Source organism: Pseudomonas sp. Fl4BN1, assembly GCF_009908285.1.
Lineage (GTDB): Bacteria > Pseudomonadota > Gammaproteobacteria > Pseudomonadales > Pseudomonadaceae > Aquipseudomonas.
In genome coordinates this window covers 1-53,196 of record NZ_JAAARM010000038.1, presented here as the reverse complement: position 1 = coordinate 53,196, position 53,196 = coordinate 1, and the positions used below count along the sequence as shown (strand labels likewise).

Annotated in this window: 46 protein-coding genes and 1 pseudogene; 25 read left to right on the top strand and 22 right to left on the bottom strand. The window is 62.2% G+C overall.

Features of this window, described 5'->3' with window-relative positions; genetic code table 11:
- A partial coding sequence (locus tag GV818_RS28605; protein ID WP_161778143.1) for an IS3 family transposase occupies positions 1-109 on the top strand: 109 nt, incomplete at its 5' end.
- 265 nt (positions 110-374) lie between these two features.
- Here the strand turns inward: GV818_RS28605 and GV818_RS28595 are convergent.
- From GV818_RS28595 to GV818_RS28585, 3 genes are all read right to left on the bottom strand, one after another.
- Positions 375-4,568, bottom strand: coding sequence for an NACHT domain-containing protein (locus GV818_RS28595; protein ID WP_161778142.1), 4,194 nt, complete (start codon positions 4,566-4,568; stop codon positions 375-377).
- 536 nt (positions 4,569-5,104) lie between these two features.
- Positions 5,105-5,395, bottom strand: a complete 291-nt coding sequence (locus GV818_RS28590) for a DUF1330 domain-containing protein (RefSeq protein ID WP_161778141.1) — start codon at positions 5,393-5,395, stop codon at positions 5,105-5,107.
- 47 nt (positions 5,396-5,442) lie between these two features.
- Complete coding sequence (locus GV818_RS28585) at positions 5,443-6,249, bottom strand: NAD(P)H-dependent oxidoreductase (RefSeq protein WP_161778140.1); 807 nt, start codon at positions 6,247-6,249, stop codon at positions 5,443-5,445.
- Between the two features lie 49 nt (positions 6,250-6,298).
- Here GV818_RS28585 and GV818_RS28580 point away from each other — a divergent pair, with 49 nt between their 5' ends.
- Positions 6,299-7,252 (top strand): LysR substrate-binding domain-containing protein, encoded by a 954-nt coding sequence (locus GV818_RS28580; RefSeq protein ID WP_161778139.1) that lies wholly within the window; start codon positions 6,299-6,301, stop codon positions 7,250-7,252.
- Positions 7,253-7,316: 64 nt separating this feature from the next.
- Here GV818_RS28580 and GV818_RS28575 read toward each other — a convergent pair whose 3' ends face one another.
- The 3 genes from GV818_RS28575 to GV818_RS28565 form a co-directional block, all read right to left on the bottom strand.
- On the bottom strand, positions 7,317-7,601 hold the full coding sequence (locus GV818_RS28575) for a bacteriocin immunity protein (RefSeq protein WP_178125161.1): 285 nt from the start codon (positions 7,599-7,601) through the stop codon (positions 7,317-7,319).
- 154 nt (positions 7,602-7,755) lie between these two features.
- Entirely contained in the window at positions 7,756-8,226 is a 471-nt protein-coding gene (locus GV818_RS28570; protein WP_256679545.1) for an HD domain-containing protein, read from the bottom strand.
- Positions 8,227-8,432: 206 nt separating this feature from the next.
- Positions 8,433-9,041, bottom strand: coding sequence for a TetR/AcrR family transcriptional regulator (locus tag GV818_RS28565; RefSeq protein WP_161778137.1), 609 nt, complete (start codon positions 9,039-9,041; stop codon positions 8,433-8,435).
- 104 nt (positions 9,042-9,145) lie between these two features.
- On the opposite strand from GV818_RS28565, the gene GV818_RS28560 reads away from it, so the two are divergent.
- On the top strand, positions 9,146-10,666 hold the full coding sequence (locus GV818_RS28560; RefSeq protein ID WP_161778136.1) for a 2OG-Fe(II) oxygenase: 1,521 nt from the start codon (positions 9,146-9,148) through the stop codon (positions 10,664-10,666).
- Positions 10,667-10,800: 134 nt separating this feature from the next.
- Here the strand turns inward: GV818_RS28560 and GV818_RS28555 are convergent, their stop codons facing one another.
- The 3 genes and pseudogenes from GV818_RS28555 to GV818_RS28545 all read right to left on the bottom strand — a co-directional run.
- A complete protein-coding gene (locus GV818_RS28555) occupies positions 10,801-11,160 on the bottom strand; it encodes a hypothetical protein (RefSeq protein ID WP_161778135.1) in 360 nt (119 codons plus the stop codon).
- A gap of 135 nt (positions 11,161-11,295) precedes the next feature.
- Positions 11,296-11,757, bottom strand: coding sequence for a hypothetical protein (locus tag GV818_RS28550; protein WP_256679546.1), 462 nt, complete (start codon positions 11,755-11,757; stop codon positions 11,296-11,298).
- Positions 11,758-11,824: 67 nt separating this feature from the next.
- Positions 11,825-12,243, bottom strand: a pseudogene (locus GV818_RS28545) (PAAR domain-containing protein); the annotation flags it as partial.
- A 358-nt stretch (positions 12,244-12,601) separates the two neighbouring features.
- On the opposite strand from GV818_RS28545, the gene GV818_RS28540 reads away from it, so the two are divergent.
- Complete coding sequence (locus GV818_RS28540) at positions 12,602-13,138, top strand: hypothetical protein (RefSeq protein WP_161778133.1); 537 nt, start codon at positions 12,602-12,604, stop codon at positions 13,136-13,138.
- A gap of 64 nt (positions 13,139-13,202) precedes the next feature.
- On the opposite strand, the gene GV818_RS28535 is transcribed toward GV818_RS28540, so the two are convergent.
- The 5 genes from GV818_RS28535 to GV818_RS28515 all read right to left on the bottom strand — a co-directional run bounded on the left by GV818_RS28535 (position 13,203) and on the right by GV818_RS28515 (position 19,422).
- Entirely contained in the window at positions 13,203-14,138 is a 936-nt protein-coding gene (locus tag GV818_RS28535; RefSeq protein ID WP_161778132.1) for a PoNe immunity protein domain-containing protein, read from the bottom strand.
- A gap of 190 nt (positions 14,139-14,328) precedes the next feature.
- Complete coding sequence (locus tag GV818_RS28530; protein ID WP_161759426.1) at positions 14,329-14,877, bottom strand: cupin domain-containing protein; 549 nt, start codon at positions 14,875-14,877, stop codon at positions 14,329-14,331.
- A 241-nt stretch (positions 14,878-15,118) separates the two neighbouring features.
- The gene (locus GV818_RS28525; protein WP_161759427.1) at positions 15,119-16,399 is read right to left on the bottom strand and encodes an NAD(P)/FAD-dependent oxidoreductase; all 1,281 of its coding nucleotides are present in this window, start codon (positions 16,397-16,399) and stop codon (positions 15,119-15,121) included.
- A 56-nt stretch (positions 16,400-16,455) separates the two neighbouring features.
- A complete protein-coding gene (locus GV818_RS28520; protein WP_161778131.1) occupies positions 16,456-17,946 on the bottom strand; it encodes an aldehyde dehydrogenase in 1,491 nt (496 codons plus the stop codon).
- A gap of 99 nt (positions 17,947-18,045) precedes the next feature.
- Positions 18,046-19,422: a glutamine synthetase family protein gene (locus GV818_RS28515; RefSeq protein ID WP_161759429.1), complete on the bottom strand. Its 1,377-nt coding sequence runs from the start codon at positions 19,420-19,422 to the stop codon at positions 18,046-18,048.
- Positions 19,423-19,688: 266 nt separating this feature from the next.
- Here GV818_RS28515 and GV818_RS28510 point away from each other — a divergent pair, with 266 nt between their 5' ends.
- From GV818_RS28510 to GV818_RS28475, 8 genes are all read left to right on the top strand, one after another.
- Entirely contained in the window at positions 19,689-20,444 is a 756-nt protein-coding gene (locus GV818_RS28510; protein WP_161778130.1) for a gamma-glutamyl-gamma-aminobutyrate hydrolase family protein, read from the top strand.
- A 235-nt stretch (positions 20,445-20,679) separates the two neighbouring features.
- Positions 20,680-21,822 carry a polyamine ABC transporter ATP-binding protein gene (gene potA / locus GV818_RS28505; RefSeq protein WP_161759431.1) on the top strand — a complete coding sequence of 381 codons (1,143 nt, stop codon included), beginning with the start codon at positions 20,680-20,682 and terminating at the stop codon, positions 21,820-21,822.
- A 29-nt stretch (positions 21,823-21,851) separates the two neighbouring features.
- On the top strand, positions 21,852-22,733 hold the full coding sequence (locus GV818_RS28500; protein WP_178125163.1) for an ABC transporter permease subunit: 882 nt from the start codon (positions 21,852-21,854) through the stop codon (positions 22,731-22,733).
- Positions 22,730-23,626 (top strand): ABC transporter permease subunit, encoded by an 897-nt coding sequence (locus GV818_RS28495; protein WP_161759433.1) that lies wholly within the window; start codon positions 22,730-22,732, stop codon positions 23,624-23,626. Before GV818_RS28500 ends, GV818_RS28495 begins: the two co-directional genes overlap by 4 nt.
- A 135-nt stretch (positions 23,627-23,761) precedes the next feature.
- On the top strand, positions 23,762-24,859 hold the full coding sequence (locus tag GV818_RS28490; protein ID WP_161759434.1) for a polyamine ABC transporter substrate-binding protein: 1,098 nt from the start codon (positions 23,762-23,764) through the stop codon (positions 24,857-24,859).
- Between the two features lie 388 nt (positions 24,860-25,247).
- Positions 25,248-25,772, top strand: coding sequence for a DUF2867 domain-containing protein (locus GV818_RS28485; protein ID WP_161759435.1), 525 nt, complete (start codon positions 25,248-25,250; stop codon positions 25,770-25,772).
- Between the two features lie 22 nt (positions 25,773-25,794).
- Positions 25,795-26,964, top strand: a complete 1,170-nt coding sequence (gene solA, locus GV818_RS28480) for an N-methyl-L-tryptophan oxidase (protein ID WP_161778144.1) — start codon at positions 25,795-25,797, stop codon at positions 26,962-26,964.
- 169 nt (positions 26,965-27,133) lie between these two features.
- Positions 27,134-27,574, top strand: a complete 441-nt coding sequence (locus tag GV818_RS28475) for a CBS domain-containing protein (protein WP_161759436.1) — start codon at positions 27,134-27,136, stop codon at positions 27,572-27,574.
- A gap of 271 nt (positions 27,575-27,845) precedes the next feature.
- On the opposite strand, the gene GV818_RS28470 is transcribed toward GV818_RS28475, so the two are convergent.
- Entirely contained in the window at positions 27,846-29,192 is a 1,347-nt protein-coding gene (locus GV818_RS28470; protein WP_161778129.1) for an ATP-binding protein, read from the bottom strand.
- Complete coding sequence (locus GV818_RS28465; protein WP_161759438.1) at positions 29,189-29,848, bottom strand: response regulator transcription factor; 660 nt, start codon at positions 29,846-29,848, stop codon at positions 29,189-29,191. Before GV818_RS28465 ends, GV818_RS28470 begins: the two co-directional genes overlap by 4 nt.
- A 247-nt stretch (positions 29,849-30,095) precedes the next feature.
- Here GV818_RS28465 and GV818_RS28460 point away from each other — a divergent pair, with 247 nt between their 5' ends.
- The 5 genes from GV818_RS28460 to GV818_RS28440 all read left to right on the top strand — a co-directional run bounded on the left by GV818_RS28460 (position 30,096) and on the right by GV818_RS28440 (position 37,090).
- Positions 30,096-30,566 carry a DUF2271 domain-containing protein gene (locus GV818_RS28460; RefSeq protein ID WP_161759439.1) on the top strand — a complete coding sequence of 157 codons (471 nt, stop codon included), beginning with the start codon at positions 30,096-30,098 and terminating at the stop codon, positions 30,564-30,566.
- Between the two features lie 26 nt (positions 30,567-30,592).
- On the top strand, positions 30,593-32,782 hold the full coding sequence (locus GV818_RS28455; RefSeq protein WP_161759440.1) for a PepSY domain-containing protein: 2,190 nt from the start codon (positions 30,593-30,595) through the stop codon (positions 32,780-32,782).
- On the top strand, positions 32,772-33,746 hold the full coding sequence (locus GV818_RS28450; protein WP_178125162.1) for an FAD:protein FMN transferase: 975 nt from the start codon (positions 32,772-32,774) through the stop codon (positions 33,744-33,746). Before GV818_RS28455 ends, GV818_RS28450 begins: the two co-directional genes overlap by 11 nt.
- Before the next feature lie 56 nt (positions 33,747-33,802).
- A complete protein-coding gene (locus GV818_RS28445) occupies positions 33,803-34,504 on the top strand; it encodes a VIT1/CCC1 transporter family protein (protein WP_161759442.1) in 702 nt (233 codons plus the stop codon).
- A 357-nt stretch (positions 34,505-34,861) separates the two neighbouring features.
- Complete coding sequence (locus GV818_RS28440; protein WP_178125159.1) at positions 34,862-37,090, top strand: LTA synthase family protein; 2,229 nt, start codon at positions 34,862-34,864, stop codon at positions 37,088-37,090.
- A gap of 133 nt (positions 37,091-37,223) precedes the next feature.
- On the opposite strand, the gene GV818_RS28435 is transcribed toward GV818_RS28440, so the two are convergent.
- The gene (locus GV818_RS28435; RefSeq protein WP_161778127.1) at positions 37,224-38,285 is read right to left on the bottom strand and encodes a class I SAM-dependent methyltransferase; all 1,062 of its coding nucleotides are present in this window, start codon (positions 38,283-38,285) and stop codon (positions 37,224-37,226) included.
- Positions 38,286-38,575: 290 nt separating this feature from the next.
- On the opposite strand from GV818_RS28435, the gene GV818_RS28430 reads away from it, so the two are divergent.
- On the top strand, positions 38,576-39,541 hold the full coding sequence (locus GV818_RS28430) for a helix-turn-helix transcriptional regulator (protein ID WP_256679544.1): 966 nt from the start codon (positions 38,576-38,578) through the stop codon (positions 39,539-39,541).
- Positions 39,542-39,639: 98 nt separating this feature from the next.
- A complete protein-coding gene (locus GV818_RS28425; RefSeq protein ID WP_161759446.1) occupies positions 39,640-40,476 on the top strand; it encodes an NAD-dependent protein deacetylase in 837 nt (278 codons plus the stop codon).
- A gap of 3 nt (positions 40,477-40,479) precedes the next feature.
- Here GV818_RS28425 and GV818_RS28420 read toward each other — a convergent pair whose 3' ends face one another.
- Positions 40,480-41,385 carry a LysR family transcriptional regulator gene (locus tag GV818_RS28420; protein ID WP_161759447.1) on the bottom strand — a complete coding sequence of 302 codons (906 nt, stop codon included), beginning with the start codon at positions 41,383-41,385 and terminating at the stop codon, positions 40,480-40,482.
- 195 nt (positions 41,386-41,580) lie between these two features.
- On the opposite strand from GV818_RS28420, the gene GV818_RS28415 reads away from it, so the two are divergent.
- Genes GV818_RS28415 through GV818_RS28405 form a run of 3 tightly spaced genes read left to right on the top strand, consistent with a single transcriptional unit; the run spans position 41,581 to position 44,168 of the window.
- Entirely contained in the window at positions 41,581-42,279 is a 699-nt protein-coding gene (locus GV818_RS28415; protein ID WP_161759448.1) for a CoA transferase subunit A, read from the top strand.
- Positions 42,280-42,315: 36 nt separating this feature from the next.
- Complete coding sequence (locus GV818_RS28410; protein ID WP_161759449.1) at positions 42,316-42,975, top strand: CoA transferase subunit B; 660 nt, start codon at positions 42,316-42,318, stop codon at positions 42,973-42,975.
- A 14-nt stretch (positions 42,976-42,989) separates the two neighbouring features.
- Entirely contained in the window at positions 42,990-44,168 is a 1,179-nt protein-coding gene (locus GV818_RS28405; RefSeq protein ID WP_161778125.1) for an acetyl-CoA C-acetyltransferase, read from the top strand.
- Between the two features lie 295 nt (positions 44,169-44,463).
- On the opposite strand, the gene GV818_RS28400 is transcribed toward GV818_RS28405, so the two are convergent.
- Complete coding sequence (locus GV818_RS28400) at positions 44,464-45,381, bottom strand: LysR family transcriptional regulator (protein ID WP_161778124.1); 918 nt, start codon at positions 45,379-45,381, stop codon at positions 44,464-44,466.
- A 130-nt stretch (positions 45,382-45,511) separates the two neighbouring features.
- On the opposite strand from GV818_RS28400, the gene lysA reads away from it, so the two are divergent.
- Positions 45,512-46,744, top strand: coding sequence for a diaminopimelate decarboxylase (gene lysA, locus GV818_RS28395; protein WP_161778123.1), 1,233 nt, complete (start codon positions 45,512-45,514; stop codon positions 46,742-46,744).
- A gap of 138 nt (positions 46,745-46,882) precedes the next feature.
- Positions 46,883-47,572 carry a hypothetical protein gene (locus GV818_RS28390; RefSeq protein ID WP_161778122.1) on the top strand — a complete coding sequence of 230 codons (690 nt, stop codon included), beginning with the start codon at positions 46,883-46,885 and terminating at the stop codon, positions 47,570-47,572.
- On the opposite strand, the gene GV818_RS28385 is transcribed toward GV818_RS28390, so the two are convergent.
- From GV818_RS28385 to GV818_RS28375, 3 genes are all read right to left on the bottom strand, one after another.
- On the bottom strand, positions 47,569-48,747 hold the full coding sequence (locus tag GV818_RS28385; protein WP_161778121.1) for a DUF6166 domain-containing protein: 1,179 nt from the start codon (positions 48,745-48,747) through the stop codon (positions 47,569-47,571). The genes GV818_RS28390 and GV818_RS28385 overlap by 4 nt on opposite strands.
- Positions 48,748-48,889: 142 nt before the next feature.
- On the bottom strand, positions 48,890-50,617 hold the full coding sequence (locus tag GV818_RS28380) for an alkaline phosphatase D family protein (RefSeq protein WP_161778120.1): 1,728 nt from the start codon (positions 50,615-50,617) through the stop codon (positions 48,890-48,892).
- A 34-nt stretch (positions 50,618-50,651) separates the two neighbouring features.
- A complete protein-coding gene (locus GV818_RS28375; protein WP_161778119.1) occupies positions 50,652-52,100 on the bottom strand; it encodes an MFS transporter in 1,449 nt (482 codons plus the stop codon).
- Positions 52,101-52,227: 127 nt separating this feature from the next.
- On the opposite strand from GV818_RS28375, the gene GV818_RS28370 reads away from it, so the two are divergent.
- Positions 52,228-53,136, top strand: a complete 909-nt coding sequence (locus tag GV818_RS28370; RefSeq protein WP_161759455.1) for a LysR family transcriptional regulator — start codon at positions 52,228-52,230, stop codon at positions 53,134-53,136.
- Positions 53,137-53,196: the final 60 nt, after the last annotated feature.

Genomic DNA, 53,196 nt, shown 5'->3' with positions numbered 1-53,196 from the left:
CGATTACATCGAGATGTTCTACAACGTAAAACGCCGCCATGGTTTCAACAAGCACCTGTCACCGGTAGAGTTTGAAAAGCGTTACGCAATGAGCTTGCAAGGTGTCTAGAGAATCCGGGGCGATTCATATCCCGCCAATTGAGTTAGGGATGATGTGTTCACCAGAATCGTTTTGAGGCGTCAGAGTCTCACTGCACAGGTAGCAATCCATACTTCCTACTCCTAACGGCTCACCGGACTTTCCAAGCCTTCGGAGCCTTCTTCAAAAGCACGCACAAACGGTCTAGCTTACGAAACGGCCAGAAGCAAACCTTCGGACGTGTCGACTAAAATAGAGCCTGCAACTCGCTGGGTATTCCGGCTCAATAATCACGTCACGCGAATTGAGTTTCGGCCTCCGGCGGCCATGCTCGCCCCGTCGCTATATCCGGATGCCGCGGCTCGTCATTAATCCGACCATTTTCGTCTCGGTACTCTTCAATTGCCAGCAAGCACTGTTTGGCCAGCCATGAGCGTGCATCGTTGGCAGGTAACATTGCGAATAGTCGCGCACGCATCCCTGTCAGTGGCAATCCAAACTCCTCAAAAGCGCCCCGCCACTGCTCCGAGGGTCGCCGGGAAATAGCTAGGTTTCTTAGCGCCCAACCCAGGTTTTGAAAAGAATGAGTAGCTTCGACATTACCGTCAAAAAGCGCCATGAAGTTGTCCTCACCAGGTAAGTCATCCATTGCCATTTCGAGAACTCGGCGAGTATTTCCAGGGGGTAGTGCAAGGTAGCGCTTGATCAGACTCCTATGAAAATCAGGGAGCAAATTGGCGAGCCTGGTTAACTCAGACGACAAGTGAAAACCATCCCCTGCTGGGATTCTGCCCTCGCCAAGATGCTCAAGCACAGCAACAGCCGCCTCTTGAGTGTTCAAACTCAACATTGCGCTTGTCCATTGGGAATCACGCAAAAACTCGGGGATGTCAGCGGCCAGACGTTCTAGCATGACAAACGCAGTATCAGCGGGGCTTTGGGGAATGGTCTCCAACAGACGCCGCAACGCGTTCGGGCTGCGGTGCTGATCCGACAACATGAAAATGGCATCGTGTACCCGTTCTGGACTGTCGGAAAAAGGGAATAGATCAATCCAGCCCATCAACTCACCGCGATTCTCGTCAAGTCGCCATCTTTGCTCCTGGGCTTCGGAGAGTAGCGCCTGCACACCTTCCATCAGTATCGCAGAGGGAATAACTTCGCCTGCGCGAGCAGCATTTACCAGTAAGCGATGCTTGCACGGTGTCGGTTGAGGAAGCGACAGAAGCAAATCTATTTCTTGGCACTTTACTCCGTGCGGTAAAGCAAGACATGTCCCAGCAAGGGCGAGAGCATGCTTCTGTTCAGCATCGGGCTTTGAAGCGACTCCGAAACCCATCACCACAGCAAAAATCGACTCAGCAAAATGCGACGTTGCAGGGCGTTGCGTAGCACGTTCTGCTCTCCGAATCAGATGATTCGAATAGTCGGTCGACCGATTGAAATTCGGCTTATGTGAAGGGGAATTACCGGCCTGCCAGATCTCCAGCAACGCCCCGGCTGCCTCCTTGCCCCAACGTAAATCACCCAATCCACGAATGAGAACCGCGACGGCAGGTGCGTCATGCATAGCCGCTAAGGCCCGGGTGTACATCAACGTATACCCCATTGGGACCACCCCTCCACGTCCCGCTGCCTGAAGCCAACTAGAGCGTGCAGACTCATACTCAACCAAGTCACGTTCGAGGAGGTTGAACAAAGGCTCAGCCAGCGTTGCATCCGCAACTCTTTCAGCGGCGCGAGCTAATTCAGAAGCAACGTTACGAGCTAACACTGGAGCAGCTTGCAGTGTGTCCATCCAAGTTTCGACGACACGAGACAAATTTGAGCGATGTGCTTCATCAAACGGAGGCTTCGTATCACCTCCATCCCGGCCATGGCGGGCGAGCACATCAGCTAACAAACCGATACGACGATAGCCAGCCTCTTCGGATATGGAAATAAGCACCTGTGCAAAAACGTTTTGCCGTGTACCAGATAGCGCACCTACCAATCGATAATGGGCTTTCGACAATTGCTCATCGTATCGCCCCAGTGCTTCCAGTTGACTATCTATTACAAATAACTGGTCGAAGAGCGCAGCGATGGTGACCGGGCCAATGACAGCCGCAGCAGCATTTAAACGTCGATCCGGGGTGAGGGGGTCAATAGCGGCCTCAGCTACTGGTCCTGAGTCGATCAGTGGAGTCTGATTGAGATAGTCCTCGACGTGATAAGGAAGTGATAGATCAGCGGCGATTCTGGCAACAAGCCCAGCAGCAACGGCGAGAGGATACTTTGAGAATGAAGTCATCACTGCATGCTCGATCCCCCTACCATTAGGTTCGAACTCGGCCGTGCCAATCAGCTGCGTAATATGGCATTCCGCATCTTCAGGACTCTCCTGCAACATCCATTCAAGCAGTCGCCCTGGCCCAGCATCCGCAATGCGTACAGTTTCTCGCTCATTCAAAAGGCGAGCGTTGAGTTGCTCGTCAGCAAGGTGGTCTGGGAAACCCTCCTCCGCTATTGCTCTCCAAACAGCATCCGAAGCCGTCTCCAAAATTAGTTTCACATGTCGGTCAGCGCGGCGGAATGCAAGAGCCGTTACCACAGCAACAACGACCTCGGGATCAGGTTCGGAAGCAGCCAGTTCAGCCGCTAACTCCAAACCATCGAATCCACTATTGCTTGCGATCTCAGGGAAGGCTATTAGTCGCTGGGCCGCAGGTAACGTACGCAAACGGATCGCGCTATCGACGCCGAGGACACCGGGGTGAAAACGATCACATACTCTAAATAGTGCGAACTGAATTTGATCGTTTGTATTTGACACAAACGGCCAAATTGTCTGCGCGAAATCGGGCTTACCCGCGGCGACCATGAATCGCACCGCTCTATCGATTTCACCGGGACTGTGCCAGCGCTCGATAAAAATAAGCACTCGATCGCGCACTTTCTGCCATACCAAATCATCGGCCCGTTCGAGCATGACGGCAGCCAAAATCGGGTCAATACCCAGTGCATCATTAATCGCAACTGCGACTGTCTGCGCTCCCTCCTCGCCTTCACGTGAAACTCTGTCGCATGCGAAGAGGATCGAATCCTCCCAGCTAGACCAATTGAACATCTGTTCGCGCAGCCTGCTAAGCGCATCGGCATCACCTGCTGACGCCTCACGCATCACACGCTCGACTTCCAAAGACGCGTACCAGTCTTGGAACAACTGATGTTGGAAACTTACTGCTCCGTCGGTGCCAGCCGAGCGAACCAATAAGTGCGCGGCAACTAACCCGTCAACAATTGCACGGGGTTGCGGCGCTGAGCCAATTTGCCCTGACGCGATAAGACACTTCGTGACTTCTGAAATGATGCGATTAGCGCTGCTGCTGGAGACTATAGTATTCGCGCCACGGGATGCTTCGACTGCGAGCCCAATCAAAAAAGCGTTATGTTCACCAAGAGTATCTCGCTGCAAACGCTCGACTTTCTCAGGTGCGCTCTCATTCTGCTGCACAAACATGCGCAACACCGCTTCCTTTGTCACCGGGAACGCCGCACCTATCGGCAACGTCAGCAAAGCATTTAGATAAAGAGGATTGCTCACTAGCTCGCGCACACCACGCGTTCGCCATGCCCTATCCACAAAACCAACTCCTTCATCCCCCCTAACCGCTTGGGCGATCTCTAGCTGTTGCTCATCGGAAAGGGGATCGATCACGATAATCGGCCGAACATCCGGTAGAGCCTGACGTCTTGAGCTGATGACAATGCCGAGTTGCGGGTAGTCACGCTGTAACGCCTTCAGGTCACGAGTTGCTCGCAACCGAGCATCAGCTGGCAGTTCATTCCAGCCATCTAAAAGCAGAGCAAGATTCCCATGGTAGGCCAGTTGCATCAGATGTTCTCGCCTAATGCCATAGAAAGCGTTACGACGCAGGACGAAATCGTAAAAGTCTTCCTGTCGGTCAGACCACTCACCGAGGGGGACAAGCAAAGGAATCAAACCTTCCTGATTGCCCATGCATTCTGCTAGCTGTAAAAGCGTGGTCGATTTCCCCGCGCCGCCTACCGAGACAACGCCAACCGGCTCAGCAAGCGATACAAGTCGTGCAAAGCTTTCAAATGTCACTTGAGGTGTGGAACTACCTTCAAGTCTCAGTGTTAGCGCGATGGTTCGCGCAAGTTGACCAGGTGCAGCTCGAAATCCTTGAATGTCTCTCAATGTCGCCGTACGAAGTCTTCCTCCAACCGCACCGATCGCTTCAACAGTTGGAAGATTGAGCCCGCGGAGAAAATCCTGGTCTGCATCATCGAGTAAATCATTAGGTCTAATAGAACCTAACGGTTCGCCACCCGCGATCGCGTCGAGGGCCCGTTGTATCGCCTTATTTTTCCATTCGTGCAGCAGTGCGACCGTAAAGCGCGAATCGTCGGAATCGATGAGTTTTGAACAACTCTGGCACATCCAGATGCCGTTCAAGGGGCTGCTGCGCTCGGCCGAACTCATGTTGGGATCGTAACGTTTCCCTCCTGGCGCCGCCGCTGCTATGTGCGCGCCGACACCGATATTGACCGTCCCCTCCTCAGCTAATGCTGGGCCGGAAGTCGAGCGCATGCAGGATGGATTCGAGCAGTGGTAGCCCACACGAGCGGCAAGACCGCGAATCGTTTTGGCCCGAAAATCGTCACGTATAGACATTCAAAACCCAGAATTAATAATTCACACCTCTATTAAATGAGGTATAGCTAATGATCATGAGATCGTAGAGCCTGAGTGTGTTCCGAGTTGCTTTCAGTTTCAACGAGCAAACTGAAAAGCGAAAACTGGCCAATTGGGAGTCGCTCCCAATGGGCAACAATCGGCCAACAGCGGTCGTTAGCGATTAGCTGCCTGCGACCCACTTCGATCCTTCATTGCAACACCTGAGTCAGTCAGAATGGGTCGGTTGCTGCCTGTTACCACCAGCGGCTTTCAATCAACCAGCGACAGTTAAGTTGCGCTCGTCGCCCAGGGAAGCCACCCTCCGTCGGCCCGCTCTGCTATTACGCCAAATCGCCTTCAATAATGATCATTTCGCGCTTGTAAGCGCTTAACGCAAACAGTCTCGCTTCGGCATAGGCAGGATCTATATTGCAGGCTTGGGCCTGTTCGTAGCTGGGAAACTCGACGGCAAGTACCCGCTTGCTGGTCAAGGCCTCCACCAGCACTCCAGGTTGCAGAAGCCTGACCTTTGCTCCATACCTTTCGCTGATAGGCGCCCACAGTCGGCTGTATTCCTGCTGTGCATTCGCATCGATGACATCCGAGCCGAAAATGATCCAATAGCCTTTCACTTGATTGCCCCATATGCAGATTTGCGTTCTTTTGTTTGTTGCGCTTGTCAGGCCTTTTCATCCTGAGGATGCTGCTGTGCAAAGCATGAAGCCGACTCCACCTGAGTCTGACCAGCGCGAGGGTTCCACTGGACGCCGGAGCGGGCGATGACACCCGGCTTGAGCTGCTGATGCTCGTCGTAGTCTCGACGAGGGTGGAAGAACAACGGTTGCAGATCGTCCAGCCGAGACAGCCGTTCGGCATATTCCTGCAGGTACTGTTCACGTTGCTGTTGGCTGACTCGGGCAGGCATCCATGCAGCATAAGGCGGCAGCACGGTGAAGCCGGTGTAGGCCAGGATGCCGTTATGGATGGGCCAGAGGATGTGGTGGAGGTCGCCATCAATACCGTTGGGCTGGTACAGGGAACTGGCGGTACCCGTAGTCAGACTGAGCATGGCGCGTTTGCCGGTGAGGTGTCCGGTTTCATATTTGCGCCCGGATGAGTAGGCAAAGCCACGGCTGAAGACCCGGTCGACCCAGCCTTTGAGCATGGCGGGCATGGAAAACCACCACATCGGAAACTGCAAAATCACCAGGTCAGCCCATTCGACTTTGGCTTGTTCGCGCTCGACCGCTCTGCAAATCGATGCCGTGGCCTGGGCATGTTCTTGTTCCGTTGATGGATCAAAATAGTCGGCGTCGGCGCGATCAGCAAAATCATCTGGTTGAAGCGCTGCGCTCCAACCCATGGCGTAAAGGTCGCTGACCTGTACGTCATGCCCCTGCTCTGTGAGTGTGCGCACGGCGGTCTGCGTCATGGCTCCATTGAATGACCGCGGCTCGGGATGAGCGTGGATGATCAGAATATTCATGTCTTGGCACCTGCATAGTTGGTACGACTGATGAGGTGATTGTCCTGACGTGGCCAAAGCGGTACAAATCATCTGTTTTAACGCTATGAAAGAGAAAAACTACACCATGCGATCCGATACTCCGCTCAAGGCCATCGCTTGCTTCGATGCCGTCATGCAGACAGGTAGCGCGGTGCTGGCGGCTCAACAACTGTTTGTCACGCCGGGAGCGGTGGGCCAGCAGATTCGCAAGTTGGAAGAGTGGCTAGGCGTCCCATTGTTCGTACGTACCGTGCGCAAATTGCAGCCGACCGAAGAAGCGTCGCACTACTGGGAACAGATCAAGCCGGCGCTACAACAGATCGACGAAGCTAACGCCGCTGTACAGGGGCGCAGCGCATCTCAGGTGCGACTCAGCTTGCCACCCGCGTTCGCCAACACTTGGTTCGCGAGGCGCATGCCCTCCCTGACCGGTAGCCATCCTGGCTTGAAGCTTCACCTGAGTGCCTCGACCGAGACGGTGGATTTTCACTCCCGAACCTACGATCTGGCGGTGCGGTATTTCGACGGCCAAGACGACAATCTGGATGTCCAGTTGCTGCTGCGTGACGAGGTCAGAGTCTATTGCAGCCCTGCCTACCGCGAGCGCCTGCAACTGACCAGGCTGGATGACATGGTGCGTGCGACTCTGCTCTTCACCACCTCTCACTCAAATTGGTCGCGATGGCTGGGGCAAGTCGGTCTGTCCTTCGACGGCATGACCAGCGACCTGCGTTTCGATCAGTCGGAAATGGCCATCGACGCTGCCCGGCGCGGGCAGGGTCTGGTACTGACCAGCCCTTGGCTGGTGGAAGATGATGTAGAGCGCGGAAGCTTGGTGCAGCTGTTTCCGTACACGCTGTGGACCGGGAAAGGTTACTACCTGGTCAGCAGTAATGATCGGCCTCTGGGTGCGGTAGCAAGGCAGTTGCGTGATTGGCTGATCAAAGCTGCACAGAGTAGCGACGGTGATGGCCTGCAGTGACCGAATGGCAGTTACTGGCCATCTTTCACCCTGAGTGCGTCTCTTGATGTGGGTGACGCTGCAATCAGTCGTTCTTGAATCCCGGCAGCCCCTGGGCCTTGCGCCATTGCTTCACTGTCCTGGTGACACCCTCGGCGGAGTTATCGGCGCCGGGTTCAGGGTGGAAAATCAGGTCGTAGCCATCTGGATGGCCTGCGAGCCTACTGAACGTCTCAAGCAACTCACCTAGCTCGTGCCCCGTCCCGCCCTTGTTGACGAGCCGTATGTTGTTGACGAAGGAAATGAATTCGGCTTCGGTAAAGTCAGAAGTTTCTTCCACGTTGTGCCTGTTTTCTCGGGTGAAGGTCAATGGGATTTCGTGGGGGGGTTACCCTGGAGCTTGCTGCGTCGTACACCGCCCCAGCCTGTGCAATGCGTTCGCCAGGGTGCCTGAACAGCCCCGGCTTTGTAGAGCGCTTCTGCGCCGATTTGCACCGATCACCCAGGCAATTGCGGCCAGCCCCTCAGCCGAGGCGGTCGATGGCGCGTGCAAGATTTGCGCGAGCTTGCTGTTCGAATGCATCGAAGTATGGGGCAGTCGCATAGATGCGCTCGCGTGCCAGGAAACCCTCCAGGACCTGGCGCCGCTTTCGTCGGTAGACAAACAGCGGCACATATCGGTACTCGCGGCGGACTTGCCGGTCGTATTCCTCGAACCGCTCAGCCGATGCCCCAAGGATCGCCAGATCCGTATCCACCAACACTGCCTCGTCTGCCGACGCTGGAGCGCCGTCGTGCCGCGTCACCATGATCAGGCCGTGCAGTCTGCTTCGCACCTCATCGCCCAGGCCGTTATCCCGGGCCACGTCGTCCAGCCATTGCGCACTGCGCCGTTCGTTGTCGCTGCGAAGGGGGTCGTATAGGGCGTCATGGAACCAGAGTGCGAGGTCGACTTCAGCGGGGGCATGACAGGCCGCGTTGATCAGTCGACGCACCCGCAGGCATTCATCCAAATGCTGGCAGTTGTGGTACGCACGGTGCGGCTCGCAGTAGTGTCGAACGAGCTCTGCGTATGTTTCTTGCGGCGGGCATTCGACTCCAAGCTCCGCCCAGACGCGAGCCCAGGCGGTGCAACCCACACCCTCAGGAACCTTGGGCACGCTGGTGGAGAATGGGTTGCTGCCCCCTTGCGCTGATTCCGTCATCGCTCCTGCTCCCCATCGATGTAACGCTCCACCCAGGCGCTCAAGGTCGGTGCGGCGAAGGCCTCCGGCAGCAGCGGCCGCGCCGTGGTGGACAGCGTGAACGCCCCCTGGATAAAACAGGTAATGCCAGCCACGAGCGAGTCGAGCCGCCGGACGCGGCGTCCACGTTCGGCGAATCGCTGCCGGAGCAGGCCTTTGAGGAGTTTCATCTGCGCCGCTAGCACAGCCTGATAGATCTCGCGCACGTCAGGGTCGTGCGCCGACTGTTCGCCGATCATCACCCACGCGGCAACCGCATCGGGTTGCGCGTCCGAGCCGTAGGCAAGGTGTGCGGCAATGTAGGCCTGCAGCCTTTGCTCGGCCGTTTGGGCCGTAGCAGCCCGGGACTCGTAGCGCTGCTGGGCGTAGCCGGCCAGCGAGTTGACCAGGGCCACCAGGATCTCGCGCTTGTCCTTGAAGTGGTAATGCACAAGGCCGGGAGCGAGCTCCGCGTGCCGGGCGATGGCTGCGATGGTGGCGCCGGCGTAGCCGGTCCTGGCCATGACGGCCTGGAGTGCCGCCACGATCTGGCCGCGCCTTTCATCGGTGTTCGAACGGCGTGCCATGTGATCCTCCAATATTGGTCATGCGACCAGCCTAGCATTGACATCGGCTTCGCTACACCCTAGCTTGCCAAATGTTGGTCAATAGACCAACTTTGGAGATCACCATGAAATCCTTCGCTGAAATACTGGCGGCGAGAGCCAACGCTCCCTCGGTCACGGTCGAGCGGCCTCTGGGTGACGCTGTGCGGTGCATCCTCGTACACGGGTTTCTCTCGGCAAGCGAGTGCGAAGCCTTGGTGGAAGCTGCGGAAAAGCTCGGGTTCGCCAACGCTGGGTCCGACTACCCGCCCTCCTACCGTGACAACGACCGGATCGTGGCCGACGACCCAGCCCTGGCCGGGCGACTTTTCGAACGTTTGACCCACTGCGCCTCACGGGCACCGGGACTCGGTGCGATGCTGGACGAGGACCGCTGGCGCATGGTCGGTGTCAATGAGCGGTTGCGCTTTTGCCGCTACCGGCCCGGCACCCAGTTCCGCGCTCACCAGGATGGTGTGCACCATCGCCAGCACACACAGTCACGCCTGACCTTCATGATTTATCTTAACGACGATGCCTTCAGCGGCGGCGAGACGCTGTTCTTCGAGGGAAGGTCCGCGGCCATGTCGGGCCGCAATGCCCGCCTCTGCCTGCGGCCGCGCAAGGGCAGCCTGATCGTGTTCGACCACGCGCTGTGGCACGCGGGCGCCCTAGTGGACTCTGGCCAAAAATACGTCCTGCGCAGTGACCTGATGTACGAGCCGCAGCATCCCCCGCAGGCCGACGGCCCCTTCCAGCCTGGCCACAAAGGATACATCTGGGCGCTGGCCAGCCTTGGAGAGATGGGCTTTGCAAGCGCTGGGCGCGACGCAACCATCCGGCTTTGGGATCGCGAGGGCGAGTGCCTGGGCCAGCTCGACGGACATACACAGTCGATCCTCGGCCTGGTAGAGACGGCGCCTGGCGAGCTGGTGTCGCACTCGCGAGACCGCACGATCCGGCGCTGGTCCCTGGCGACCGGGACGTCAACGCTGGTCGGCACCTCGGACTCGGCCGCACTGTCCTGTGCACGGCTGGACTGTGGCCGTCTCGTCACCGGGACCGCCGACGGCCGCGTGACACTCTGGAACCTGACCTCGGGCGCAGCGGACAGGCGCCAGGCTCACGACAGTTGGATCTGGGCCATCGCGCCTTCGGGCGACGGCGGTTTCGCCACCGCATCGGAGGACGCAACGATCAAGCTGTGGCAACCCGAAGAGCGGGACTTCCTGCACATGATCGATCTGGGCCGCCCCCTGAGGACACTGGCCAGCTGGATCGACGCCGATGGCAGCGTCACCTTGGCTGTGGGTGATCTTGACGGAACGGTGCACCTGCTAGCCACCGGCCCGAGGCTGGCGCTCATGGATAGCTTTGCCGCTCATGACGGGTCTGTCCGGCGCGTGCGATTCGAGGCGCGGCACGTGCTGCTGACATGCGGCGAGGATGGACTCGTTAGCCGGTGGAATCTGTCATCACGCCAGGGGGCGATCATCGGGTCGCACGACAACTTTGCAACCGATGTGCTCCCCACCGGGTCCGGTCGCTGGATCAGTTGTGGATATGACGGCCGGATCATGGTGCATGGCGACCCGGCTCCGCGTTGAGGTGGGCAGCGGCATCCCGGCCACCTGCGTATCGGCCGGGTCCGCTTTCAGCCAGAAACGGTCAATGCATGAACTTGGCGCTCGCGAACCGGCAAACCGAAACGCCTGCGGTGTCCGCGCTCTCGAAAAAAGAATCAGTTGTCCAAGCACTTCAACAACAGGGTCAATACCCAATCTTCTTGCGAGGCCAATGCCGCGCTGATCTCCTCGCATCTCCCATTCAGAGATAGCAGGTCGCCAGCCAGTACTTCTCCGCTGGACATGCACATATCCAAAGCAATACTAAAAACCCCGTTACCTACCGGCTTGCTCTCAAAAACAAGCTCAACCTCTTTAGGGAAAATGGTCACGTAGACGAAGAGCATTTCATTGGCGTATGTGTAATGGCCATGGTTTCTTCTGAGTAAACCACTCTGGCTTTTCGAAGCCTTCTCATAAACCTTATCTAGAAACCTTTGAAGGATGAACAAAAGCTCTGGCTTTTCAGTGCTCATTGGGCTCCCTTGCGAGCATGGACTTCAACACGCCATTCTAACCAACAACGACGGTGCCCCAGCGGCACGATACGCAGTGACAGCCATCTGCGGGTCATTGCCATCGGTGATGAGTAGTCGTTCTTAGCTATCTACCTACAAGCCCAGCCGAGTATCCAACTGCGCCAGCAACCTTTTGCGCTCGGTAAAAAACTCGGCAGAACGCAAATGCCCATGCTGCTCAAAGGTACATATATGCAGGTTCTCGATATCTCGCAGCGAAGCTTTCACGTGCTCCAGGTTCTTGGTGAAGATCGCGGCGCCGACGCCCATCGCGGTCGATCCCTGGGAGGCAAAGGACTCCAGCAAATCACGGTGGCGTGCCAGGAAACCAGCCTCTTCATCGCTCATGGGCTCCAGTGCCGCGTTGACCTTTTCCGCCGCCTCCATCAGCCACGCTTCCTCGCGGGAGCACTGGAAGTTGGCCGGATCACTGAGCACAATCAGTTGCCCCGGCTTGGCGTAGTCGGTCAGTTGCGGGTCGAGGCGACGAAACTTCTCCAGCACGGCACCATCGGGCGTGGCGAAGAGTATGGACTCCAGTGCCGAACGGGGCATGGGTTGCTCGACGATATGAAATCCCGGCTCGACGCCCTCCTGCAGAACAGCCTTGGGCTGTCGTCAGCGGGCTGACCAGGGTATTGGCAGCCTGGGCTTTTTCCGCAAGGGCGGGATCGGCCAGCAACGCGGCCAGGCGCGACTCGTCCATCGAGCCATCGGGGCGAATGGCGCCAAGCGTGGCGAAGTTGATGATGACAGCGCCCTCAGAGGGCGCGAAGAGCGAGCCGCCAAAGGTATCGCCCGAGCCGCTAACAAGGGTGCCGCCGTGGCTGGTGAGACTGCCCACATGGGCCAGGGGCCGACCATTGACCAGAACAGACGGAAATCCGCTGGTAATCACCGCGCCGCAGCCACAGGCATCACCGACCCGAGCAGCGCCATTCCGTTGATGATGACATCGTCGGAGGCAGTAAGAATGGCGGTGGTGCTGTGCCCCGGCAGCGGGCAGACATGGCTGTCGCCCAAACGTGAAGAAGAGATCATTTGGCATCTCCTGCGCTTCGAGTGAAAGGGCCTCCCGTCCGGGAGACAGGAGACGCTAACGCAGGAGTTCGGGCGGGGCCTTAAGGTGATTATCAAAAAACGGTGAGCGGAGTTGAGGCCGACGGCAGAGGCCGGACAGCGGGCGCAAAGTCGATCTCTGGAAAGCGCCCCGTTCAAGCAAAAAGGCGACGCAATACGTCGCCTTTTTCGTTTTTCAACAACTCAACCGGGGTTACGCAGGATCACCCTGCCCCAAGGTTCCACCTTGCCTTTCTGCGCCTTTGGCCAACAGGTCGCTGGTATGATCTGCGTCCGGAGCCGCCTGCTGGAGGCGGTGTGTTTGAGCACAGGAAGTCCCATGAAAAGAATGCTGTTCGGTGTGTGCCTGCTATCACTGGCCGGTTGTGTCAGCTCGCCCGATACTACCTTCACCCAGGCCACCCCAGGTTGCAAAGCGTCCACCTCTGAGGTCAATGGGAAACCAGTCGCTACGCAGTTCTGCATCAAAACCATCGCTTTCAAACCATCACAATACCGAGTCACTGTTAACGACCAGGTGCTGTTCACCGGTACTGACTACCAACGCGTCGCCTTTACCAAAACCATTAAGGAAGGTCCGGCCAAGGGCTCGTGTAACGAGCTGATCGAGTTGCAGGGCTCCGGCTCGAAGACAGTGCCATTGAGCGAGTTGCCCACCGAATTGGTGGCAGGCTGCCGGATCAAGGCAGACGCGGCCGGTAACTCCCAAGCCTTCAGCAAAGACGACGCCTGCGACAAGGTGTTCTACAAGTCGCTGGCGCCGTTGCTGGGCAAGGTGATGCCGGTTGAAGTGGCCCGCCAATGCACCGTGATGGTGAGTGAGCAGACCGTGTTTGACCAACGCTTCAACTTTTAGAAAAAGGCACTGGGGCAGAGGGATAGATTTACTTTCTCTGCTCTAGCCGATACCCGTCTCCCCTCTACCCCTGCGCCACCCAATACCAGATCGTTTCACCGTCAAACTCAGGCATCACGTCCTCCTCTTCAAAATAGCGCCGCGACTCTGGCTCCACTGGGGTGAACCAATAACCGGCCTTGTTGCAGCATTGTCCCGCCGCTACCGGCGCTACATGTTTCGGGTGACTCGGCCGAAGATTTCTCGCATAGGCCACCAGATCCTTGGGGTAAACCCTGTGCTCGACCCCGCTGTCGTCGAGGCCATACAAAAAAGCGATGGCGGCCGCCTCGAATGCCCAGTATCCGCAGTAGCTGCCCTCGTCTCCTTGCAGGTGGCTGTCGTGCCAGGGCGCCTGCTCGAATGCGGGGTACCAGTCGTTACAGTACTGCTGCAGGAGTGCGCTGGCTTCGGCCGGCTCGTCCGCGTAGATGGCCTGTATCAGCGGTGTGTAGACGTCGTGGTACCAGTCGTCCACATCGCTGCGCTCGGGCAGCAGTTTGCTCAGCAGGTCTTCGTAGAGGGTGTCGTCCCCTGCGTAGCCCGCCGGGTCGATCAGGGCCACGAAGCGTTTGAGCAGGTCGGCGCGGTGCAGCAGGATGCACAGGCTGAACACTTGGACGCACTCTTCATACTGGTCAAGCCAGTCGTCGATCGCCAAGGGGGTGATGTTCGGAATCTGCTCGTAGTGGGCCAACTGTTTTTGCAGTTGTTCGTAACTGTCTACCAGGGTTTCCAGCAAGGGAATCAGCAGGTCGATGCTGTTGCCGGCGGTGTAGCGGATGAGGATTTCCTTGAAGATCAACTTCTGGAAATGCCGGGCCCTGAGGGACTTTTCCTGCTCCTCGGAATCGGCCTGGAAGCTGTTCTCGGCAAAGAACTCCACGCTGCGGCGGTAATTGCTGAAGAAGTTTTTGAAGCGCGCTTCGCTCAGGAATGCTTGTCTGCGGTCCTTGATCATTGATCTTCCTTGTCTGAACGACACCCGCCCCAAGCCCTGCCCGACCGCGCTGTAACGACAGTAACTTGGCAACCTTGGCAGTCGGTGCCTGCATCAAAAACAAAGCCCGCGGCTCAGCAGGCGCAGGCTTGAATACGGCGACAACAGGGTTGGCATTCAACAGGCAATGCTGAATCGGTCAGCAACCCACTTAGAAGTTCGCCGGGGTGTTGGCGCTGATGATCTCCGCCTCATCCTGGCCAATATTGCGAAAGCTATGGGGCAAGGTGGTCGGGAAGTAATACCCGTCCCCTGGATTGAGCACGCTCACTTGCCCATCCACCGTCAACTCCACGGTGCCGCGGGTCACCAGGCCGCACTCCTCGCCTTCCGCATGCACAATCGCTTCCTCGCCAGAGCTGGCGCCCGGTGCGTATTGCTCGCGCAGAAAGCGCATCTGCCGGTTGGCCACGGGGGCACCCACCATCAACAGGCGCAGGCCATCACGGCCCAGGTCCGGCTGTTCATTGGCGCGGAAGATGTACTGATGCTCACGAGGCGGCTGGTCGAAGGTGAAGAAGTCAGCCAAGGACATGGGGATGCTTTCCAGCAGCTTTTTCAGCGAGCTGACGGAGGGGCTGACGCGATTCTGTTCGATCAGGGAGATGGTGGCATTGGTCACGCCACTACGACGGGCCAGCTCGCGCTGGGACAGTTTGTAGCTTTCGCGAACGAGTTTGAGTCGAGTGCCCGTGTCCATAACAGCCTTATGTGAGAGGAACTTAAGGGTATTTTGTGGCGGTTGGGTCGCGATCATCGCGATTTGGCTGCCCCTGGAACCTGAAACGGCGGCTATTTAAACATGTTTAACACCGCGGCTGTAAGGACTGCCGATGGCTGTATTGCAACACCGCTGCAGGCCAGGCCCCGCGCGGCCTGGGCAGTGCTTTACAGGGTAAAAGCCCGCGCAAGCACGGGCCAGAGCCGAAGCAGCGTCGAGGTCAGATGCCGAAGCGGTCACGCAAGGCGTAGTACGCCGCGCCCATGGCGGTCAGCGGCACCTGGAAGGTGCGGCCACCGAGCATCGGCATGTGTGGCAGGGAGGCGAAGGCGTCGAAGCGCTCGGCGTCGCCGCGGATCATTTCGGCAATCAGTTTGCCGGCCAGGTGCGAGCAGGTGACGCCGTGGCCGCTGTAGCCTTGCATGTAGTAGGCGTTCTTTTCGATACGGCCGAATTGCGGCATGCGCGACATGGTCAGCAGGAAGTTGCCGGTCCAGCGGTAGTCGATCTTCACGTCCTTGAGCTGGGGGAAGGTCTTGAGGATCTTCGGCCGGATCAGTTGTTCGATATCGTCCGGTTCACGGGCGCCATAGACCACGCCACCGCCGTACAGCAGGCGGTTGTCGCCGGTGATGCGGAAGTAGTCCAGCAGGTAGTTGCAGTCTTCCACGCAGTAGTTGTTGCTGATCAGGCTGCGGGCCAGCTGTTCCGGCAGTTGTTCGGTGACCACGATCTGCGAGCCGCAGGGCATGCTTTTGCGGGTAACCCGTGGGTCCAGGTCTTGCTGCAGGTAGGCGTTGCCGGCGATCAGCAGGTATTTGGCGCGGACTACGCCTTTGGCGGTGCGAATCACGTTGGGTTCGCCGTAGGTGATTTCCAGCGCCGCCGATTGTTCGAAGATCTTGCCGCCCAGGCCAATGATGGCGCTGGCTTCACCCAAGGCCAGGTTCAGCGGGTGGATGTGCCCGCCTTGCATGTCCAGCAGGCCGCCGATGTAGTTCTGGGTGCCGACTTCGCGGCCGATCTGCGCCTTGTCGAGCATCTGCAGGTTGTTGTTACCCAAGCGCTCCCAGTTGCGCTTCTGTTCGGCCAGGCCCTTGAGCTGCTTGTTGTTCAGGGCCGCGAAGATGCCGCCGGGGCGATAGTCGCACTGGATGTCGTAGTGCTGGATGCGCTGGCGGATGATGTCGGCGCCTTCGAAGATCATGCTGCCGAGCACTTCAGCGCTTTTTTCGCCATAGCGCTCTTCGATCACGTCGACGTCGCGGCTGTAGGAGTTGACCAGTTGCCCGCCATTGCGGCCGCTGGCGCCGAAGCCGACCTTGGCCGCTTCGAGCACCGTGACGCTGTAGCCGGCTTCGGCCAGGAACAATGCCGAGGACAGGCCCGTGTAGCCGGCGCCAATCACACAGACGTCGCATTCCACCAGCTCTTCCAGCATGGGGAAGTCAGTGGTGGGGTTGCGGGTTTCGGCGTAGTAGCTGTTCACGTAGTTTTGCATGAGAAATTCTCCAGCAAGTGCGGGTCGTATCGCCCGCCCCGCTGTTCTTATAAGAGTTAGAGCTTGATCCAGGTCGCTTTGAGCTCAGTGTATTTGTCGAAGGCATGCAACGACTTGTCGCGGCCATTGCCGGACTGTTTGAAGCCGCCGAACGGCGCGGTCATGTCGCCGCCGTCGTACTGGTTGACCCACACGCTGCCAGCGCGCAGGCCCCGGGCGAAGCGGTGGGCGCGGCTGAGGTTGCTGGTCCAGACCCCGGCCGCCAAGCCGAAGATGCTGTCGTTGGCAATCTGCAGCGCTTGTTCCTCGGTGTCGAAGCTGATGACCGCAAGCACCGGGCCGAAGATTTCTTCCCGGGCGATGGCCATGGCGTTGGTCACGCCGTCGAAAATCGTCGGCTCGACATACAGGCCGCCGGTGCTTTCCAGGGTGCGTGCGCCGCCGGCCAGCAGTTGCCCGCCCTGCTCCTTGCCGATTTCGATGTAGCGCAGCACGTTGTCCAGCTGGCGTTGGTCCACCACCGCGCCGACCCGGGTTTCAGGGTCGAGGGCGTGGCCGGGCTTCCAGGCCTTGAGGGCTTCCACCAGCAGCGGAATAAACTGCTCGTGGACCGAGCGTTGCACCAGCAGGCGCGAGCCGGCAGTGCAGACTTCGCCCTGGTTGAAAGCGATCGCCGCGGCCGCGGCTTCGGCCGCTTCGCGCAGGTCCGGGGCGTCGGCGAATACCACGTTGGGGCTCTTGCCCCCCGCTTCCAGCCACACCCGCTTCAGGTTGCTTTCGCCGGCGTACACCAGCAGTTGCTTGCCCACGGCGGTGGAGCCGGTAAAGGCCAGCACGTCCACGTCCATGTGCAGGGCCAGGGCCTTGCCGACGGTGTGGCCATAGCCCGGCAGGACGTTGAACACGCCCTGGGGGATGCCGGCGTCCAGGGCTAGCTGGGCGATACGGATCGCCGTCAGCGGCGACTTTTCCGACGGTTTGAGAATGAACGAGTTGCCCGCCGCCAGGGCCGGGGCAAATTTCCAGCTGGCCATGATCAGCGGGAAGTTCCACGGCACGATGGCCGCCACTACACCAGACGGTTCGCGGGTCACCAGGCCCAGTTGATCCTCGGGGGTGGCCGCGACTTCGTCGTAGATCTTGTCGATGGCTTCGGCGTTCCAGCGGATCGCGTTGGCCGTGGCGGGAATGTCGATGGCCATGGAGTCGCCGATCGGCTTGCCCATGTCCAGGGTTTCCAGGAGCGCCAGTTCTTCCTGGTGCTCAAGGATCAGCTCGGAGAAACGGATCAGGATGCGCTTGCGCTCGGCTGGGGCCTGGCGCGACCAGACGCCGGATTCGAAGGCTCGCCGCGCCACCTGCACGGCGAGGTTGGCATCGGCCGCATCGGTGCTGGCGACGTTGGCCAGGAAGCGCCCGTCTACCGGGCTCAGGCATTCAAAAGTGGCGCCGCTGGCAGCGGTGCAGTACTGGCCGTCGATAAACGCCCGGCCTTCGAGGGTAAGGGACTGGAAGCGCTGCTCCCAGTCGCTGCGGGTTTTGCTCATGCTGTCGACTCCACGCAGGACTAGGCCCGGTACGAACACGGCCGGCACCGGGTTAAAACCGGCTCGGCGCGTGTTCGTACAGGCCCCAAGGAACGGCCATCAGACCGTGTGCAGGTACCAGTTGTATTCCAGGTCGGAAATGGAGTTTTCGAACTCTGCCAACTCGCTTTCCTTACAGGCGACAAACACGTCGATGTACATCGGGTCGATGTACTTGGCCATCACTTCGCTGTCGTCCAGCACTCGCAGGGCGTCACGCAGGTTGGTCGGCAGGCTTTGTTCATTCTGCTCGTAGGAGTTGCCTTCAACCGGCTCACCCGGGTCGATCTTGTTGGTCAGGCCGTGGTGAATACCCGCCAGCACCGAGGCCATCAGCAGGTAAGGGTTGGCGTCGGCGCCAGCAACCCGGTGCTCGATGCGAACCGCGTCGGCGGAACCGGTGGGTACGCGCACGGCCACGGTGCGGTTGTCGATGCCCCAGGTCGGCGAGTTCGGTACGTAGAACTGCGCACCGAAACGACGGTAGGAGTTGACGTTGGGGCAAAGGAACGCCATCTGCTGCGGCAGGGTGTCCAGTACGCCGCCGATGGCGTGGCGCAGGGCCTCGTTGCTCGCTGGATCATCGGTGGCAAAGATGTTGTTGCCTTGCTTGTCGAGGATCGAGATGTGCACGTGCAGGCCGTTGCCCGCCTGGCCCGGGTAGGGCTTGGCCATGAAGGTGGTGTCCATTTCATGGTCGTAGGCGATGTTTTTCACCAGGCGCTTGAGCAACACCGCGTAGTCGCAGGCTTTGATCGGGTCGCTGACGTGGTGCAGGTTGACTTCGAACTGCGCCGGGGCGCTTTCCTTGACGATGGCGTCGGCGGGGATGCCCTGCTCTTTCGCGCCTTCGAGGATGTCTTGCAGGCAGTCGACGTATTCGTCGAGGTCATCGATCAGGTAGACCTGGGTCGAGTGCGGACGCTTGCCGGAGATCGGCGAGCGCGGCGACTGCGGCCGGCCGTTCACGTTGTCCTGGTCGATCAGGTAGAACTCCAGCTCGAAGGCGGCACAGATGGTCAGGCCCAGTTCGTCGAACTTGCTCACCACCTGGCGCAGCACTTCCCGCGGGTCGGCGAAGAAGGGCTGGCCTTCAATCTCGTGCATGGTCATCAGCAGTTGCGCGGTGGGGCGCTTCTGCCAAGGCTCGACGCACAGGGTGCCGGGGATCGGGTAGCAGATGCGGTCGGCATCACCGATGTCCAGGCCCAGGCCGGTGCTTTCCACCGTGGAGCCGTTGATATCCAGGGCAAACAGCGAGGCCGGCAGGTTAATGCCCTTCTCATAGACCTTGTGCAGCGCGGTGCGCTCGATGCGCTTGCCGCGCACCACACCGTTCATGTCTGCAATCAGCAGATCGACGTAGAGAATCTCGGGGTGTTTTTTCAGGAAAGCATTGGCTTCATTGAGTTGAATGGCACGCGGGGGGACCGACATGATGCACCTATTGTGTTAATTATTATGTTCACTGCTGTGACACGACAGCAGTCAATCCGAAAGAAAAACCGAAGTCAAGGGCCAAAATTGGTGGCTGACCGTCAATTATTTTATCCCCATCAATGCCAATACGCAGCGCAATCCGCGCCACTCAAGGGTTTCGGACGAATAGCGTTTAGAATTTTTTACATTGAAGTTGTTAATTAAAATAAACGCGGATAAGCTCTGGAAAAACTCGTTCCAGCGTGAATTTCGAGGTGATAAAAATGGCACTCAAGCCATTGATCGGCGTTACTGCGTGCATCAAAGAGATCGGCCTGCACCCCTACCACGTCAGCGGCGACAAGTACTTGCGTGCTGTCAGCGTCGCGGCCGAGGGCCTGCCCCTGATCGTTCCTTCCCTGGCGGACCTGATTGATATCGAGGATCTGCTGCGACAAGTGGATGGGCTGCTGTTTACCGGCTCGCCGTCCAATGTCGAACCCTTCCACTACCAAGGCACTCCCAGCGAGCCGGGCACCGCCCACGACCCGCAGCGCGATGCCACCACCCTGCCCCTGCTGCGCGCCGCCATTGTGGCCGGCGTGCCGGTGCTCGGCATCTGCCGTGGCTTCCAGGAGATGAACGTGGCCTTTGGCGGCAGCCTGCACCAGAAGGTGCATGAACTGCCGGGCTACATGGATCACCGCGAAGCCGACGATCCACGCATCGAGGTGCAGTACGCCCCGGCGCACTCGGTGGCGATCCAGCCCGGCGGTGTGTTCGAAGCCATGGGCCTGGCCGGCGAGATCCAGGTCAACTCGATCCACAGTCAGGGCATCGACCGCGTCGCCCCCGGGCTGCGGGTCGAAGCCGTGGCGCCGGATGGCCTGGTGGAGGCGGTGTCGGTGGAACACAGCAAGGCCTTTGCCTTCGGCGTGCAGTGGCACCCGGAATGGCAGGTGCTGTCGAATCCGGCCTACCTGCGGATCTTCCAGGCTTTTGGCCAGGCGTGCCGGCAACGGGCCGCGCAACGTCGCTGAGCGCCAATCAAAAAACCCAGGCATTCAACAAGAGTCACCACGCCCGGTCCTGCGGCGAGCGCGCTTGTGCGCGCCCGACGTTCGACCTGAGCAACACACGGCAAGACCACAACAACAAATAGCGTCAGGCCGCCAGGAAGGCAGCGCCGAATCAACCCGCTCCCCCGCGGGTTGGCAATCAACCTTTGAGCCGGGCCGTATTGGCCCCGCTGCTGACACCTGTTGGGAGTTTCACATGGCAAACGCCTCCAGCACTTACCGCAAGGCCCTCGAAGGCAACCAGAGCCCGCAAAAGGTCCTGGTTAAAATCGACCGCGTGACCAAGAAGTTCGATGAAACCGTGGCCGTGGACGACGTGTCCCTGGAGATCCACCAGGGCGAGATCTTCGCCCTGCTGGGCGGTTCCGGTTCCGGAAAATCCACTCTGCTGCGCATGCTCGCCGGCTTCGAACGCCCCACCGAAGGCCGCATCCTGCTGGATGGCGTGGACATCACCGACATGCCGCCCTACGAGCGGCCGATCAACATGATGTTCCAGTCCTACGCTTTGTTCCCGCACATGACTGTGGCGCAGAACATCGCCTTCGGCCTCAAGCAGGATCGCCTGCCGGCCAGCGAGATCGATGCCCGGGTCGAGGAAATGCTCAAGCTGGTGCACATGACCCAGTACGCCAAGCGCAAGCCGCACCAGCTGTCCGGCGGCCAGCGCCAGCGCGTGGCCCTGGCCCGCTCCCTGGCCAAGCGCCCGAAGCTGTTGCTGCTCGATGAGCCCATGGGCGCGCTGGACAAGAAGCTGCGCTCGCAGATGCAGCTTGAGCTTGTCGAGATCATCGAACGGGTCGGCGTGACCTGCGTGATGGTGACCCACGACCAGGAAGAAGCCATGACCATGGCCGAACGCATCGCCATCATGCACCTGGGCTGGATCGCCCAGACCGGCAGCCCGGTGGACATCTACGAGGCGCCGGTGAGCCGCCTGGTGTGCGAATTCATCGGCAACGTCAACGCCTTCGACGGCACCGTTACCGAAGACCTGGAAGGCTACGCGATCATCAACTGCCCGGACCTGCAACAGCAGATCTACGTCGGCCACGGGGTCAGCACTTCGGTGCAGGACAAGTCGGTGACCTACGCCATCCGCCCGGAAAAGATGCTGGTCACTACCCTCAAGCCCGACGCCCGCTACAACTGGTCCAAGGGCAAGGTGCATGACATCGCCTACCTCGGCGGCCACTCGGTTTTCTACGTCGAGCTGCCCGGCGGCAAGATCGTCCAGTCGTTCATGGCCAACGCCGAGCGCCGTGGCGCGCGGCCGACCTGGGACGACGATGTCTATGTCTGGTGGGAAGACGACAGCGGCGTGGTACTGCGCACATGAGCACTCTCAATCAGCGTTTGATCCGTGTGCTGCCCAGCGGTCGCAAGCTGGTGATTGGCATTCCTTTCCTCTGGCTGTTCCTGTTCTTCATGCTGCCGTTCTTCCTGGTGATGAAGATCAGCTTCTCGGAAGCGGCCCTGGCGATTCCGCCCTATACGGAGATCTACAGCTACGCCGAACAGAAATTCCAGCTGCTGCTGAACCTCGGCAACTATGGCCTGCTGGCCGGTGACGAGCTGTACATCTCGGCCTACCTGGGTTCGCTGAAGGTGGCCCTGCTCAGCACCCTGATGTGCCTGGCGGTGGGTTTCCCCATGGCCTACGCCATCTCCAAGACCGGCAAGGACACGCAAAACGTCCTGCTGCTGTTGATCATGATGCCGACCTGGACCGCGATCCTGATCCGCGTCTACGCCTGGATGGGCATCCTCAGCAACAACGGCCTGCTCAATGCGTTCCTGCTGTGGACCGGGCTGATCTCGCAGCCGATCGAAATCCTCAACACCAACACCGCCGTCTATATAGGCGTGGTCTACGCCTACCTGCCGTTCATGGTGCTGCCGCTGTACGCCAACCTGGTCAAGCACGACCAGAGCCTGCTGGAGGCTGCCTCGGACCTGGGTTCGAGCAACTTCAACAATTTCTGGAAGATCACTGTGCCCCTGGCCAAGAACGGCATCATCGCCGGCTGCATGCTGGTGTTCATTCCGGTGGTGGGCGAGTTCGTGATCCCGGAACTGCTGGGCGGCCCGGAAACCCTGATGATCGGCCGCGTGCTGTGGCAGGAGTTCTTCAACAACCGTGACTGGCCGGTGGCCTCGGCCCTGGCGGTGGTGATGCTGGCGATCCTGATTGTTCCAATCTTGCTGTTCAACCGCAGCCAGGCCAAAGAGATGGAGGCACGGGCATGAAACGTTTCGAATTTTCCAAACTGATGCTGGTGTTCGGCCTGTTGTTCATCTACCTGCCGATGCTGATCCTGGTGATCTACTCGTTCAACGCCTCGAAGCTGGTGACGGTGTGGGGCGGCTGGTCGATCAAGTGGTACGTCGGCCTGCTGGATAACCAGCAGTTGATGGGCTCGGTGGCGCGCTCCCTGGAGATCGCCTGCTACACCGCCGTCGCCGCAGTGGCCCTGGGCACCCTGGCGGCCTTCGTGCTGACCCGGGTCACCCGCTTCAAGGGCCGCACGCTGTTCGGCGGCCTGGTCACCGCGCCGCTGGTGATGCCTGAAGTGATCACCGGTTTGTCGTTGCTGTTGCTGTTCGTGGCCATGGCGCAATTGATCGGCTGGCCGATGGAGCGTGGCATCGTCACCATCTGGATTGCCCACACCACATTCTGCGCTGCCTATGTAGCCGTGGTAGTCTCCGCGCGCCTGCGGGAACTGGACCTGTCCATCGAAGAAGCGGCCATGGACCTGGGGGCACGACCATTCAAGGTGTTCTTCCTGATCACCATCCCGATGATCGCGCCGTCCCTGGCGGCCGGCGGCATGATGTCCTTTGCCCTGTCCCTGGATGACCTGGTGCTGGCCAGCTTCGTTTCCGGCCCGGGTTCCACCACCTTGCCGATGGAAGTGTTCTCGGCGGTGCGCCTGGGGGTCAAACCCGAGATCAACGCCGTGGCCAGCCTGATTTTGCTGGCGGTGTCCCTGGTGACCTTCCTGGTCTGGTACTTTGGCCGCCGCGCCGAAGCCAATCGCAAACGCGCGATCCAGGAAGCCATGGACTTCACCGCCAATGAATCCTGGCAGCCACCGGCGGCAAAAAAACCGGCTGTATCGACGCCTGCGACAGCCTGAGCCGCCGCTTCGCCAGCAAGCTGGCTCCTACGGACCACACAAACCTGTAGGAGCCGGCTTGCCGGCGAAGGCGTCCACCCCGATATCCACCTTGCAAACGCAGCAATCTGCACAATAAGAAATGGAGTTGTAGTGATGAAAATGCTTGGCAGGACTCTGCTCTCACTGTCCTTGATGGGCGTACTGGTTACCGCTGCCCAGGCCAACGACAAAGTGCTGCGCGTCTACAACTGGTCGGACTATATCGCCCCGGACACCCTGAAGAAGTTCGAGGCCGAGACCGGTATCCACGTCACCTACGACGTGTTCGACAGCAACGAAACCCTGGAAGCGCGCCTGCTCACCGGCAAATCGGGCTACGACATCGTAGTGCCGTCCAACAGCTTCCTGGCCAAGCAGATCAAGGCCGGGGTCTACCAGCCCCTGGACAAGTCGCGGTTGAGCAACTGGAAGAACCTCAACCCGGTGCTGCTGAAGAACGCTTCCGCCAGCGACCCGGACAACGCCCACGCCTTCCCTTATATGTGGGGCTCGATCGGCATCGGCTATAACCCGGACAAGGTCAAGGCCGTCTTGGGTGCCACCGCACCGACCAACTCCTGGGACCTGCTGTTCAAGCCGGAGAACGCCGAGAAGCTCAAAGCCTGCGGCATCAGCTTCCTCGATTCGCCGACCGAGATGATCCCTGCAGCCCTGCACTACCTGGGCTACCCGGTCACCAGCAAGGACAAGGCACAGATCCTCGAAGCCGAGGCGCTGTTCATGAAGATCCGCCCTTACGTGACCTACTTCCATTCGTCGAAGTACATCTCCGACCTGGCCAACGGCAACATCTGCGTGGCCGTGGGTTACTCCGGCGACGTGCTGCAGGCGCGTTCCCGCGCCGAAGAGGCCGGCAACAAGGAGAAGGTCGCGTTCAGCATTCCCAAGGAAGGCGCCGGCAGCTTCTACGACATGATGGCGATCCCCAAGGATGCGACCAACGTCGACAACGCCTACCTGTTCATGAACTTCCTGATGCGCGCGGACATCATCGCCGAGGTCACCAACAGCCTGGGCTACAGCAACGCCAACTCGGCGGCCACGCCGCTGGTGGACGAAGCGATCCGCAACGACCCGGCGTCGTACCCACCGCAGGCGGTACTGGCGACCCTGTACGCAGTGCCTGACCAGCCGATTGCCATCCAGCGCGTGATGAACCGTGGCTGGACGCGGATCAAGCTCGGCAAGTAACCCTCGTTGCCCGCCTGCGCGGCGGCCCCCCTCTTCCGTTCACGTCGCGCCTTACCACCGCGACACCTCTGCGAACGGCTTCACCCCGCTCCCTCGGCTGGGGTGAATCCTTGGCGCCTTCGGGCGCCTTTTTTGTGCCTGCCCCAAAGCAGCAAGAGCGCAAGCAACGCTCGCGGCGGACAGGCGCAACCGCACTGGCAGCGGTTCTGCACGGCAGCGGCCGGGCAATCCCGGCCCAGGGCTGGCTGCAACGTCACAAAGTAGCCGCCGAGCACCGCCTCAGAGCACTGGCGATAGAGCCCTTGGAAACCTCACCGACGACGCAGTAAAGTGGCCCCCCGCCCATCGCCACCTGCGCTATCGGGCATTGCTTCCAAGGATCGGTTCCATGCCAGCCAGCGTCACTGCCTGCTCGTTGCTCGCCTCGTCGAGCATCGCCGCCTTCGCCCCGGGCGCGACCTTCATCGACTGCCGCCACACCCTGGCGAATGACCCCGAACGTACGGCCATGCGCCACCTGCTGATCCTGATGAGCCAGACCCCGGCCTGGATCGAGCGGATGATGGGCCTGCGCAACCGCGTGGTGCAGCTGTTCGGCCTCAAGGACCTGGGGCACCTGAGGCACATCGACCTGGCCCGGGCGGACGAGGATTACCAGGCGGGCGACCGGGTCGGCATCTTCACCCTGATCTCCCAGAGCCCCGACGAGGTGCTGGTGGTGGACCGCGACAAGCACCTGGACGTTTACCTGTCCCTCAACCGCCTACCGCTGACCGCCGAGGGCCAACGCCCGGTGGTGCTGTCGACCCTGGTCCACCCGCACAATCTGCTGGGGCGCCTGTACATGCTGCCGGTGGCGCCGTTCCACCGGATCATCGCGCCCATGACCCTGGCCAATATCAATGCCCACTAAACCGCCCCTCAAGGATTTTGCCGTGCAGACACCCGAGTTCGATGTTGTTGTCGTGGGCCTGGGCGCCATGGGCGCCGCCACTCTCTATCAGCTGGCCAAGCGCGGCGTGAAGGTCGCGGGCATCGATCGTTTCGCCCCGCCCCACGACCAGGGCTCCAGCCACGGCGATACCCGCATCACCCGCCAGGCGGTGGGCGAAGGCGCGGCCTATGTACCCCTGGCGATCCGTTCGCAACAGATCTGGCGCGAGCTGGAAGCCGAGCTCGAGGTCGAGCTGTTCGAGCAGTGCGGGGTACTGGTGATGACCGCCAGCACCCCGGCGCAACGCCCGGCGAATGAACAGGACTTCACCGACCACAGCATCGAACTGGCCCGGCGCTACGGGATCGAGCACGAAGTGCTGGACGCCAACGGGATTCGCCAGCGCTTCCCGCAGTTCGCACCTCTGGATGACAGCGCCCGGGGCTACTTCGAACCCGGCGGCGGCTATGTGCGTCCGGAACGCTGCATCGACGCGCAACTGACCCGGGCCCGGCAACTGGGGGCAACCCTGATCACCGGCCAGACGGTGCTGGAGCTGAAGCCTCAGGATGACGGGGTGCACATCATCAGCGACGGCTCGCGGCTGTTTGCCCGGCAAGTCATTGTCAGCGCCGGCATGTGGTCCGCGCAGTTGCTGGGCGCGCCCTTCGATTCGCTGCTGCAGGTGTGCCGCCAGCAGCTGTACTGGTTCCGCCTGGATGAACCCGAGCGCTACCCGGCCCGCTCCCCCAGCTTCATCCTCCACAGCGCCGATGACGTGGACGCCTGCTACGGCTTTCCGCCGATTCCCGGCGAAGGCAGCGTGAAGATCGCCACTGAGCAGTACAGCGCCAGCAGCCAACCCGACAGCCTCGACCGCCAGCCCAGCAGCGCCGACGCCCAGCGCCTGTTCCGCGACCTGGTGGCTCCGCATATCGCTGGCCTGGCGCCCGAACTGGTGAAGTCCAGCGTCTGCGCCTACACCGTGACCGCGGATTCGGGCTTCATCATCGACCGCCACCCGCACCTGGCCAATGTCACCGTGGTCAGCGCCTGCTCCGGCCATGGCTTCAAGCATTCGGCGGCGATTGGCGAGGCCCTGGCGCAACAGCAGGTGGACGGACGCAGCAAAATCGACCTGAACAGTTTTTCCCTGCAGCGCTTCAACTGATAACCACGGCCCTGTTTCGGGGGCCGCGATGAAAAAAAATCTGCAGGCTGGCGTTTTTCGCTGCTTATCTGCCGTTTTCAGCCTTGCCGGTTGGCCCAGTCTCTACGATTCTTTAGAAACCCCTCAGGGCGACGTATCGCCGCCCCACGTAGAACAACCGGAGCGCCCCATGAAGAGCGTCGCAGAACTGCTGAAACTCAAGGCCAAGCACAACCAGCAAGTGCACACCATTGCCCCGCACCAGATGGTCCTGGAAGCGCTGATGCTGATGGCCGAGAAAAACGTCGGCGCCTTGCCAGTGATGGAGCACGGCGTGGTGGTCGGGGTCATCAGCGAGCGTGACTATGCGCGCAAGCTGGTGCTCCATGGCCGCTCCTCGGTGGGCACCCCGGTGAGCGCGATCATGAGTTCGCCGGTGATCACCGTGGACACCCACCAGAGCGTGGATCGCTGCATGAGCATCATGACCGAGAGCCATCTGCGGCACCTGCCGGTGGTGGAGAACGGCCAGTTGCTGGGTTTGCTGTCCATTGGCGACCTGGTCAAGGAAGCGATTGCCGAGCAGGCCGACCTGATCCGCCAGCTGGAGCAGTACATCCGCGGCGAATAACCCCGCAAGCCTTGCATCGCCCCAACCGGCGCCTTCGCTGGCAAGCCAGCTCCTACACAAGCCCCACAAAATTGCACAGCTCCCGTAGGAGCCGGCTTGCCGGCGAACAGGCTCGCAAGCCTTGCATCGCCCTAACCAGCGCCTTCGCTGGCAAGCCAGCTCCTACACAAGCCCCACAAAATGCACAGCCCCCGTAGGAGCCGGCTTGCCGGCGAACAGGCTCGCAAGCCTTGCATCGCCCTAACCAGCGCTTTCGCTGGCAAGCCAGCTCCTACAGTGGGTGGGGCGGTGTCTGGAGGGGAAATTGCACGCGAACTTCAAATCCATCGTCACGGCCGCTGGCCGGTGAGGCCAGTTGCAGTTGGCCGCCCACGCCCTGGACGATGCTCTGGGCAATCGCCAGCCCCAGCCCGGAACCGCTGGCCTCGCTGTTGCCGCGCACGAAACGTTCAGTCAGGCGTTGCAGTACGTCCGCTGGTACCAGCGGCCCGCCATTGCTTACCCGCAAACAACCGTCGGCGCTAAGGCTGACATCCACCGGCTGTGCCGGATCGCCGTACTTCAGGGCATTCTCGATCAGGTTGCGCAGCAGGATGCCAAAGGCGTCCGGATCGATGGCGGTGCACACCTGGGTCACCTCCGGCAGCTGCAGTTGAATCCGTGGGGCGCCGCCGCGATTCCACTCCGCAACGCCATGGGCCAGCAGCGGAATCAGGTCCTCGGGGGTTTCGGACAACAGCCCGCCGCCCTCGGCCTTGGCCAGTTGCATGAGCTTTTCCGAGAGCCGGGCCAGCTCCCGCAGCGCGTTCTCGATCTTCGCCGCCCGTACCTGCAGCGGGCCTTGCGGGGCTTCCTGGCGCAGGCGCTGGATCTGCGCCAGGGTCGCCGCCAGGGGCGTGCGCAGTTCATGGGCGCTGTTGGCGGTAAAGCTGCGCTCGGTTTCCAGGGCCTTGCGCAGGCGCTCCAACAGATGGTTGACCGCTTCTGCCAGGGGATCGATTTCTGCCGGCAGGCGCGCCACCTTGATCGGTGACAAGTCGCCCACGCCCCTTGCCTCCACCGCCCGCCGATAAGCCAGCACGCTGCGCAGGCTGACCCGGACGAACAGCCAGGTGCCCAACAGGCTGATGGGGATCAAGCCAAGCAAGGGCAGCAGCAAGGCAAACAGCGCCTCCCGGGTGGCTTCGCGGCGATGGGCCAGGGGCTCGGCGATTTCGATGACGATCGAGCCATTCTCGACGCTGGCGCTGTACAGGCGGTAGTGGTCGGTGGTGGTAAAGCCCGGGGCGGTTCGGTGGCTGAAGATCTTCAGCTTGGCGTCGTGGGAGCGCATCAGGATCCGCCCTTCGGCATCGCGCACCAGGTAAGTCAGGTACTCGCTGTCCATCTTCAGGGTCGCCACGTGACGTGCCCGGCGCGGCCCGCTGCGGTTGCCGATCTCCAGCGCAGCCAGGGGCAGAAGACGCTGGGCAGTCGCTTCCAGGGCGCTGTCGAAGGTTTCGTTCAGTTCATGCTGGATCACCAGCCAGGTGCCGGCAGTGGCCCCCAGCCAAAGCAGGGTCATGCCCAGGGTCAGCCCCAGGCTCAGGCGTTTTTGCAGGCTGATCGGGCGCTTCATCCGGGCATCAGCCGGTAGCCCATGCCGCGCACGGTTTCGATCAGTTCGCGCCCAAGTTTCTTGCGCAAACGGCTGACGTAGACCTCGATGGTGTTGCTCTCGATTTCCGCGCCGAAGGCATACAGCCGCTCCTCCAGCTGGGATTTGGAGAGCAAGGCACTGGGGCGCTGGACAAAGGCCTCGAACACCGCCCATTCGCGGGCGGTGAGGTCGACGATAGTGCCACCGCGCTGCACGGTACGGGCGCTCAGGTCCACCTGCAGCTCGCCGAGGCGGATCTGTGGATTGGGGTTGCCGCTGTAGCGCCGGGCCACCGCGGCGACCCGCGCCGACAGTTCGAACAGGTCGAAGGGCTTGACCAGGTAGTCGTCGGCGCCGGCATTGAGCCCGGCGATGCGCTCGGAAATCTGGTCCTGGGCGGTGAGGATAATCACCGGCGTCACGTCCCCGGCGCTGCGCCGCTGGCGTAAAAACTCCAGGCCGCGCCCGTCGGGCAGCATCAGGTCCAGCAAGATCAGGTCGTAGGACGTGCTGGCGACACCGGCCCGGGCCTGCTCCAGGCGCTGTACCCAATCCACGGCATGGCCATCGTCGGCGATCTGCTCACGCACCGCCTCCCCCAATCCCGCCGCATCCTCGACCAATAACACCCGCATCGACGCTCTCTCCTGATCTGTGTGGTGACGCAGCTTAACCGCCGAACCTGACGTGAATCTGAAGCCCCCCAGCGGTGGCCAGGAATAACCCTCAGGTTAACCACAACGCCCTCTGGCCACCGGAGCCAGATCAGCAAAAGCAGCTGTTGCGCAGACAGCGTCTGGCTCGGCTTTTTTTCAACGCCCTTCAGGTTGCTGTCAGCTAAACAGCCCAGGCTGCAGGCACATTTCTTCAAAGGACCGCCTCATGAAAACCCTTGTTGTCGCCAGTTGCCTCGCCACCGCCATGGCCCTGCCGGGGCTGGCCCAGGCCCGTGAAGTGACGCTGACCACCCACCTCAAGCCCTACAACGGCAGTGGCGCCTACTTGGCGATCTACCTCACCGACGCCCAAGGCGTCTATCAACAGACCCTGTGGGTCGCCGGCAAGAAGGCCAAATACTACAAGCACCTGTCGGGCTGGGCTCGGGGCAGTGGCCTGGCGCCGGCCCAGTACGACGGCATCAGCGGTGCCAGCGTCGGCAGCGGCGAGACCCTGACCGTCAGTGCCGAGCTGGCAGACAGCCTGATCGACGCCGGGTATCAGATCCGCATCGACAGCGCCGTGGAGGACCTGCGCGATGTCCGTGCCGAGCTCATCCTGCCGCTGACGCTCCAGGGCGCGGGCCAGCCGGCCAACGGCAGTACCTATGTGCAGTCGTTGCGCTACGACCTGTAATCACCTCGCTGCCAGGAGACTCAATCATGCTGCGCTCGTTGCACGCAATTCCCGGGCTGATCGCCGCCGTGCTGGTGATGCTGCTGGCCATCAGCGGCGCGACCCTGGCGCTGAACCCGGCGCTGGAACACCTGCACACGCCACAACCGGCGGCCGGGCAGGTCTCGGTCGGGCAACTGGCCGGGCGCCTCGCCGCGCATCTGCAGGGGGTGGAGCGGATCCAGCGCACGCCTTCGGGCACGCTGATCGTCTACCACAGCCAGGACGGCCAGGCCGTGGCCAGCAGCGTCGACCCGCTGACCGGCGAGGTGCTCGCACCTTACGCGCCGTCGTCCTTCAGCCGCTGGGTCAAGGAGCTGCACCGCTCGCTGTTCCTCGGTACTGCGGGCCACGGCGTAACCGCCCTGGGCGCCCTGGCGCTGCTCTTGCTGTCTATCTCCGGGGCCTCGCTGCTGGCTCGCCGCGCCGGTGGCTGGGGCAAGCTGCTGCGCCCGCTGCGAGGCAACTTCAGCCAGCGTTGGCACGCCGAGCTCGGGCGCCTGGCCACCCTTGGCCTGTTGCTGTCGGCCCTGAGCGGGCTGTACCTGGCGGCCAGCACCTTCGGCCTGATCGCCGAGGGCAGCCAGAGCGAACCGGCCTTGCCCTCCGCACTCAGCACCGGCCCCGCACTGCCGGTGGCCAACCTGCCGGCGCTGCAGGCGCTCGACCTGAACGACCTGCGTGAACTGGTCTACCCCGCAGACCCCCAGGACCTCTACGCCCTGCGTACCACCGCTGGCGAAGGCTATGTCGATCCGGCCAGCGGCGCCCTGCTGTCCTTCCAGCCTTATGACGCTACGCACCACGCCTATGCCCTCCTCTACCAACTGCACACCGGCGAGGGCCTGTGGTGGCTCGGTCTGTTGCTGGGAAGCTGCGCCCTCAGCGTGCCGTTCATGAGCATCACCGGCCTGCTGCTGTGGTGGCGCCGGCGCCGTGCCGACACACCGATCCGCGACAACAGCCCGGCCCGCAGCGCCGATTGCATCATCCTGGTGGGCAGCGAAAACCACAGCACCTGGGGTTTTGCCCGCACCCTGCAGCAGACCCTGGTGGCGGCTGGACGCAAGGTCCACAGCGCGCCGATGAACCAGCTGCAAAGCAACTACCCCATGGCCCGCGAGTTGCTGATTCTCAGTGCCACCCACGGCGATGGCGATGCCCCGGCCTCGGCCAGCGGGTTCCTGTCACGCCTGGGACAACATCCACTGGCGCCGGAGCTGAAGTTTGCCGTGCTGGGTTTTGGCGACCGCCAGTTCCCGCGCTTCTGCGGCTTTGCCGAGCAGGTGCAGACCGCCTTGGCCGCCAGCGGCGCGCAACCGCTGCTGCCCCTGGACACCATCAACCGCCAATCCCCCCAGGAGTTTCAACGCTGGGGCCGGGCGCTGGGCCAGACCCTGGGCCTGGAGCTGGATTTGCAACATCAGGCCGAAGCCCTGCCCAGCCATTGCCTGGAGCTGGTGGAGTCCGTGGCCTATGGCGCCCAGGTCCAGGCCCCGACCCAGATCCTGCGCTTCAAGGCTCCGACTGACCGCTCCGGGCAAGCGCTGCCCGAGTTCCAGGCCGGCGACCTGGTGGGCATTTTGCCCCCCGGCGGCCAGCAGCCGCGCTTCTATTCCCTGGCCAGCAGTCGCGCCGACGGTGTGTTGGAGATCTGCGTGCGCAAGCACCCCGGCGGCCTGTGCTCGGGTTTTCTCCATGACTTGCAACCGGGTGCGCGGATTCAGGGTTTCATCCAGCCCAACCCGCAATTTCGTCCGCTGCTGGGCGCGCAACCGGTGATCCTGATCGGGGCCGGCACCGGGATCGGCCCCCTGGCGGGTTTTATCCGCGGCAACCGGGCCCGGCAACCGATGCACCTGTACTGGGGCGGGCGCGACCCGGCCTCGGACTTTCTCTACGAGCCGGAACTCAAGGGCTACCTCGCCGACCAGCGCCTGACCGCCCTGCGTGCGGCCTTCTCCCAGGTCCAGGAACATTTCTATGTGCAGGACCGGCTGCTCGCCGATGCCCTGGCCGTGCGCCGGCTGATGGAAAAAGGCGCCCAGGTGCTGGTCTGCGGCAGCCGGGACATGGCCAAGGGAGTGATGCAGGCCCTGGACGAAGTGCTGGCACCGCTCAATCTCAGCGTACTGACCCTCAAGGCCCAAGGACGTTACCGTGAAGATGTCTACTGAAACCGCCGACTGGCAGCGCTACAGCCTCAACGGCCCGACCATGGGCAGCCGCTACACCGCACTGTTCTATGCCGCCCCGGGGTTCGCCACCCAGGACCTTGCCGAGCGCCTGGCCCAGGCCGTGGAACGGGTTGAGCAGCAGATGTCGAGCTGGAACCCCGAGTCCGACCTCAGCCGCCTCAATGCCGCTCCCCGGCATCGCTGGATGACCGTGCCCAGGGAGCTGATGAACGTCATCAGCACCGCTTTGCGGATCAGCGAACAATCCGGCGGGGCCTTTGAGCTCGCCGTGGGTGACCTGGTGCAGGGCTGGGGGTTTGGTCCCGGTACCCGGACCCTGGGTCCGCCGGCCCTGGCTGAGCAAGGCCGCAAGCGCCGCGCCCCGGCCGGCTACGCCTTGGTGCTGGAACCACGGCGCCAGCGCCTGCGCAAGCGCGCCAAGGTGCAGCTGGACCTCAACGGCATTGCCAAGGGCTTTGGCGTCGATGAACTGGCTCGCGCCCTAGACGCCTCGGGCATCCATGATTACCTGGTGGGGATCGACGGCGAAATGCGCGCCAAAGGCAGCAAGCCCGCCGGGCAGCCCTGGACCGTAGCGCTGGAGAAACCCCTGCGCGGCGTACGCGAAGTGATGGGGGTCATGGAAATCAGCAATGCCGCCATCGCCACCTCCGGCGACTACCGGCAGTGGGTGGAGATCGCCGGGCAGTCCTATGCCCACACCCTGGACCCGGCCACCGGCATGCCCCTGGACAATCGCCTGGCGGCGGTCAGCGTAGTGGCCAGCAGTTGCATGCTGGCCGATGCCTGGGCCACTGCGTTGCTGGTGCTCGGTGAAATCGAGGGGCCACGGCTGGCCCAGGAGCGCGGCATGGATGCCTTGTTCGTGATTCGCGACGGTACGCAGTGGCGGGAAGTGTCTATTGTGGGCGGAGAGTTGCAGGCCCGGATCGACACCCGCTGAACCATTGTTCGCTGCCCCAGTATTTTCAACTCCAACAACCTGAGCCCATTAGTCCGATGAAATTCATGCACCGACACCGCGAGCTGCACCGCAACGACCGTATTGGCTGGCTGCGTGCCGCCGTCCTGGGCGCCAACGACGGCATTGTGTCCACCGCCAGCCTGTTGATCGGCGTGGCGGCGGCCAGTGCCAGCCACAGCACGTTGCTGGTGACCGGGATGGCCGGCCTGGTGGCTGGCGCCATGTCCATGGCGGCCGGGGAATACGTTTCCGTGCATTCCCAGGCGGACACCGAACAGGCCGACCTGGCCCGGGAACGGGCGGAGCTGGCCGATAATCACCCAGCCGAACTCAACGAACTGGCGCACATCTATCAGACCCGCGGGGTCGATCCGCAACTGGCGCGACAAGTCGCGGTGCAACTGATGGCCCACGACGCTCTGGGTGCCCATGCCCGGGATGAACTGGGCATCAGCGAAGCCCTGGCGGCCAACCCGCTGCAAGCGGCACTGGCCTCGGCGGCAAGTTTTGTGGTGGGCGCCGCACTGCCCCTGGCGGTGACCTTCCTGGCCCCTGAGCACAAGGTGGTGCCGTGGATTGGCGGTATGTCCCTGGTGTTTCTCGCAAGCCTCGGGGCCGTGGCCGCCCGTGCCGGTGGCGCCAAGGTGCTGCTGGGCGCCTGGCGCGTAACCCTCTGGGGTGCATTGGCCATGGGCATCACTGCCGCTGTCGGCAGCGCCTTTGGCACTGTGGTCTGACGGGCTCAGGCACATGAGCTTGCCAGTGCCCTGACTGGCGCCTGCGCTGGCACACGGCACAGGCCCCGCGCGGCACAAGCTGCCGGGGCTGTTCACCGGACGTTCGGTACTCGGCGGCTCATCAGCTGCTTACGCTGACTACCGGGTCCGGGCTTTCTAAACACCCTGAAATAGTAAATCCAGCCGCTGCGCGCCCCGCCCCAACCCTGGCATCAGGTGCCTGAATACGGGCTCCAGGCGGTCGTCGCAGAGTGCCGAAGCCGATTCTCAAGCAGCCCGGACCTTACTTGCGTCACGAATAAGAAACGTCTTGCCTCCAGCTCTTGTTACCATTGCGCATATTTGCGTGAAGATTTGATGACAGGCAGGTTATTTGTGAAGTTGATCCGTAGTTGCCTACAACACCCTCTTGCACCCTTGTGCGTTCTGTTCGGCCTGCTGTTGCTGGTGCCCATGGGCGCGCGCCTGGCCCTGGGCTGGTCCAACCCGCTGGGCTATCTCTCGGACCTGGCCAGCGCCAGCCTGCTGACCCTGCTGCTGTACCGCCGCCCCTGGTGGCTGGCGTTGCCGGTGCTGCTGGTCTGGGCCCTGTTGACCCTGGTCAGCGCCGAGCTGGTGAGTGCCGTGGGGCGCATGCCCAACCTCGCCGACCTGCACTACCTGGTGGACCCGCAATTCGTCGGCAACTCCACCGGTGGCGGCCTGACCCATCCAGACCTGGGCCTGGCCTTGCTGCTGGGACTGGTGCTGTGGCTGATCATCCAGCGCACCAGCCGTGGCGTGACGGCCCCAGCCCTGCCGCGCCCGGTCTGGGCGGTACCGCTGGTGTTGCTGCTGGCCCATGGCACCACTCAGTACCTGAAACCCAGCGAAGCCGATCAATGGCAGCTGTTCAACCTGCCCCACCAGGCCCTGGCCACCGCCGTAGGCCAGGCGCAGATGCAGGTGGAAGACTGGCTGGAAGGCGACGTCGTCGATGTGCCGCCGCAGATGGCCGGCCTGACCCAGCTCGACCTTGAAGGCCAACCGCTGCTGGCTTCCGCGGGCCGCGCGCGCAACGTGCTGCTGATCACCCTGGAAGGTATTCCCGGCGCCTACATCAAGACCAATCGCGAGGCCATGAACAGCCGCTATCAGGAAAACCTGATGCCCAACCTCAGTGCCTGGGCCGAACGTGGAATGAACACCCCGGACTATGTGCTGCACAGCCACCAGACCATCCGCGGCCTGTACGCGATGCTTTGCGGCGACTACGACAAGCTCGACAACGGCACCCCCAAGGGCGTCGAAATGCTCACCCAGGACCAGCGCAACAAGGCCTGCCTGCCGGCACAGATGCACAAGTTCGGCTTCGCCACCCATTACCTGCAAGGCGCCGGCCTGCGCTTCATGGCCAAAGACAAGATCATGCCGCACATCGGCTTCGACGCCACTCACGGCCTGGAATGGTTCAGCAACGCCAACTACCTGGACTTCCCCTGGGGCAAGGACGACAAGGCCTTCTTCGAAGGTGCGCTGACCTACGTCGACCAGCTCAAACAGAAGAAAAAGCCGTGGATGCTGACCCTGCTGACCGTGGGCACCCACCAGCCCTACTCGGCCCCCGAGGAATACCTGGAGCGTTATGAGACGCCGAAACAGGCCGCCGTCGGTTACCTCGACGATGCCCTCGGCCAGTTCCTCAGCGAGCTGGAGCGCAAGGGCGTGCTCAAGGACACCCTGGTGATCATCACCTCCGACGAGTCCCACGGCCTCGACGGCGTACGCCTGGCCTCGTCCTGGGGCTTCAACCTGATGCTCGCGCCGGAGCAGGCGCAACTGCCCCACCTGAAGTCCGGCACCTACGGCCACATCGACCTCAGCGCCTCGGTGCTGGACTACTTCGGCCTGCCGGTGCCCGCCAGCCTCAGTGGCCGCTCGCTGTTTCGCGACTACGCAACAGGCCGGGAAATCATGTCCTACACCAACGGCAAGCTGCGCTACCACGACGGCCAGGGCACCTTCACCGAGTGCGACTTCCAGCAGCGCTGCCGCTACTACGCAAGCCCCGGCTTCATTGCCGACAGCGCCACCCTGCAGGGCCAGTACGGCGGCCAGCGTGCGCGGCAGGTCGTCGCCCGGGCCGACAACCTGGATCGCAGCCTGCTGCAATCGCCGTTGAACCAGCACTACCAGTTCGGCAGCCCGGCGATCATTCCGCTGCAGGCACAGATCAAGGATGACTGGGCCGACAACCTGATCGGCGCCCAGTACCTGGAAATGCCCAAGGGCTCGCAGACCCGAGTGCGCTTCACGGTGCGCTCCGCCGACCCGCAACAGAGCGCCTACATCCTGCTCAAGGGCAAAGAGCTGGAACAGGACGTGCCCCTGGGCCTGCCGGACGAGATGCTGGTGACCCCCGACCAGCCACTGCAGATGGACTTCAGCTTCGACAACCCACAGACCCGCAAGGCGTTCTCCTTCCACCTGCTGGGCTACGGCCTGGGCGCGGTGGAAGTCAGCGACTTCAGCGTGATTACCGAGCTACCGGGGCAAAGCGAAGGGGCCAGCGAAGTCCAGGACGACGACAGCGCCCAGTCCAGCTGAGGCCTCTCGCACTGCGGGTCAGCACCTGACCCGCAGTGCCCGGCATCAGCAGAAACAACTGCAGGCGCAGGGGCGTTGCGGCCTACTGGCTGCGCAGCACAGCAGTTGCAAGACGCCGATCGCCGATGCGCCCTCAACGCTCGCCCCGACGCGCCACCAGCACCGTCACCGGGGCCACCGCGAACGCCACTTCGCCCAGGGTTTCGACGCTGCGAAAACCACTGGCGTGCAGCGCCTCCTGCAACTCACCCTGGTCACTCACCCGGCGCCCGAGCATCTGCATCGACAGGTAATAGGTCAGTACCCGTTGCGCCGTCCGTGTATCGCCGGGGCATTCCGCATGGGCGCTGACCAGCACTCCGCCAGGACGCAGGGCCGCGTGGATCCTGGCCAGGGTCGCCGCCAGGTCCGGGACGAAATGCAGCACCGAGGAGCACCAGATCAGGTCATAACCCTGGCCGATGTCGTCCACCGCCAGGTCACCCCCGAGTACCCCAACCCGTGCCTCAAGGCCCGCCTGGCGGATGTTCTGCGCCGCCACTGCCACGGTCGGCGCAAAATCGAAAACCGTCGCCCGTAGCTGCGGGTACTCGCGGGCCAGGGCAAGCGCCACATAACCCGGGCCGCCGCCCAGGTCGAGCAACTGCCTGGCACTGGCCATCTCGGGAATCCGCGCCAGCAGCCGCAGCGCCACATCGCAGGTGACCGCCTGCTGCTCCTGGGCGATCTGCACCCGCGCCGCCGCAGTCCACTGTTCGACGCTTCGCGCCGGGTCCGGCAGTGGCGTGGCCGGCTGGCCGCTGCGCAGTTGTTGTCCCAACTGCCCGGCAAATTGCCGCAGACCACGCAGGCGAAAGCGCCAGGCCGCGCCACAGTTCAGGGACGAAGTGCTGCACAGATAGTCCCGGGCCAGCGCCGTGGGCCAGTAGCGCGGCATCGGTCCTGGGTCCCGTTCCAGCAGTTGCAGGGCCCAGAGCAATTCCAGCCAGTGCCCGGTATTGCCTGGATCGAGTTGCAAGTGCGCGGCAACCTCGGCGGCATTGGCTGGCTGCACCAGCCACTCGAACAGTTGCCATTCCAGGGCCAGGTCCAGGGCTTCGGCCTGCACCGCCGCCAGGTTCAGATCCCAATAGGGCTGCATGGGATGGGGGGTGCTCAGGCTGGAGGTCGATGCGGGGCTGAGTTGAGTATTCATGTCGGGGCCTTCCTGGGAATGAGTCGAATGCGCACGCTCAAGCGCGGGGCGCTTTGCCGTGGCGAGCTGTTGCCCTCCGGGCAATTCTTCATGACCGACCCATCAGCGCCGGCCACTGCGTTTGCGCGCAGGCTGATCTCCAGCACACGAGGGGCGCGCAGTGCCTGCAACTTGCGCTGACGGTACGAGCGGGAACATGCTATCGACTAACGCGAACGCTTATCATCTGTGTTCATATGCACAACGGATCCATTCATCTGCGCCTCGGCGCCCCTGGGGAGATCGGCATCTTGGCCTCGTCACCGAACCTGTCGCAGTCGTATCGGGTCACCTCCGACGACCCTCGCCTGTGCCTCGCCCGCGCCGATGGCTGGAGCCGCCAGCAACTGCCGGAAGCCCTCGGCCAGTGCTATTGCGAGCACCTGGCCCTGAGTGAAGACTTGCTGCTGGTGCGCTCGCGCTACTTGCCCACACGCCAGCTGATCGAGGAAACCCGCCCCTCCCATGGCTGCGCAATGCTGGTGATCACCTTCGGCCTGCAAGGCGACTCCGGCTATCGCAGCAGCGACGGTGCACACCTGGCGTTTCGCGCCCGGCACACCACGGTCAGTGCCTTCCAGCACAGCCAGGGCGAACGCTGCTACCAGGCCGGCGACAGCGTTGCGCAATTGCGCCTGCTGGTCAGCGAGCGCCTGCTCGGCACCTATCTGGGCGCGGCAACGGCAGGCGAACTACTGGGCAACGGCCAGCTGCGCCAGCTGGCTTTCCAGCGCACCTCGGCGGCCAGCAGCAGCCTGGCCCACAGCCTGTTCGGCGGCCTCCAGCCTGTCGCCACCGCCAGCCTCGACCGGCATATCCATTGCCTCAGCCTGCTCAGCGAACAGCTCAGATACCTGGCCCCGGCAGCGCCTCGGAGCAGCCCGCAATTCAGTGCCCAGGACCTGGAAAAACTTGAGCGGGTGCGCGAGATCATGCTGGCCCAGCTCGACCAGCCGCTGACCGTGGCCTACCTGTGTGCGGCGGTGGGGCTCAATGAATTCAAGCTCAAGAGCGGCCTGCGTTATCGCTTCGACGCCACGCCCCAGCGCATGCTCCTGGAGCTGCGCATGCGTCATGCCTACCGGCTGCTGGAAAACGGCTGCCAGGTGGCCCAGGCGGGGTATCAGGTGGGCTACCGTTTCCCGAACAATTTCAGCGTCGCCTTCAGCCGGTTCTTCGGCCAGTCGCCCAAGTCGGTGTTCGGCAAACGCCGCTGAGCCGGGCTCGGCCCCGGCTGGGGAAAATCGCTGGTGCCAAGGCGGCTTTGCAGGTATTGGTGCTGCATCGTCCCTCGTCCAGGAGCCCGACAGCGCCTATGACCACTCACCCGAGCGATGCTTTCGAACACCTCTGCCAACTGATGTCCCGCCAGTCGTTCATGGTCCTGACCGGGGCCGGGATCAGCACCCCGTCCGGCATCCCCGACTACCGTGACCAGGACGGCGTACGCCGGGGCAAGCAACCGATGATGTACCAGGAGTTCCTCAGCCAGCCCCAGGCCCGACGCCGCTACTGGGCGCGAGCCATGCTCGGCTGGCCACGGATGCGCCAGGCCCGACCGAATGCCGCGCATCAGGCCCTGGCCCAGCTGCAGGCCGCCGGGCGGATTGGCGGAGTGATTACCCAGAATGTCGACGCCCTGCACGATCAGGCCGGCAGCCTGGACGTCATCGAACTGCACGGCAGCCTGCACCGGGTGCTGTGCCTGGACTGCGGGCAACGCAGCCAGCGCGAGGCGATCCAGCACCTGCTGCAAGCGCACAACCCTTACCTGGCCGGAGTCGACGCGGTGCAGGCGCCGGACGGCGATACCCTGCTGGATCCATCGTTCGAGGAACGCTTCCAGGTGCCCCGCTGCCCCTACTGCGCGGGCGACCGGTTGAAGCCCGACGTGGTGTTTTTCGGCGAGAACGTCGCCCAGCCCACCGCCGCTCGGGCCCAGGCCGCAGTGCAACAGGCGGCGGGGTTGCTGGTGGTGGGTTCGTCATTGATGGCCTTCTCGGCATTTCGCCTGTGCCGCAGCATCGTCGAGCAGGGCAAGCCGCTGCTGGCCATCAACTTCGGCAAGACCCGCGCCGATGACCTGCTCGACCTCAAGCTCGGCGAGCCGTGCGACACACTCCTGCCGTTGTTGGCCGAACGCCTGGCCTAGGGCTCAAGGCACCACGGCCAGGCGCTGGTCCAACTGCTCGGCACGGAGGATGTCGAACATTGCCTGGGCCGCCGTCGACAGCTCGTGTCCGGGGTGGGTCAGAATGCCAATCGCCCGCTCCACCACCGGCTCGTCGAGGATCAGGCAATGCCCGCCCAACTCGCCCATCTGCCCGACACACAGGGCCGGCACCGCGCTGACGCCCAGGCCACTGGCGACCATGCGCCCCACCGTCGCCAGCTGATGGCTTTCAAACTCCACCGGCAGTTGCATGTCGCGGCTGCGCAGGTGCTCCTCCAGCATCACCCGCACGGTCGAGGGCCGCTGCAAGGTAATGAAGGGATGCAGCAACAAGGTTTGCCAATCGATCCGGGTCAGAGTCGCAAGCGGCGAATCACGCGGCACCACCGCAACGAAGCGGTCGATGTACAGCGGTGTGAATGCCAGGGAACTGCTGTCCTGCGGCTCGAAGGCCACCCCCAGTTCCACCTGGCGGTCGCGGACCATTTCCAGCACTTGCTCGTTGAGCACGTCGTTGACCGTGACGTTGACCTGTGGATAGCGGGCCCTGAAAGTGCGCAGGATCGGCGGCAGCAGGTTACCGGCAAACGACGGCATCGCTGCCAGGGTCACGCGCCCGCGTTGCAGGCTGAAACGCTGGCGCATTTCATCCTCGGCATTGTCCCAATCGGCGATCAGGCGCCGGGCCAGCGGCACCAGGGCCTCACCTTCCGGAGTCAGTGCGACGTTGCGCGTGTTACGGCTGAACAAACGCCCACCCAGGCCCTGCTCCAGCGCCTTGATGGTCAGGCTCAAGGCCGACTGCGACAAATGCAGGCGCTCACAGGCCACGGCAAAACTCAAACTGTGGGCCACCGCCAGAAAGGCCCGGATCTGCTTGACCGTCATCTCATCGTCCTAAGGTATGCGCAACTGCCCGTTTCGAGCGGCAAGAGGGAGGCTGAAGCATTAACGCGCCACCGATTATGCTGTTTTATTTATCAATCAACCTTAAAAATCAACTTAACAAATCAATCCCGCAGCGCAACACTGGTCCGCAAACGGCTGGCCAGCCGCCAACGAACAAGAACGAGGATGGTGCATATGGCAGGTTTCGATAAGCGCGTGGCGTCCTACGAGGAAGCCCTGGAAGGTCTGCAAGACGGCATGACCGTGATCGCCGGCGGCTTCGGCCTGTGCGGAATCCCCGAGAACCTGATCGCCGAGATCAAGCGCAAGGGCATCCGCGACCTGACCGTGGTTTCCAACAACTGCGGGGTCGACGGTTTCGGCCTTGGGGTGCTGCTGGAAGACCGCCAGATCAGCAAGGTGATCGCCTCCTACGTCGGTGAGAACGCCCTGTTCGAGAAACAGCTGCTCAGCGGCGAGATCGAAGTGGTACTGACCCCCCAAGGCACCCTGGCGGAAAAGATGCGCGCCGGCGGTGCCGGTATCCCGGCCTTCTTCACCGCCACCGGCGTCGGCACCCCGGTGGCCGACGGCAAGGAAACCCGCGAGTTCAACGGCCGTCCCTACCTGATGGAAGAGTCCATCACCGGCGACTTCGCCATCGTCAAGGGCTGGAAAGCCGACCACTTCGGCAACGTGGTCTATCGCCACACCGCACAGAACTTCAACCCGCTGGCAGCCACCGCCGGCAAGATCACCGTGGTTGAAGTGGAAGAAATCGTCGAGCCGGGCGAGCTGGACCCGACGCAGATCCACACCCCCGGCATCTACGTCGACCGGGTCATCTGCGGCACCTTCGAGAAGCGCATCGAACAGCGCACCGTGCGCAAGTGATCGCCCTTCCCCAGCCCGACTAAAAGGACAACAAACATGGCTCTTACCCGCGAACAAATGGCTCAGCGCGTCGCCCGCGAAATGCAGGACGGCTACTACGTCAACCTCGGCATCGGCATCCCGACCCTGGTGGCCAACTACATCCCCGAAGGCATGGAAGTCATGCTGCAATCGGAAAACGGCCTCTTGGGCATGGGCGCCTTCCCCACCGAAGACCAGGTCGACGCCGACATGATCAACGCCGGCAAGCAAACCGTCACCGCGCGCATCGGCGCCTCGATCTTCTCTTCCGCCGAATCCTTCGCGATGATCCGCGGCGGCCACATCGACCTCACCGTGCTTGGCGCCTTTGAAGTCGATGTCGAGGGCAACATCGCCTCGTGGATGATCCCCGGCAAGCTGGTCAAGGGCATGGGCGGCGCGATGGACCTGGTGGCCGGTGCCGACAACATCATCGTCACCATGACCCACGCCTCGAAAGACGGTGAATCGAAACTGCTGAGCCGCTGCAGCCTGCCGCTGACCGGTGCAAAATGCATCAAGCGCGTGCTCACCGACCTCGCCTACCTGGAGATCGAGAACGGCGCCTTCATCCTCAAGGAACGCGCCCCCGGGGTCAGCGTCGAGGAAATCGTCAGCAAGACCGCCGGCAAGCTGATCGTGCCGGACCATGTGCCTGAAATGCAGTTCGCCTGAGGAGTAGCCAGACCATGCAAGACGTCGTAATCGTTGCCGCCACCCGTACCGCCGTGGGCAGTTTCCAGGGCTCACTGGCGTCCATTGCCGCCGTTGACCTGGGCGCCGCGGTCATCCGCCAGTTGCTCACCCAGACCGGCATCGACCCGGCCCAGGTGGACGAAGTGATCATGGGCCAGGTGCTCACCGCCGGCGCCGGGCAGAACCCTGCGCGCCAGGCCGCAATCAAGGCCGGCCTGCCCCACGCGGTACCCGCCATGACCCTGAACAAGGTCTGCGGCTCGGGCCTCAAGGCCCTGCACTTGGCGGCCCAAGCGATCCGCTGCGGCGACGCCGAGGTGATCATCGCCGGTGGCCAGGAAAACATGAGCCTGTCCAACTACGTGCTGCCTGGTGCTCGCACCGGCCTGCGCATGGGCCACAGCCAGATGATCGACACCATGATCAGCGATGGCCTGTGGGATGCCTTCAACGACTACCACATGGGCATCACCGCCGAGAACCTGGTGACCAAGTACGGCATCACCCGTGAAGCCCAGGACGCCTTCGCCGCTGCCTCCCAGCAGAAAGCCGCAGCGGCCATCGAGGCCGGGCGTTTTGTCGACGAGATCACCCCGATCCAGATTCCCCAGCGCAAGGGCGATCCACTGACCTTCGCCACCGACGAGCAACCGCGCCCCGGCACCACCGCCGAGGCCCTGGGCAAGCTCAAGCCTTCGTTCAAGAAAGACGGCAGTGTCACCGCCGGCAACGCCTCGTCGCTGAACGACGGTGCCGCCGCCGTGATGCTGATGGGCGCCAGCAAGGCCCGGGCCCTGGGCCTGCCGGCACTGGCCAGAATCGCCGCCTACGCCAATGCCGGGGTTGATCCGGCGATCATGGGCATCGGCCCGGTCTCGGCCACCCGCCGCTGCCTGGACAAGGCCGGCTGGACCCTGGAGCAACTGGACCTGATCGAAGCCAACGAAGCCTTTGCCGCGCAATCACTGTCGGTGGCCAAGGAACTGGAGTGGGATGCGAGCAAGGTCAACGTCAACGGCGGCGCGATTGCCATCGGCCACCCGATTGGCGCGTCGGGCTGCCGGGTGCTGGTGACCCTGCTGCATGAAATGATCAAGCGCGATGCCAAGAAAGGCCTGGCCACCTTGTGCATCGGCGGCGGCCAGGGCGTGGCGCTGGCCATCGAACGCTAGACAACCCTCCCGCGTTCAACGCCCGGCCCTCGGACCCGCGACATCCGGCGGCCGGGCGGCAACACCCCGGTGCAGCTTCGCCTGCATCGGGCTCCCATCCCGCAAATGGCTCCCCCCTCTTCAGCGACTTACAGGCGCAAGATCGCCTGGAGCTGCCCGACCACTTGCCCGGCAGCACTGCGTTGCAAGGGCTGGGTATCGACGCCCTCAAGCAACAACCCGCAGGTAGCGGGCCCTTTATCGAACGGCCGCAAAACACGTGCTGCAGCCCCTGGATAAAAGCCGATGAAGGCTGTCAGTCCGGGCCGCTCGCCAACGCCTCCAGCAACTGCCGGGCCGCACTGCGCAGTGCTACGCAGAAACTCTCGACAAAACTCGAAGACGGCCGGTAATCCGGACGGATCAACATCACCCGATAAGGCACCGACAGCTCGATCGGGCGGATCGCCAGGCCCCGGCCCGCCTCTTCCATGGCGCTCAGCGGATTGATGATCGCCACCCCCAGTTGCTGACGCACCATGGCGCACACCGAAGCGGCGTTAGTGGTTTCGATCACCACCCGGCGATCGACCCCGGCCAGGCGGAAATGCTCATCCAGGGTTTGCCGGTAGATGTCCAGGCCCGAGAGGTTGATGAAGTTCTCGCCGCGAAAATCCTCCAGCGACAGCTGCGCCTTGGCCAACAACCGATGCCCTTCAGGCAGGATGCACACCATGTCGGCGCAGAACAGCAATTCACCCTGGGTGCCCCGGGGCAGGTGCTCGCTTTCCGTCAAGCCGAGGTCATAGCGCTGGGCGCTGAGGGACTCTTCCAGCAACGGCGATTCCTGGGCGGTGATGCTCAGGCCGATGCCCGGGTGCTGCGCCTGGAAATGCTTGCACACCTGCGGCAGCAAGGTCTGGGAGAACAGCGGCAGGCAGCTCAGGCTCAACTGGCCGTGCTCGAAACGGCGGATCGACTGCGCCACGCTGTTGATCCGCTCCAGGCCGACGTAGGCCCGCTCCACTTCTTCCAGCAACAGCATGGCCTGGGCCGTGGGCAACAGGCGCCCGCCCTCGCGGTCGAACAGGCACAAACCGGACAGGGCCTCCAGCCGCGCCAGCTCGCGGCTCACCGTCGGCTGCGAGGTGAACAGCAACCGCGCGGCGCCGGTGACGCTGCCGGCCTGCATGATGGCGCGGAACACTTCGATATGCCGCAGGGAAATAGCCATGGAGGGAAGACTCGCTCAATCAAACAGCCCATATCAGATATGAATTACCAAACAAAGAATAGGTATTTTATTGAATAGCCAAGAATCGGCATGATGCCGGCTCTCCCACTGACCACAGACTGCAATCGCCATGGCCATCCCCTTCTCCCCTGCTCAACTTGTCGCCGCCGCCCGCCAGTACGGCACCCCACTGTGGTGCTATGACGCTGCCACCATCCAGGCGCGGATTGCTCAACTGCAGGGCTTTGACGTAGTGCGCTACGCGCAGAAGGCCTCGTCCAACCTGCACCTGCTACGCTTGATCCGCGAAGCCGGGGTGCGTGTGGACGCCGTCTCCCTGGGAGAAATCGAACGGGCCCTGCTGGCCGGCTTCAGCCCCGTCGACGCGGGCATCGTCTTCACCTGCGATCTGTTCGACGAAGCGACCCTGAACCGGGTGGTGGAATTGCAGGTGGAAGTCAACGCCGGCTCCATCGACATGCTCCGCCAGTTGGGCGCGAAATCCCCGGGCCACCGGGTCTGGCTGCGGATCAACCCGGGCTTCGGCCACGGCCATAGCCGCAAGACCAATACCGGCGGGGAAAACAGCAAGCATGGCATCTGGCACGATCAGGTCGGCGAAGCCTTGGCGGTGATCCGTCAGTACGGTCTGCACCTGGTGGGCCTGCACATGCACATCGGCTCCGGAGTCGACTACGACCACCTGGAGCAAGTCGGCGCGGCGATGGTCGCGGCGGTCAAATCCCTGGACCACGACATCGAGGCCTTCTCCATCGGCGGCGGCCTGTCGACGCCTTACCGCGAAGGCGACACCCCGGTGGATGTGCAGCGCTACGCCAGCGCCTGGAGCCTCGCACGCCGGGAGATCGAAGCCTACCTGGGCCACGGCGTGCGCATGGAAATCGAACCGGGGCGTTTCCTGGTGGCCGAGGCCGGCTGCCTGGTGAGCGAAGTGCGGGTGGTGAAGACCGCCGGCCAACACCACTTCGTGCTGGTCGACACCGGCTTCAACGACCTGATGCGCCCAGCGATGTACGGCGCCTATCACGGCATGAGCCTGCTGGATGCCAACGGCCAGCCCGTTGCACGCCCGCAACAGCCCACCGTGGTCGGCGGCCCACTGTGCGAATCCGGCGATATCTTCACCCAGGACGACGAATGCCTGACCCCGCACCTGCTGCCCCAGGCCCAGGTCGGCGACTTGCTGGTGCTGCATGACACCGGTGCCTACGGCGCCAGCATGTCCTCCAACTACAACAGCCGGCCGCTGCTGCCGGAAGTGCTGTTCGAGAACGGCCAGCCGAGGCTGATCCGCCGGCGCCAGCCATTGGCCGACCTGCTGGAGCTGGAGCTGGGGCTCTGAGGGTCTAACGAGTCCTCACCCTGCCACCTCTGTTCTGGAGCATGGCCTGGCTCTTGCCATGCTCCCGATACAGTAGACAGACGATCAACCTTCACCTATGAGTTAACCACCCAGGTTCTCTTAGCGAAGGCCTATGCAATGAGCGACGACAAGAGCAGCAAAGGCGAGAGCGGCGGCGGACTCACGTCGATCATGAACGTCGTTCCCAACGTCTATTACGACCTGATTGCCCGGGTCTGCCCAGGCATGGCGTTCTGGATAGTCCTTTCCTTCAAGTACCCGATCCTGCCGGGCGTAGAACAAGAGGATGTTCCGAGCGCCATTACCGGGGCCTTGCTAATTGTGCTGATCATCCTGAGCTACGTATCAGGCATCGTCTTCACCGGTTTCGCCATCCTCTGGGACCTGCTGTCCATCGCAATATTGGCCTGCACCAGAAACATGACCGAATTGATGGGCCTGGCAAGCCAGCAGCCGCTGCGCTTTACCCAGAAATGGAAAGCCGTTTCAAAGAATATCGATCAAGTCATCAAGGAAAACGATGGTGCGGGCAAGATCCTGATCAAAGCCATGGCTGAAGTCACGCTGTGCCAGAATCTGTTGACTGGCTTCGTTGTCTTGGCCTTGTTGGAATTGAACTACAAGACTCCGAACTTCATCCCTATCCCCCAGTACAAAATGCTGTACTTCTGTATTGCCGCGGCGCTTGTCGCTTCCATGCTCTTTCGCCAGGCGATGTTTCTTGGCCGAGTAAAGGACCTGCATGAACTCTACGTCAAGAAACCAGGACAGCAGCCAAAGCCCAGGGGCTCCCAAGGAGCGATCTAGTTATCGTAGTAAATCCCTTGAATGCCAAGGATCTCGGAAACCTTGCCGTTCTCCCACTCTCGCTGCAGCGCTACCACTGCCAGTAGTTTGTTGGACGTCGCGTCTAGGTTCTTTTTCGCTACAGGTAAAAAGATAGAGACCTGACTGATCAGTTTCTCCTCCACGGCAACCTCATACTTTTCTCCGCGATAACATTCCATATGCAGAGTTTTGCCGATCAGGTCATTGATAATGAAAAACTCCCTTGAGAATTGCTCATCCTGCACCAATTCGGCTCGAGTCTTGTTTAGTAGCAACTGACCTTGGGAAGTGACTTTCATCAGGGCAAAACACACATCCGCACTGGAGATACGATGTTCTCCAAGGAAATCGAGCCGTGCAATCAAGTTATTCAAAAGCGCGTTGATATCGTCTTCATCGGGTGTCGCACCATCCAAGTGGTGAGCCAGCATGGACACCGCCAAAAACTTGCTGCCGGTGCCAGTACCACCCCAGCCATATTCACCCTGGTTGGCATGCAGGTCACGCCGACCTTCCAGCAGATGCTTGCGTGATGATTGGCGGTCGTGGCAAAGCACCACCCTGACCCCGTCAACAATCCGCAATGAATACTCGAAGTCTGGTGCCGTCTGATAATGCTGCGTCGGTGTAATGATGCGTTCGAATATTTTATTGATATAAACTTTGTTATTCGCGACATCTGCCTCGTACATGCCATTTTCAATGCTATTGAAAATCACATCGGCGCTACGATTCCTGTACTTCTCGTAAGTTCTCTTCTTAGTGATCGAGAACACATACTGATCACCTTTATCTTCGAAACTCTCGACAATCTCTTTCGCACAAAAGAAATAGGTGCGGTCATTACCCTGATCATCCTGGGAGTGAATCAGGCAAAAAAAATCACTGCGCGGAACCTGTTGGTCCAGCACATAGTGCTTTTGAATCCGTACCGGGTTTTTCTTCTCAAAGTACTTGGACTGGACAATGCCAAAGCATTGAATGCCCCCGGCAGCCGCCCTGATGGACTCAAGATCGGTCTGTGGAAACTGCACCAGGAAGTCGGAACCATCCACATCCGGTGTGCGTTTCAATACCCAGAATCGCTTCAACAACAGCGCCGAGGTTTTGTACTCACCAATATTGCCGTTAATTTCCTGCTGGCCTAGCCGCATGCATGACATCCTTGACTGACTGATCGATTGCAAACCCCACGACCAAGACAGCCCACCGACACGCCTCTGGTCGCCGACCAGAGGCTAATACGGGCGGACAGTCTCGGCACGTTGATTATCCATCATTCGTTCGACCAACGAGCTACCAGGGCAACAGCTTGAGCCGCTGCGGCTGGTCGTTCACTGAGTCATCCTGCTTGCGGGTCACCAGGGGGGCGCCGTCAGCATCGTAGAACTGCACCAGCATCTCCGCGGTGCCAGGATGCAGGTCGATCCGTGCGAAGTTGTCCGCCTGGGTGAAGGCCCAGGTACGGTAGTCCATAACGCCCGGCCCGTTTTTCAGGGGAAAGCTGTCGGGGGTCTGTGCCGATCGCGAGTCATGCACGTAACCGGCCGGGTCACCGTCGGCGAAGGAAAATGGCCAGTAGAACGCCGATGAGGTGACGGCATACGCCACGATCCCCTGGACCCCGTTACTGAACTCCAGCTGGGAGATGTTCGAACAATGAATATCCCCGGACAGGAACACCACGTTCTGCACACCGTTGCGGCCAATGGTTTCCAGCACCGTGCTGCGGGTGCTGGGGAACGCCGACCAGGCGTCGCTTTCATTCTTGCGCCGGTCGTAACGCTCACCCTCGCCCGCGGTATCCACGCCATTGGGCACGAAGACGCTGGAGCTGACGATGAACTTCGGCATGTTGCCTCGATCTTTCTGCATATGCACCAGCCAGGCACAGAGCCGGTCGAGCTGGCTGGGCTCGGACGGGTGCAACGACGGCCGGCCCAGCAAGTGGTTGTCGGTCAAGGCCCCTGGCACATCATCGAGAAAACGCTGGGTGCGGGTGTCGAGGACGAAGAACGGATAGTTGGCACAGGAAAAATCGTAGAACAGTTGATTGACCGCCTGGTGTTTCAAATAGACATCGTTACCGGTCATCGTGCGCCCATGGACATAGCTGTCCTCAAAGCGTGGCCCGTGGCTCCACTGATAGCTCATGTATGCCCCCATGGCCCAATTGAACAGCGTGCGCTTGCTGCTCTTGCCGATGCGGTCCTGGGTCCAGTTGTCTTCGATTTCATGATCATCGAGGATCATGTAGGTGGGCTTGCGCGCCAGCAGTCGGCTGATGTTCGGCGAACCAAAAGCGGTGTGGTAGCGCTCCTCGAACTCCTTGTAACTGTCCGCCCGGCCAATGGGTACGTACCGGTTGAATTCGTCGGCGTAGATCTGGTCGCCCACCATCAGCACAAACTGCACATCTCCCTGGGTGTTGAGCATCGGCCCAAAGATCGCATCCGAATCCTTGCGCTGCCAGGGCAACCCGGGATAGCGGCAGGAGCCCAGGAGGAAACTCAGCGGTTGTGATGGGTCCGCAGCCGGCGCACTGGCGTGGGTCGTGAACTCGGCTTCGACATACATCTTGTCGATCCCGGTGCGATTCAGATCATTGGCCCAGGCCGAGGCCGCAGGCAGGCGTTGCACCACCGACTCGCTGGGAACCTCGTCGTCAATGGAGCCGGCATCGTCAACGTTGAGCGACGCCATGCGCACCCGGTAGTGAGTCGCGGGGCTCAGGAGGAAAGGCTTGAGTTGTTTGCGCTCGGCTTCGTTGCGCCACAGGTTGAGGTCGACGCCAAGGTTGAAGGTGCCGGTACGGTGATACTCGCGGCGCAGGCGGAAGTAGAAGATGTTCTCGCCGGCAACCCGGCCATTGCTGCCCACCACGCCAATGACCCCGATGGTGCGGATGTCCTCGGCCACTCCCTTCTCGTCCAGGGCATCCGATGCGGCGATCCATAAACGGCAGGAAGTGTCAGTGGTGTGCCCGACAATCGGGCCCAAGGATGGCGTACGTAGTGTGCTCATGATGACCGGCTCCCTGCGTGATGGTATTGGCAGATTAGCCCGGGCGCAGCCGCTCACAAGGGGGCTCGCCAGGCACTGACAGCCGGTCGCTCAAGGCCAGCATCAGGGCCAGGGCAATCAGCAGGGCAGCCACGCCATAAGTCCCGTGCATGGCAGCGCCGACCGCCTCGGGCATAGTCCGGGTGACTGCGCTGGCGCTGTTGATCCAGGCAAACAGTGCGCCCATGGCGGCGGTGCCGCTGATCAGGCCGAGATTGCGCGACAGGCTCAGCAAGCCCGCGGTCAGCCCACGTTGCTGCGGGTCCACGTCGAGCATCACCAGGCTGTTGTTGGCCGCCTGGAACAGCGCGTAGCCCGCCGTCACCAGGGCCAGCGGCGTGAGATACCCGGCCAATCCCAGGCTGCCGGGCAGCAGCGCCAGGGCCAGCAGGCCGAGCAACATGCCCAGCAGGCCACTGCGGGACATGCAACGGGCACCCAGGCGGTCCACCAGACGCCCCGCCGGCCATCCCGCGAGTGTCGCCACCAACGGCCCGACCGACAGGCTCAAGCCCACCAACAGAGGCTCGAGGCCAAGGCCGCGAGCCAGGTAGAACGGCCCCACCACCAGGGTCGACATGATCACCGTGGACACCAGCAGGTTCAGCAGCAGGCGCACGCGCAATCCGTGCAGGCGCAGCAGCGCCGGCTGGAACAGTGGCGCCGCGGCCCGGCGCTGCACCCCTACCAGCAGCGCCGAGGCCAGTATCGCCAGCGCCAGTAATCCCAGGTTCAAGGGCGCCAGCAGATCCTGCCCCAGTGTCAGGGCCAGGGCGTAGGCCGCCAGGGCCAGGGCCAGCAGCAGCGTGCCGGGATAGTCGAAGGCCAACCGCGTCGCCACGTTGGGCCGCACGTCCACAGCCAGGCTGCGCCAGGCCAGTAGCAGAGTGACGATCCCCAGGGGCACGTTGACCAGGAAGATCCAGCGCCAGCCAACGCTGGCAATCAGCAGCCCACCCAGGGACGGCCCGACGCTGGTGCCCAGCGCCGACAGGGTTCCCAGCAAGCCCATGGCGCTGCCGGTGCGGGCCTTGGGCACGCTGTCCGCCACCAGGGCGATGCTCAGCGCCAACATCAGCGCCGCGCCCACGCCTTGCAGGGCCCGGGCCGCCAGCAACCAGCCAAGGTTCGGGGCCAGGCCGCAGCACAGCGAAGCCAGGGTGAACAGCGCGATCCCGCCCAGCAGCAGGCGGCGTCGGCCGAGCAGGTCTCCCAGGCGGCCGACACTGGCGATCAGCGTGGTTATCGCCAGCAGATAGGCCAGGACAATCCACTGCACCTGCTGGAACGAGGCGCCCAACGCCTGGGCCAGGGTCGGCAATCCGGCGTTGGCAATACTGGTATCCAGCGACGGCATCAGCATCGCCAGGGACAGGCTGCCCAGGGCCCAGCGGGCCCGGGATGGCAAGGCTTCGACAGTCGCCGGCGTGGCTAGGGAGGTCATTGGCGCTGCTCCATGAATGAGGGTGTCGCCAGCCTATTCAGCTTCCAGACCAGGCGGAAGACGCCTGTCTTGCAGCTAATCAATGCACGCCACGCGCTATCACCCTTGGCCGTGCTAGATTGCCCCCATGCCGACAACTGCCGATCTGAACCTGCTGCTGACCCTGGACGTACTGCTGAGTGAAGGCAGCGTGGCGCGGGCGGCGGCGCGCCTGCAACTGAGCCCTTCGGCCATGAGCCGGGCCCTGGCGCGCTTGCGGCAGACCACCGGCGACCCGCTGCTGGTGCGTGCCGGACGCGGCCTGGTGCCCACACCCCGGGCCCTGGAACTGCGCCAGCGGGTCGGCACAGTGCTGGAGGATGCCCAGGCGCTGCTGCTTCCTGCCCAGCAGATCGACCTCAAGCACCTGGTGCGCACCTTTACCCTGCGCAGCCGCGATGGTTTTGTAGAGAACTTCGGCCCGGCGCTGATCACTCGCCTGCGCGCCGAGGCGCCCCAGGTGCGCCTGCATTTCGTTAACAAGCTCACCCGCGACAGCACGCCCCTGCGCGAAGCCAGCGTCGACCTGGAAACCGCGGTGATCGACGCACACACCAGCCCCGAACTGCGCACCCGTGCGCTGTATCGCGACCGCCTGATTGGCGTGGTGCGTGCCGGACATCCGCTAAGCCGGGGCAAGGTCACTGCGAAACGCTATGCGGCAGGCCAGCACATCCTGCTGGCGCGCCAGGGACAGGGCCATGGGCGCATCGACCACGCCTTGAGCAGCCTGGGCCTGGAGCGGGAAATCGTCGCCCAGGTCGGCGGTTTTTCCGCAGCCCTGGCCCTGGCCCGGGGCTCGGACCTGATCGCCACGGTGCCCGAGCGCCACACCGCCAGCCTGCGCGACGGCCTGCACAGTTTCAGCCTGCCGCTGGCGTTGCAGGGCATGACCATTTCCATGCTCTGGCACCCGCGCATGGAGGCCGACCCGGCCCATCGCTGGCTACGCGGCTGTGTGTACGAGCTGTGTGCCGATCACAGCCAAGACAATTGAAGCCGCCCCCCTTCAGCACTGATGCAGGCACGCACGACACAACACTGGACAGCCCCCTGC

What these genes read in the sequence shown, in the direction of transcription:
- GV818_RS28595 (WP_161778142.1), bottom strand. Translation starts at nt 4,568, where the DNA reads ATGAGTTCGGCCGAGCGCAGCAGCCCCTTGAACGGCATCTGGATGTGC.
- GV818_RS28585 (WP_161778140.1), bottom strand. Translation starts at nt 6,249, where the DNA reads ATGAATATTCTGATCATCCACGCTCATCCCGAGCCGCGGTCATTCAAT.
- GV818_RS28565 (WP_161778137.1), bottom strand. Translation starts at nt 9,041, where the DNA reads ATGGCACGCCGTTCGAACACCGATGAAAGGCGCGGCCAGATCGTGGCG.
- GV818_RS28560 (WP_161778136.1), top strand. Translation starts at nt 9,146, where the DNA reads ATGAAATCCTTCGCTGAAATACTGGCGGCGAGAGCCAACGCTCCCTCG.
- GV818_RS28555 (WP_161778135.1), bottom strand. Translation starts at nt 11,160, where the DNA reads ATGAGCACTGAAAAGCCAGAGCTTTTGTTCATCCTTCAAAGGTTTCTA.
- GV818_RS28550 (WP_256679546.1), bottom strand. Translation starts at nt 11,757, where the DNA reads ATGCCCCGTTCGGCACTGGAGTCCATACTCTTCGCCACGCCCGATGGT.
- GV818_RS28540 (WP_161778133.1), top strand. Translation starts at nt 12,602, where the DNA reads ATGAAAAGAATGCTGTTCGGTGTGTGCCTGCTATCACTGGCCGGTTGT.
- GV818_RS28535 (WP_161778132.1), bottom strand. Translation starts at nt 14,138, where the DNA reads ATGATCAAGGACCGCAGACAAGCATTCCTGAGCGAAGCGCGCTTCAAA.
- GV818_RS28530 (WP_161759426.1), bottom strand. Translation starts at nt 14,877, where the DNA reads ATGGACACGGGCACTCGACTCAAACTCGTTCGCGAAAGCTACAAACTG.
- GV818_RS28525 (WP_161759427.1), bottom strand. Translation starts at nt 16,399, where the DNA reads ATGCAAAACTACGTGAACAGCTACTACGCCGAAACCCGCAACCCCACC.
- GV818_RS28520 (WP_161778131.1), bottom strand. Translation starts at nt 17,946, where the DNA reads ATGAGCAAAACCCGCAGCGACTGGGAGCAGCGCTTCCAGTCCCTTACC.
- GV818_RS28515 (WP_161759429.1), bottom strand. Translation starts at nt 19,422, where the DNA reads ATGTCGGTCCCCCCGCGTGCCATTCAACTCAATGAAGCCAATGCTTTC.
- GV818_RS28510 (WP_161778130.1), top strand. Translation starts at nt 19,689, where the DNA reads ATGGCACTCAAGCCATTGATCGGCGTTACTGCGTGCATCAAAGAGATC.
- potA (WP_161759431.1), top strand. Translation starts at nt 20,680, where the DNA reads ATGGCAAACGCCTCCAGCACTTACCGCAAGGCCCTCGAAGGCAACCAG.
- GV818_RS28495 (WP_161759433.1), top strand. Translation starts at nt 22,730, where the DNA reads ATGAAACGTTTCGAATTTTCCAAACTGATGCTGGTGTTCGGCCTGTTG.
- GV818_RS28490 (WP_161759434.1), top strand. Translation starts at nt 23,762, where the DNA reads ATGAAAATGCTTGGCAGGACTCTGCTCTCACTGTCCTTGATGGGCGTA.
- GV818_RS28485 (WP_161759435.1), top strand. Translation starts at nt 25,248, where the DNA reads ATGCCAGCCAGCGTCACTGCCTGCTCGTTGCTCGCCTCGTCGAGCATC.
- GV818_RS28475 (WP_161759436.1), top strand. Translation starts at nt 27,134, where the DNA reads ATGAAGAGCGTCGCAGAACTGCTGAAACTCAAGGCCAAGCACAACCAG.
- GV818_RS28470 (WP_161778129.1), bottom strand. Translation starts at nt 29,192, where the DNA reads ATGAAGCGCCCGATCAGCCTGCAAAAACGCCTGAGCCTGGGGCTGACC.
- GV818_RS28465 (WP_161759438.1), bottom strand. Translation starts at nt 29,848, where the DNA reads ATGCGGGTGTTATTGGTCGAGGATGCGGCGGGATTGGGGGAGGCGGTG.
- GV818_RS28460 (WP_161759439.1), top strand. Translation starts at nt 30,096, where the DNA reads ATGAAAACCCTTGTTGTCGCCAGTTGCCTCGCCACCGCCATGGCCCTG.
- GV818_RS28455 (WP_161759440.1), top strand. Translation starts at nt 30,593, where the DNA reads ATGCTGCGCTCGTTGCACGCAATTCCCGGGCTGATCGCCGCCGTGCTG.
- GV818_RS28450 (WP_178125162.1), top strand. Translation starts at nt 32,772, where the DNA reads ATGTCTACTGAAACCGCCGACTGGCAGCGCTACAGCCTCAACGGCCCG.
- GV818_RS28445 (WP_161759442.1), top strand. Translation starts at nt 33,803, where the DNA reads ATGAAATTCATGCACCGACACCGCGAGCTGCACCGCAACGACCGTATT.
- GV818_RS28440 (WP_178125159.1), top strand. Translation starts at nt 34,862, where the DNA reads ATGACAGGCAGGTTATTTGTGAAGTTGATCCGTAGTTGCCTACAACAC.
- GV818_RS28435 (WP_161778127.1), bottom strand. Translation starts at nt 38,285, where the DNA reads ATGAATACTCAACTCAGCCCCGCATCGACCTCCAGCCTGAGCACCCCC.
- GV818_RS28425 (WP_161759446.1), top strand. Translation starts at nt 39,640, where the DNA reads ATGACCACTCACCCGAGCGATGCTTTCGAACACCTCTGCCAACTGATG.
- GV818_RS28420 (WP_161759447.1), bottom strand. Translation starts at nt 41,385, where the DNA reads ATGACGGTCAAGCAGATCCGGGCCTTTCTGGCGGTGGCCCACAGTTTG.
- GV818_RS28415 (WP_161759448.1), top strand. Translation starts at nt 41,581, where the DNA reads ATGGCAGGTTTCGATAAGCGCGTGGCGTCCTACGAGGAAGCCCTGGAA.
- GV818_RS28410 (WP_161759449.1), top strand. Translation starts at nt 42,316, where the DNA reads ATGGCTCTTACCCGCGAACAAATGGCTCAGCGCGTCGCCCGCGAAATG.
- GV818_RS28405 (WP_161778125.1), top strand. Translation starts at nt 42,990, where the DNA reads ATGCAAGACGTCGTAATCGTTGCCGCCACCCGTACCGCCGTGGGCAGT.
- GV818_RS28400 (WP_161778124.1), bottom strand. Translation starts at nt 45,381, where the DNA reads ATGGCTATTTCCCTGCGGCATATCGAAGTGTTCCGCGCCATCATGCAG.
- lysA (WP_161778123.1), top strand. Translation starts at nt 45,512, where the DNA reads ATGGCCATCCCCTTCTCCCCTGCTCAACTTGTCGCCGCCGCCCGCCAG.
- GV818_RS28390 (WP_161778122.1), top strand. Translation starts at nt 46,883, where the DNA reads ATGAGCGACGACAAGAGCAGCAAAGGCGAGAGCGGCGGCGGACTCACG.
- GV818_RS28385 (WP_161778121.1), bottom strand. Translation starts at nt 48,747, where the DNA reads ATGCGGCTAGGCCAGCAGGAAATTAACGGCAATATTGGTGAGTACAAA.
- GV818_RS28380 (WP_161778120.1), bottom strand. Translation starts at nt 50,617, where the DNA reads ATGAGCACACTACGTACGCCATCCTTGGGCCCGATTGTCGGGCACACC.
- GV818_RS28375 (WP_161778119.1), bottom strand. Translation starts at nt 52,100, where the DNA reads ATGACCTCCCTAGCCACGCCGGCGACTGTCGAAGCCTTGCCATCCCGG.
- GV818_RS28370 (WP_161759455.1), top strand. Translation starts at nt 52,228, where the DNA reads ATGCCGACAACTGCCGATCTGAACCTGCTGCTGACCCTGGACGTACTG.